The organism is Micromonospora sp. NPDC000207 (assembly GCF_040300925.1).
Classification (GTDB): Bacteria; Actinomycetota; Actinomycetes; order Mycobacteriales; family Micromonosporaceae; genus Micromonospora.
The window spans coordinates 1-42512 of record NZ_JBEPEQ010000047.1 but is presented as its reverse complement, the minus strand read 5'-3'; the positions used below and the strand labels follow the sequence as shown (position 1 = coordinate 42512).

The window sequence follows — 42512 nt, the reverse complement described above, 5'->3', positions numbered from 1 at the left end:
GCCGGGCCGGGGTCTTCTCCCCCGGTTCGGGTCCCCGCACCGGAGCGGGCGGGCGCACCGCGATCGGGACGGTGGCCGTCCGGCCCCGGTCCGCCGCCGGGCCGGGGGTGGACGGCGCCTGACCCAGCAGGAGGGCCCGCTGGGTCACCGGCACCGGGAACGCCCCGGTCGTCGGGTCGGGAGCACCGTCGTCACCGGCGGCCACGGCGAACCGGGCCGGTGCGAGTTCCGCCCGGCGGCGGGTCTCGACGGGCATCCGGGCCAGCAGGGCACCGAGGACCGGCAGGACGTCGTGGCCGGGCGGTTCACCGGGTACGCCGACGAAGATCCGCACCCGGCCGAACATCCACCGGTGTGCCCGGACGACGTGCGCGCCGGTCTCCTGTCGTGGGGAACGCACCCACAGACCCGAGGCGGTCACCTCGGCCACCCACTGCTCGTTGAGCCGGAACACGTAGTCGTCAAGGGCGGAGTAGGTGTCGAGTCCGCGCACCGGTCCGGCCGGTCGGGCCGGGCCGGTCGGCGCGACGGTCAGGGCGGTCCCGAGGGGCTCCCAGACGGCACCCGAGTGGTCGATCACCAGGCTGGTCTCCCGCCCGTCGGGCGTCAGCGCAGGCAGACCGGTCCGGACCTGCACCGGCTGCCCGGCCTCCCGGGCCAGCACCGAGGCGGCGGCGACCATCGCGGTGGCCGACCCGTACGGGGCCAGCACCAGGTCCCGCCGGAGCCGTTCCGGGAGCCGGCGCAGCAGCGCGCTGAGGGCGTCCTCGGTCGGCTCCGGGTGACCCGGTCGACCGATCACCAGCACCGGCCGGTCGACGTCCATCGGGATGCCGTAGGCCGGGTCGTCGAGGTCCGGCATCGACGCGCCGGGGCGGGCCGGGAAGGCCCAGATCCCGGCCGGTACGGGAACCAGGACCATCTCGTCGGCCCCGGACCGACCGGCGGCGCAGAGCCCGTCCAGGTCGCTCTCCCAGGCCGGCTGCGGTGAGCGGCGCCCGACCTCGGCCGTCTCGCCGTCGGGGGTGTGGCGCAGCCAGCCGTCCACGGCGAACATCGAGCCGCCGGGGATCAGCATCAGATCCGCGCGGGGGGCGTCGAGGGTCGCCGTCAGCTCCCGGGCGAGCCGACCGGTCAGGTCCCGTCCGGCCGCGTGGGGCACGGCGACGCGGGCCCGGCTGCCCGGCGGCACCGCGATGGGCAGGACCGTCTCCACGACCGACCAGTCGTCGCGGGCGTCGATGGGGCTCAGGACCGTCACGAGCTGTGGCTCGACCGGCAGGGTCGCCGCCATCTCGGCGACGGCACCGCTCGGGTCGTCGCCGACGACGGCGATGTGGTCGCCCAGCCAGTTCAGCGCGGAGCCGAGCCGACGGAACCGACCGGTGTCGGCTTGCCAGCCCGGGGTCGTGCCTGCCCCCGGTCCTACCGGCTCGCCCGCCGGGGCATTGTCGTTGCGGGCCCGGCGTCGGTGCTCACGAGTCATACCCCGTACAACGGTCACGATCCGAGCCGCGTTCACCGTTCGGTCGCCCAAGAATGATCATTTTCACGGGGTCCGAAATCACGCGATCGACCGGTCACCGTGGGTGCTGCGGCGGGCCTGGCCTAAGCTTCCCGCCGTGGCGAAGTACTACGATGTACACCCGGACAATCCGCAGGCCCGGACCATCGGTCAGGTCGCCGACCTGATCCGGCGCGACGGGCTGGTCGTCTACCCGACCGACTCGTGCTTCGCGCTCGGCTGCCGGCCTGGCAACAAGGACGGCCTGGACCGGATCCGGGAGATCCGCCACCTCGACAGCAGCCACCACTTCACCCTCGTCTGCCGTGACTTCGCCCAGCTCGGGCAGTTCGTCCACCTGGGCAACGCGGTGTTCCGTGCGGTGAAGGCGGCCACCCCCGGCAGCTACACCTTCATCCTCCCCGCCACCAGAGAGGTGCCGCGCCGACTGCTGCACCCCAAGAAGAAGACCGTCGGGGTCCGCATCCCGGCGCACCCGGTGGTGCAGGCGCTCCTGGACGAACTTGGCGAACCGCTGCTGTCGAGCACCCTGCTCCTGCCCGGCGACGAGGAGCCGATGACGCAGGGGTGGGAGATCAAGGAACGCCTCGACCACGCGGTGGACGCGGTGGTCGACGCCGGGGACTGCGGCACCGAACCGACCACCGTGGTGGACTTCTCCGACGACGAGCCGCAGGTCCTGCGGGTCGGTGCCGGCGACCCGGAGCGCTTCGCCTGACGTCGACGGCCCGCGGCGGCGTGCCGGAGCGCTTCACCTGACGTCAACGGCCCGCGGCGGCGTGCCGGACCAGACGGCGGGCCTCCCCGGCCGGTGTCCCGGTGGCCCGGAGCAGGTCGTTGGCGATGGTGCGCAGCTGGGACACCACGATGGTGCCGGAGAAGCCGATCTCCTGTCGGCACGCCGCCCCGGCCTCCCGTACCGCCCGCAGCACCCGCTCGCGGGCCCCCACCGGCTCCTGTCCGGCGAGGAACTCCCGGTGCAGCAGCCGGACGGCCTCCCCGAAGTGCTCGACCGCCGCCGGCAGGTCGGGCGGCACCGGTTCGTCGTCGCGCAGGGTGGTCTGGATCCGGCGGACCAGGGTCCGACTGTTGCGGAACGCCCGGTCCATGTGACCCACCCCCTCCCGGTACGCGGCCAGGGTCCGGCGGCGACGCCAGCGCACCGGCGACAGGCGTACCACCTCCTCGGCGGCGTTCACCACCTCGGCGAGCCGACGCAGTTCCGGTTCGCTGGCCCGCATCCGCGTCAACACCTGCTCGACCATCGTCGCGTCGGCGCGGGCCAGGGCCTCGGCCGAGGCGGTCATCTCCCGGGCGAACAGGTCGAGCGCGTGGTCGGCGACCCGGCGTACCGTCCGCAACGGGTTCAGGGGGACGAGGACCAGCACCACGAAGAGTCCGATCCCCCCGCCGACCAGGGCGTTCATCGTCCGGGGAAGTTCCGGGCCGGGCGCGGCCGGGGTGAGCGTGGCGATCAGCACGGCGGTACCGCCGGCCTGGGTGGTCAACGCCCCGGTGCCCCGGACCAGGGTGGCCAGCGCGATGGCGGCGAAGACGATCACCCCGAGCTGCCACGGCCCGGTGCCCACGAGGAAGACCAGCAGGTCCCCCACGGCGATGCCGAGCACCACGCCGACGACCAGCTCCACGGTCCGGCGGGTCCGGTTGCCCAGGGCGGCGGCGATGACACCGACGGCGGCGGCCGGGGCGAACGTCGGCTCCGGGTTGCCCAACACCTGAGCGGCGATCACCCAGGCCAGGGTGGCGGCGGCACCGGCCTGGACGGCGACGATGAGGTACGTCTGCAACCGCCGGTAGCCGTCCCGGCCGACGGACCGGACCCGGTCGCCCAGCCGGTTCGTCGCCGTCACCGTCTCCGCCCTGGTCGCCATGGGCGGGGATACCCGCCGGGCAGGCCGGGGAACCCGGCACTCGCACTGCTGCGCCGACGGGCTCAGACGGGATGGGCCATGGCGGTGGCCAGCGCCACCGTCCCGGGCAGCCTGGTGTCCTGCCGCAGGAACTGCACCACCAGGGGCACCGACGAGCGCAGGACACAACCGTACGGCCGGTCGAGCCGGACCGCCTCCGGGTCGATCAGGTCGTTGATCCGTACGTGTCGGATCCGGCGGGCACCCACCCGGATCCGGTACGGGCCGACCGGCTCGGCGTCCTCGTAGTAGATCTCCAGGCTCACCTCGGCCTCGGCGTCGGCCGCGTTGAGCAGGCAGACCTGGTCGAAGCCGGTGAACTGGGGTTCGGGTCCGTTGCTGGGGAACGGGAGGTGACCGCCGGGCACCACCCAGGTCCGCGCGCCGAGATCGGCCATCACGCCTCCTCCAGCAGGGTGGCCAGGTCGGGGCTGAGGAACACCCCGTCCGGGTCGAGCCGCCGACGCAGTCGCTGGAAGTCGTCCCACCGGGGATAGAGCGGACGCAGCTCCCGGGCGGTCAGCCAGTGCTTCTTGCCCCAGTGCGGTCGGCCGCCGTACTGCCTGAAGACCGCCTCCATGTCCCGGAAGTAGTCCTCGTGCGGCAGGTCGACGTTCTGCAGGCAGGCGATCGTCATGGTGGCCCGGCCGTAGGCGTTGCTCAGCCAGATGTCGTCGGCGGCGATCGTCCGGACCAGGACCCGCCAGCCGACCACCCGCCGGTGCCGTTGCATGATCCGTCGACGGACCTCGGCGAAGCAGGCCGCGAAGGCCTCGGCGGGCAGCATGTACTCGATCTCCTCGAACCGCAGGTCCCGGCTGCGGGGGATGGTGTGGTGGGTCGGTCCCACCTCGACGTCGCGCAGCCGGTCGTCGGCCTGGGTCTGCGTCAGGTACCAGCCCCGCCGGTCCGTCCCCTCCTCGTCGGCCCGGTTCATGGTCCGGACCTGCGTCTGGTCGCTGCGCGGATACCAGTAGAAGTCCATGTTCCGGTTGGTGTGCTGAAGTTCGGCCAGGTGGTCGAGGGTCCAGGACAGCGGCGCACACCAGGCCCGACGACGCAGCTCGTACCGGGGTTGGACGTCCAGGGTGACCTGGGTGATCACGCCCAACGCGCCGAGCGAGAGCCGGACCGCCGGCAGCAGGTCGGGGTTGTCGTCGCGCCCGATGTCCAACGTCTGCCCGGTGCCGGTGACCAGCCGCAGGCCGACCAGTTGGGTGGCGAGGTTACCGAACCGGACACCCGTGCCGTGGGTTCCCGTGGCGGTCGCCCCGGCGATCGACTGGTAGTCGACGTCGCCGAGGTTGTCCATCGCCAGGCCCGCGTCGTAGAGCCCCTCCCCCAGCGCCTTCAACTTCGTACCGGCCCAGGCGGTGGCGAGGTCCCCGTCGTCGGAGATCACCCCGGCCATCCGGTCCAGGTTGAGCAGGATCCCGTCGGTACGCACCAGCGGGCTCGACGAGTGTCCCGACCCGACCGGCCGGATGGTCCGGCCCGTCTCCCGGGCCCGTGACACCAGCGCCCGGACCTCGTCCTCGTCGGCCGCCTCGACGTACTCGGCCGGGGTGAACGACAGGCTGCGGGACCAGTTCACGAACGGTCGGGTCACCTCGTGTCCTTCCTCGCCCGGCGCTGCGGCGGTCTACCCCGGCAGGCCCCCGGTATGCGCCCGGGAGGTCGTCGTCACCACCGCACCGGGTGTCCACCCGGTTTCCGGCTTCCCCGGGCGGGGAAGGGTGGTAACGCCCCGGACCGCCGTTGACCTGGGCGGACAGGGGATCCGACGAGCAGGGGAGTTCATGCCGAACCACGACGTTGCCCCGCCCGCCCCGGTGACCGCGCCCGAGGCCGGCTTCCCACCCATCGACTCGTACGCCTTCCTCTCCGACACCCACACCGCCGCCCTCGTCGCACCGGACGGCGCCGTCGAGTGGTTCTGCGTACCCCGCTTCGACGGAGACGCGGTCTTCGCCCGGCTGCTCGACCGTGACGTCGGCGGGTTCTTCTCGCTGACGGTGACCGGGTCGCCGCCGCCGCAGCGCCGGTACCTGCCCGACACCCTCGTCCTGGAGAGCCGCTACCCCGGACCGGACGGGACCGCCCTGGTCCGGGACTTCCTCGCCGTCTCCCCCGGTGACCCGGAACAGCCGATCCACGCCGGGAAGGTCCTCGTCCGGCAGGTCCGGGTGGAGCGGGGTTCGGTACGGCTGGCCGCCCGACTCACCCCCCGCCCCGCCTACGGGGCCCGGTCGACCGGGTGGCGGCAGGCCGACGGACGCTGGTACGCCACCGACGCGCCGCTGTGGCTCACCGGGGACGTCCCGTTCGACGTCGACGGCGGATCGTTGCACGCCGAGATCGAGCTCACCGAGGGGCGGACCGCCACGTTCCTGCTCGGCTACCGCGACGAACCGGCGGAGGCCGCGCAGACCGGGGCCGACCCGACGGTCGAGGACACGCAACGGATGTTCGACCAGACCTGCGCGACCTGGCGGGAGTGGTCCGACCGCAGCGACTACACCGGGTTCGCCGCCGAGGCGGTCCGGCGCAGCGCCCTGGTGCTGCGGGGGTTGTCCTTCGACGAGACCGGGGCGTTGATCGCCGCGCCCACCACCTCCCTGCCGGAGGAGATCGGTGGGGTCCGCAACTGGGACTACCGCTACACCTGGCACCGGGACTCGGCGCTGCTGCTGCTGTCGCTGTTCCGGCTCGGCCACGCCGAGGAGGGCCGCCGCTACCTCCGTTTCCTGCTTGAGATCTGCTCCGGTGAGCAGGAGCTGCTCGCCCCGCTGATCGGCATCGACGGGACCACCGACGAGGAGACGGAGCTGGAGCACCTCGGCGGGTACGCCGGATCCCGACCCGTACGCGTCGGCAACGGGGCCGCCGGGCAGATCCAGTTCGACACGTACGGGCACATCCTGGACGCGGCCCTGGCCTACCACCAGCTCACCGGGGAGCTGACCGGCGACCAGTGGCGGTTGCTGCGACGGCACGTGGAGATCCTGGCCGCGCGGTGGCAGGAGCCCGACCACGGGATCTGGGAGATCCGGGGCCCGGTCCGGCACCACGTCAACTCGAAGGTGATGAGCTGGGTGTGCCTGGACCGGGGCATCCGCCTCGCCGAACTCCTCGGCGACGACACCGCCCCGGTGCAGCAGTGGCGCGAGGCCCGCGACGAGCTGCACGCCGAGGTCCTCGACCGCGGCTACGACCGGGAGGTGGGCGGATTCGTCATCGCCTACGACCTGCCCGAGCCGGACGCCTCACTGCTGCGGATGCCGCTCGTCGGGTTCCTGCCCGCCGACGACCCCCGGATGCTGTCCACCATCGAGTTCATCCAGCGGGAGCTGGCCGTCGCCCCGGCCCTGATCCGTCGCTACACCGCCGACGACGGACTGCCCGGTGAGGAGGGGGCGTTCCTGCTCTGCTCCTTCGAGTTGGTCTCCGCGCTCGCCCTGGCCGGTCGGCGGGAGGAGGCCGGCAAGCTCTTCGACCAGCTCACCGAGCTCTCCGGACCGCTCGGCCTGTACTCCGAGGAGATGGCCCCGGACGGGACGGCGCTGGGCAACTACCCGCAGGCCTTCACCCACCTGGCCCTGATCGAGGCCGCCCTGAACCTGGACGTGGCTGGTGACCGGGACGCCCTGCACGACTGGGCCGAACGCTCGGAGGCACCCCCGCAGTGAACCGGGCCGGTGCCGCGACCCCACCCCGGACGGGGTCGGTCGCGGCACCGGACGGTCGGTTAGAATTTCCGCCGGCGCAGACCTGCGCGACGAGCACGGGACCGAGGGAGAGCACGATGGTGCCGGGGGACGACGACATCTCGGGGTGATCCGCCCCGCCGCCCGGCCCGTGCCGGGGCGGCCTGTCTCGTCATGAGTCCGCCACCCGACCGGGGCACCGGTCCGTGCCCCGGATCCCGTCCGGAAAGCGTCTCGCCGATGTCCGAGAACTGCATCGTCTGTACGAACCTGTCCTTCTCCTGGCCGGACGGCACCTCGGTGCTCACCGACCTGTCCTTCACGGTGCCCGCCGGGCGTACCGGTCTGGTCGCGCCGAACGGGGCCGGCAAGACCACACTGCTCCGGCTGATCGCCGGTGAACTCACACCGACCGCCGGTGCGGTGACGGTCGACGGGGTGCTCGCCTACCTGCCCCAGAACCTGCCGCTCACCGGTGACCTGACCGTCGCCCGGGTGCTCGGGATCGACGCGACCCTCACCGCCCTGCGGGCCATCGAGGCCGGTGACCCGGCCGAGGAACACTTCACCGCCGTCGGCGACGACTGGAACGTCGAGGAGCGCAGCCGCGCCGAACTCGACCGGCTCGGCCTGGGCGACGTCACGCTGGACCGCCGCCTGCACACCCTCAGCGGCGGGCAGGTCGTCTCCCTCGGGCTGGCCGCGCAGTTCCTCGCCCGGCCCGACGTGCTGCTGCTCGACGAGCCCACGAACAACCTCGACGCCGACGCCCGGCAGCGCCTGCACGCGGTGCTGGCGGAGTGGCCCGGCTGCCTGCTCCTGGTCAGCCACGACCGGGAGCTGTTGGACCGGATGGACCGGATCGCCGAACTCGACAGGGGTGGGGTCCGCCTCTTCGGCGGGAACTTCACCGCCTACCAGGAGGCCACCCACCTGGCCCAGGAGGCGGCGCTGCGGTCGGTGCGCAGCGCCGAGCAGGAGGTCCGGCGGGAGAAGCGGGAGATGCAGCAGGCCCGGGAACGGGCCGACCGGCGGGCGGGCAACGCCGCCCGCAACCTCGGCGACGCCGGGCTGGCCCGGATCGTCGCCGGTGGCCTCAAGCGCAGAGCCCAGGAGTCGGCCGGGCGGGCCCAGCAGGCACACGCCGACCGGGTCGGGGACGCCCGGTCCCGCCTGGACGAGGCGAGCCGGGCGCTGCGTGAGGACCAGACGTTGAGCCTGGAGCTGCCGGACACCCTGGTCCCCGCCGGGCGGACAGTGGTGACCGCCGAACGGGTGCAGGTCCACCACGGCGACCGGGCGGTCTTCGCCACCGGCGGCGTCGACCTCGACGTACGGGGGCCGGAGCGGATCGCCCTCGTCGGCCCCAACGGGGCGGGCAAGTCCACCCTCCTGCGCCTGTTGCACGGGGACCTCACCCCCGACGAGGGGCGGGTAGGCCGGGCCGACGGGCGGGTGGCGTACCTGTCGCAGCGGCTGGACCTGCTCGCCCCGGAGCGGACCGTCGCCGAGAACCTGGCCGGGTACGCCCCGGACCGGCCCCAGTCCGAACGGTTGACCCTGCTGGCCCGGTTCCTGTTCCGGGGTGCCCGTGCCCACCTGCCGGTCGACGCCCTCTCCGGCGGTGAGCTGCTGCGCGCCACCCTCGCCTGTGTCCTGTACGCCCAACCGGCCCCGCACCTGCTGCTGCTCGACGAGCCGACGAACAACCTCGACCTGACCAGCGTGGGCCAACTGGTCGGCGCGCTCGACGCGTACCGGGGGGCGTTCGTGGTGGTCAGCCACGACCAGCGGTTCCTCGCCGACATCGGGGTCCGGCGGTGGCTCCGGCTCGACGACGCCGGGCTCCGGGAGATCCCGCCACCCGGACGGGACTGACCCGCGCCGTCCGCCCCCGTCGACCGGCCCACCCGGGCGGCGGGTGGTGGGCGGTCGCCGACCCGACACCGACCAGGCGATCATGGCCGTTACCATCCTGGCGTGCCGACAGCGACCGGGCCGGACGGCCGGCGGAACCTGCTCGACGTCCTCCTCGACGCCGCCGACCGAAACCCCGACCAGGTGATCGTCCACGTCCGGGAGGACGGCACCGAACGTACCGTCGGTTTCCGGGAGCTGCGCGACGAGTCGTTGCGGGTGGCCGGTGGGCTCCGGGCGGCCGGGACCGCCCCGGGGACCCCGGCGCTGATCCTCGCCGACGCCGGGGACGACTTCCAGCCGCTGTTCTGGGGTGCCCTCGCCGCCGGGCTGGTCCCGGTTCCGATGCCGCCCGAGCCGCACCGGGTCCGGGCGGTCCGGGACCTCCTGACCGACGCGGTGGTGCTGACCGACGACGCCACCACCGCCGCCGAGGGGGTTCCCGGCCCGGTGCTGCGCCTGTCCGCGCTGCGGACCGGCACTCCCCTGGACGACCTGCCCGACCCCGCCCCCGACGAGGTGGCGTTCCTCCAGTTCTCCTCGGGAAGCACCGGAACCCCCCGAGGGGTGGAGCTGACCCACGCCAACGTCCTGGCCAACCTGGAGCAGGCCCGGCTGGCCAGCGGGTGCGGCCCGGACGACGTGATCGTCACCTGGATGCCGTTCTTCCACGACATGGGGCTGATCGGCACCCACCTCACCCCGCTCGCCGTCGGGTTCAAACAGGTCCGCGTCCCCCCGCTGGCCTTCGCCAAGCGTCCCGCCCTGTGGTTCACCACCGCCGACAGGCACCGGGCGACGATGCTGTCGGCGGCGAACTTCGCCCTGGCCCTGGCGGTACGACGGGTGCCGTCGGCGACCCTGGCCGGGCTCGACCTGAGCACTGTGCGGTGTGCCGTCGTCGGGGCCGAACCGATCTCACCGGCGGTGTGGCGGTCGTTCGTGGCGCACACCCGACCGGCGGGGCTCGACCCGGCCGCCCTGCGCCCGGTCTACGGGTTGGCCGAGGCGACCCTCGCGGTGACCTTCCCCCCGCCGGGTGAGGTGGCAGTCCCACTGGTCCTGGACCGGGACGCCCTCAGCCGGGGACGGGCCGAACCGACCGATCCCGGGCCGCACGCCGTCGAGCTGATGGACGTGGGTCACCCGGTGCCCGGCTGCACCGTCCGGATCGTCGACGACAACGGGCGGCCGGTGGGCGAGCACCGGGTGGGCCAGATCGAGGTACGCGGCCCGAACGTGGCCCGGGGCTACCACCTGGCACCCCAGGCCACCCGGGACACCTTCTCCGACGGCTGGCTGCGCACCGGCGACCTGGGTTTCCTGCGCGACGGGCGGCTCTGCGTCACCGGGCGGGCCAAGGACGTCGTCTTCGTCAACGGCCGGACCTTCCACGCCTCCGACCTGGAGCGGGTGGCCGCCGCCACCCCCGGGCTGCCGGGTGAGGTGACGGTGGTGGTCGGCTGCACCGACCCGGACACCGGTGGGGAACGGATCGTGGTGTTCGTCCCGTGGGCCCGACCACCGGCCGGGGCGGTCGCCGCCCTCGACGCGGTCCGGGCCCGGGTCGCGGAGGCCTCCGGACACGACGAGGTAATGGTGTTGCCGCTGCCCCCGGGGGCCTTCGCCCGGACGACCAGCGGAAAGCTGCGGCGGCGGCGGATGCGCGACAGGTACCTGGCCGGGGATTTCGCCGACCGGGAACGGCTGTGGTGCCCACCCCGGACCGTCCCCCCTGTCGAAGCCGACGACACCCGACCGTCCGTCGGCGACCCCACCCGGATGCCCCGCCGGGAACTTGAGGACGTCATCAGGGGGGTGTGGGCCCGGGTCCTGGGACGGCCCGCCGCCGCCATCGGCCCGGACGACAGGTTCCTGGCCATCGGCGGGTCGTCGCTGAAGGCGATGGAGGTGCTCGCCGGGTTGGAGGACGCCCTGGGCGCCGCAGTCGACCCCGCGGACCTACGGGACTGCCCCACCGTCCCGGCTCTTGCCGACCGGCTCGCCGCCGGGACGGCCACCCACCCCACCCGGTCGGTGCCGGTCGTCGCCGGTGACCCCCGGGACACCACCGTGGCGGTGATCGGGATGGCCTGCCGGTTCCCCGGTGCCGACACCCCGGAGGAGTTCTGGCGGCACCTGGTCGACGGCGTCGACGACGTCGGTCCGGTGCCCCGCCATCGGTGGACCCCGCAGGGGGACGTCAGCCGGTGGGGGTCCTTCCTCGACGACCCGATGCTCTTCGACGCCGGGTTCTTCGGTCTCACCGACACCGAGGCCCGCCTCACCGACCCGCACGCCCGACTGTTCCTGGAGGTCGGGTACGAGGCCCTGGAACGCGCCGGGTACGCCGGTCCCCGCCGCCACGGCCGTCGCGTCGGCGTCTTCGCCGCCGTCGGCGAGAGCGCGTACCCGGAGCTCCTGGCCGGGCAGGGACCGGTCACCGGGGCGGGCGCGTTGACGGGGAACCTCCGCAACCTCGTACCGGCCCGGTTGGCACAGGCCCTGGACCTGACCGGACCGGCGGTGGCGGTGGACACCGCCTGCTCCTCCGCTCTGGTCGCCCTGCACCTGGCCGCCCGGAGCCTGGCCGACGGCGAGTGCGACGTCGCTGTGGTCGGCGGGATCAACCTCAACCTCACCGAGACCGGGTACCGGCTCCTCGACGCCGCCGAGGCGCTCTCCCCCACCGGGCGGTGCCGGGCCTTCGACGCCGCCGCCGACGGGTTCGTCCCCGGTGAGGGCGGTGCCGCCCTGGTGCTGCGCCGGACCGCCGACGCACGGGCCGCCGGGGACCCGGTACTGGCCCTGGTGGCAGGCACCGCCGTGGGCAACGACGGCCGGTCGCTGAGCCTGCTCGCACCGAACCCGAACCGGCAGTGGGAGGTGATCGCGCGGGCGTACCGGGACGCCGGGGCGGACCCGGCGTCGGTCTCCTACGTGGAGGCCCACGGCACCGGCACCGGCATCGGCGACCCGGTCGAGGTCCGGTCACTGGCGGCGGCGTTCCCCCCACCCGCCGACGGGGTACCGCGCCGGTTGGGGTCGGTCAAGACCAACCTGGGGCACCTGCTCAACGCGGCCGGGATGCCCGCCCTGGTGAAGGTGGTCCTCGCGCTCCGACACCGGCACCTGCCCCCGTCGCTGCACCACACCCGGCCCTCGTCCCGGTTCGACCTCGACGCTGCCGGTTTCACAGTGGTCACCGAGGCCCACCCGTGGACCGCACCCGGTCCGCTGGTCGCCGGGGTGAACGGGTTCGGGTTCGGCGGCACCAACGCCCACGCCGTCCTCCGGGAGGCACCGGCCGCCCCACCGGTCCCCGACGCCGGTGGGGCGGGATGCCACCTGGCCACCGTCAGCGCCCACTCGGCGTCCGCGCTGCGACGGGCGGCCCGGGACCTCGCCGGGCACCTGCGCGCCCACCCCGACCTCACCGAGGCCGACGTCTGCGCCAGCGCCGGTACGGCCCGCGACGACGGCCCGTACCGGCTGTCGGTGGTCGCCGCCGGGGACCTGGCCGACCGGTTGGACGACGCCGCGTCGACAGTCGTCGGTACGGCGGTCGGCCGCCGACCCCGGATCGTGCTGCTCTTCCCCGACGACGGCACCGCGGTCCCGGCGACCCTCGTCCGGGACCTGCACGACAGCCAGCCCGTCTTCCGGGATCTCCTGGTCGCCGCCGACGCTGCCGCCGGTCCGGTGGCGGGGCACCCGCTGCTCTCCTGGTGCCTGGGGACCACACCGTCCGGGGCGGACCCCGACCGGCGGGTGGCCGGGGCGGTCGCTGTCGCTGTCGGACTCGCCCTGGCCGGTCAGCTCGCCGCCTGGGGGGTCCGGCCCGACGCGGTCCTCGGGTACGGCCCCGGGGCGCTGGCCGCCGCCGCCACGGGTGGGGACCTGACCCCCGCCGAGGCGGTCCGGCACGCGGTGGCCCGGTCCGGCGAGGCACCGGACGAGGCGGGGTTCCGGTCGGCGCTGCACCGGCACCTCACCGACGGGCACGACACCCTGGTGCCACTCTGGACGGTGGACCGCCTCGGCGACCTGCTGGACGAGTCGGTGGCCCCCGCCGACCCGGTACGGGTGGTGACGGTGCTCGCCCCGGCAGGGTCGGACACCGGCTCTGGGGGGTCGGACACCGGCTCGAACGGTCACCCCGGCACCCGCCTGCTGTTGGCGGCGCTCGGGCGGCTCTGGGTGGCGGGATGCCCCCTGGACCGGGTCGCCCTGCACGGCCCCCGGCGGCGGGTCCCCGTCCCCACGTACCCGTTCCAGCGTCGGTCGTACGGGCCACCCGGGACCGCCGTACCCCTGCACGTGGTGGTGTGGGAGGACGCCCCGGAGAGCACCGGGGACCTGCCGACCCGGGTCCGGCTGAGGGGCCCCGGGGTCAGCGGTGCGGTCGCCACCGGGCTCGCCGACGCCCTCACCGCCCACGGCGTCGAGGTGCAGGTCGTCCCGACGGGGTCGGGACCTGTCGACGACGCCGAGCCCCCGCAGGTGACGGTCCTGCTCGCCGGGGCGTCGGTGGACCCGCCGGACCTGGCCGGTTTCGACGCCGCCGTGGCCGCCCAGGTGGACGCCTTCCGTGACCTGCTCGACGCCCCACCCGGTCGGGTCCTGGTGGTCACCGAGGACGTGCAGGTCACCGGGGCGACGGACCGGCCCCGACCGATCCAGGCGGTGCTGACCGGGTTGACCGCCGCCCTGGGCGACGAACGTCCCGGCCTGCTCACCCGGACCGTCGACCTGGCCGGCGGGGACGACGTGGCGGTCCGGGTCCGGTCCCTGTGCCGGGAACTGTCGGATCTCACTGTCGACGGGGTCGAGGCCACCACCGGCCCGGCCGCCGGGATCGGGGTGGCCTGGCGGGCCGGCCGTCGAGTGGTCCGGCACCTGGTCCCGGCCCCCGACGACAGCGACAACGACAACGACGGCGACGGCGCACCCGCCGCCGGGGCGGGGGTCCACGTGATCGTCGGAGGCGGGGGCGGAATCGGGGCGGAGCTGGCCCGTACCCTCGCCGGTCGGGGCGCGCCCACAGTGGTCCTCGTCGGACGGTCGAACCGGGCACCGGAGGGCCTGTTGGCCGAGCTGGCGGCGTCGGGGGCGACGGCGTCGTACCACACATGTGACGTGACGGTCCCGGACGACGTCGACCGGCTCCTGCGTGCCCTACCCCGGGTGGACATCGTCTACCAGGCCGCCGGGGTCGTCCGGCTCGGCACCCTGGCCGGCAAGTCCACCAGGGACGTCCTCGCCGTCCTGGCCCCGAAGGTCCGGGGCAGCCACCTGCTGGCCGAGGCGATGCACCGGTACGGACACCAGCGGGCGGCACTGGTCGGGTTCTCCTCGGTCAGCGCGGTCCTGCCCGGCCTGGCCGGTGCGATGGGCGACTACGCGGCGGCCAACGCCTTCCTCGACGCCTTCGCCGCCGCGCACCGGGCCGCCGGTCGGCCCTTCCAGGCGGTCGGGTTCGCGGCGGTCGGCGGTACGGGGATGGCGGCGCGGGCCGGTGTCGGGACGGCCGTCGGGTCGACAGGTCCCGCCCCGATGGACGTCCACGCGGCGGTGCGGGCCCTGGACGCGGCCCGCCGGGTCGACGCCGCCCACCTGGTCGTCGCGGACCTCCACCCCGGACCGCCCCCGCCCCGGACCGCCTCGAAAGGCGGCGGGACCTTCCGAACGGGACCGGCCGGAGTGCCCCAGACCCCGAGCCCGACCCCGGCCCCGACCCCGGCTTCGACCTCGACCTCGACCCCGACCCCGGCTTCGACCTCGACCCCGACCTCGGCTTCGGCTTCGGCTTCGACCTCGGCGGACATCGTCGCCGGGGCGACCGGGGCGGTCCCGGACGTCGGGGAGCTGGCGGATTTGCTGCGCCGACTCCTCGCCGAACCGCTGCACCGCAGGCCCGACCAGATCGCCGACGACGTCTCGTTCCTCGCCCTCGGACTGGACTCCCTGGCCGCCGTCGACCTGGTCAAACGGCTTGAGGACGAGCTCGGTCGGGACCTGCCGGTCACCCTCTTCTTCGAGTACACCACAGTCGCCGGACTGGCCGCCCACCTCGCGGCCGACCCCGGCACCGGGAGACCGACACCCGCCTCGACCGGGTCACCGGCGGTAGCGGAACCCGTGCCCGTGTCGGCCGGTGCGCCGTTCCCGTTGACCACCGTCCAGCGGGCGTTCCACGTCAACGAGCGGCTGCACCCGGACGTCGCCAGCTACGCCTTCGTCAGGCAGACTGTCACCGGGCCCCTCGACCCGGAGCTGCTCGGTCGGGCCCTGGCCCGGCTCGCCGTCGACCATCCCATGCTCCGGGTCCGGTTCGTCCCCGACCCGTCCACCGGGACGCCCTGTCAGGTGGTGACGCCCCCACCGGCCGACCCGGCGGCCCCACCGGACTGGTTCCGGGTCCACCCCCGCACCGGCCCGCCGGTCGCCATCGAGGAACAGCTCTGCAACACCCCGATCGACCCGACCCGGGAACCACCGCTGCGGGCGGTCCTCGTCCCCGACGGCCCGAACCGGTCCCACCTGCTGCTGGTCCTGCACCACGCCGCCGGGGACGGGTTCAGCCTCAACCTGCTCGGTGAGGACCTGTGGGCCGGATACACCGCCCTGACCCGGGGCCGCCACCGGCCGTCACCGCCGTCCACCCCGGACTTCGGCGAGTACGCCCACCGCGTCCCGCCCCCCACCGAGGAGGACCTGGCGTACTGGCGGGACATCCTCACCGGCCCGGGGTGGACACTGCGGCTGCCGTACGACGGGGACCCGGGGGCGCTGCCCGCACCGCCGTACGCGTCGCACCTCGATGAGCTGGACGCGGACCTGGTGGCACGGTTGCGGGACCGGGCCGCCGACGCCGGGGTCTCCCTGTTCCACCTGCTCCTCGCCGGCTACGTCCGGTGCCTGGCTCGATGGAGCGGACAGCGGACGGTGCCGGTGAACGTGGCGCGGGCCGGTCGGGACGCCCGACTGCCCGGGATCGAACGGATCGTCGGCCCCTTCGCCGACACCCTTCCCCTCCTGGTCGACGTGGACCCGGCGGAGCCGGCCGGACACCTCGCCGACCGGATCCGCGAGTCGTGGTCAGCCGCGCAGCGCCGGGGCACGGTGTCCAGCCTCGACCTGGCCCGGCTGCTCGGCCATGGCGGCGGGAACGGCCCCCGTACCCCGAGTCCCGCCGGGTTCAGCTTCGCCAGGTTCCCGGTCACCACCGACCCCGACTGCCCGGTCACCGTCGTCCCGACGGCGGCCGGTTCGGCGTCGGCCGCCACCCGGCTCAGCCTCCTGTGCTGGGAGTCCGGGTCGACCCTGGGGCTGTCCTGGAACTTCCCGGTCCGGCTGTTCCGCAGGGAGACGGTGGCCCGCCTCGCCGCCGACCACCACCGGGTCCTCGTCGACCTGGCCACCGACGGCCCGGTGGCGAACCTCCCCCAACCCCGCCCGGTCGAGCACGCCGGGACGTCCGGGGAGTCCGACGGCGGGGACGTCACGGCCCGGATCCGTACCGTCTGTCGACGCACCCCGGACGCGGTGGCGGTGGACCACGACGGGGCGACGCTGACCTACCGGGACCTCGACGCCGCCGCCGACCGGGTGGCCGCGCACCTCACCACCACCCACGGGGTACGTCCCCGAGACCCTGTCGGCCTGCTGACCGCCCCCGGACCGGCGACTGTGGTCGGGGTGGTCGGGATCCTGCGTGCCGGGGCGGCCTGGGTGCCGTTGGACGCCGGACACCCCCCGGCCCGCCTCGACGACCACCTGCTCCGGGCCGGTGCCCGGGTGGTGCTGCACGACGACGAGTCCGCCCCCGTCGCGGCCCGCCTCGACACGGCGACCCGTCCGGTCCGGTTCGACGGGGAGACCGGTCCGGCCGGGTTCGACGGGGACGACGACAGCGCCCCGGTCGGGGTGGTGGTGTCCCCGCCCGCCCCGGAGGAGACCGCGTACGTGATCTTCACGTCCGGTTCGACGGGACGACCGAAGGGCGTACCAGTCACCCACGCGTCGTTGCGCAACTACCTCGACTGGGCGGTCACCACCTTCGGCTACCGCCCCGGGGACCGGCTGGCCCAGACCTCGTCGATCTGCTTCGACGCGTCGGTACGACAGCTCCTGGCCCCGCTGCTGGTCGGCGCGACGGTGGTCACCGTCGGGTGGTCCCTGCGCCGGGACCCCGAGGCGCTGCTGACCCGCCTGGAACGCGGCCGGGTCACGGTGTGGAGTTCGGTGCCCACCCTGTGGGAGCGGATCCTGCGGGCCGCCGAGGAGCGGACCGCCCGCGACGGGACACCCCCCGACCTGGGCGGGCTGCGCTGGGTCCACGTCGGCGGCGAGGAGCTGTCCCCGGTCCCGGTACGCCGCTGGTTCGACCTGTTCGGCGACGACTGCCGGATCACCAACCTGTACGGCCCCACCGAGGCCACCATCAACGCCACCTGGCACCTGATCGACAGCCGACCCGACGACACGGTGCGTCGGCTGCCGATCGGCAGCCCGGTCGGCGGGGCGCAGGTGCGCGTCGTCGACCCGGACGGGGCGATCTGTCCGCCCGGCGTCGCCGGTGAGCTCTACCTCGGCGGGGTCGGTCTCACCCCCGGCTACCTGGAGGAGCCGGAGCTGACCCGGGCCGCCTTCGTCCACCTCGACGGGGAGCGGTTCTACCGCAGTGGTGACCGGGGACGGGTCACCACCGACGGGGTCCTGGAGTTCCTCGGCCGCCTCGACGACCAGGTGAAGATCCACGGGTACCGGCTGGAACCGGGCGAGATCGAGGCGACCCTGCGGACCCACCCGGAGGTGGCCGGGGCGGTGGTGCTGCACCAGGCCGAGCCGCACCCCCGGCTGCACGCCTTCGTGGTGCCCGCCCCGCAGACCACCCCGACGGTGGCGGGGCTGCGGGCGTACCTGGGCGACAGGCTGCCGGAGCAGTTGGTCCCGGCCCGGCTGCACCTGGTGGACGACCTGCCGACGACCCCCACCGGCAAGGTCGACCGGGACCGCCTCCGGGCGTACGCCGGGTTCGGTCCGACCACCGCCCCCACCGGGGAGACCGCCACCGGCCGCACCGACGGCACCGGCACCGAGACGGCGGTGGCCCGGATCTGGGCCGACCTGCTCGGCCTGCCGGGCATCGGCAGGGACGAGGACTTCTTCGCCCTCGGCGGAGACTCCATCCTGGTTTTGGAGGTCTCCGCCCGGGTGCGGGAGCTGTTCCCGCACGCCCCGGGTCCGGCAGTCCTCTACCGGCACCGGACCCTGCGCACCCTGGCCGCCGCCGTCGACGCCGCCACCGTCGAGGCCAGGGCCGCCGAGGCCAGGGCCGCCGAGACCGATGCCGTCGCCGTCGATGCCGTCGAAACCGATGCCGTCGCCGTCGACGCACCGCAGACGCGCCGATCCGACCCGGGTCCGGGTTCCGGTGGTGGTGGCGACGCGGGGAACCCCGGTCCGCCGTACCCGGTGACCCCCACCCAACGGGGGTTCCTGCTCGCCGACGCCATCGACCCCGGGGCGGGGACCGCCTGGCTGGCCCGGCTGCGGCTGCGGGGCCGCCTCCGGCGTGACGTGTTCCAACGCGCCGTCGACCTCCTCGTCGCCCGGCACCCGATGCTGCGTACCGTCTTCCCCGCCGGGGTCCGTCCCCCGGTCCAGCAGGAGCTACCGGCGTCGCTGCGGCTCCCGGTCGGGTACGAGGTCCTCCCCCACCCCGACGCCCTGGCCACCCGGGTCGCCCGGGAACGCGACAGGGCGTTCGAACCGTGGGCCTGGCCGCTGCTGCGGCTGCGCCTGCTGGCCGTCTCCCCCGACGAGCACGTCCTCCTGGTCCACGCCCACCACCTCATCGGCGACGGATACAGCGCGGCCCTGCTCGGCCGGGAACTCCTCACCGCCTACCACCGGCTGAGCCTCGGGCGCGACGACGAACCGCCGCCGCTGCGTACCCACTTCCGGGAGTACGTGGCGCACCTGGCCCGCCGCGCCGCCGACCCGCCCGACCCGGCCGCCCACACCTGGTGGTCGCAGCGGTTCGGCACCCCGTACCGGGCTCCGGTGCTGCGGGCCGGGGAGCACCGGCACGACACGGCGACGGACGGCTCCGGTGGCCGGTCGGAACCCGCGCCCGGCAGCGGCGGCACGCCGGGCCGACAGCAGACCGCCCCGACTGTCGGCTTCACCCTCGACACCGGTGTGGTCACCGGCCTGCGTCGGCTGGCCGCCGAGGCGGGAACCACACTGCACGCCCCGGTCCTGACCGCGTACCACCGGGCGCTGACCCACCTGACCGGCCAGGACGACCTGGTCGTGGGTCTGGCCCTGACGGGTCGGGACCACGCCCTGCCGGACCTGCACCGGGTCTTCGGCCCCTGCGCGACGATGCTGCCGCTGCGGCTGCACGGCACCGGCGGGTTCGTCGAGCACCTCGCCGGGGTCACCGCCGAGGTCACCGCCGCCCGACGGTACGACGACCCGCCGTCGATCGCCGCGGCCGTCCCCGCCGCCGCCACCGGTGTGCCACTGGGCACCCAGTTCTTCTTCAGCTTCCTGGACTTCGACGCGCTCGGCGTCGCCGCACCACCGGCCGACGGCGGCCCGGACGACCCCCGACTCGACCTCGACGGGGACGACGGGACCGAGCTGGCCCCGCCGCCGCTGGGCACCGACCTGTTCCTCACCGCCCGGCCCGGACCGGACGGGCTCCGGGTCGTCCTGCGCGGGTCCCCCGGCGCCGTCACCCCGGCCGAGCTGGGTCGGATCGCCGACCGGCTCCGCGCCGACCTGACCACGGCAGCCGACCCGGCAGACGGCCGCCGGACGGCAGGCGACCGACAGACGGCAGGCGACCACCGGACGGCCGGGGTGACGGCGGGCGGACATCGACCCGGCACCCGGCTCGCCGCAGCCATCGTCGGATATCTGCCCCCGCCGGCGCAGCTGGCCGCGATCGCCGGACTGCCCGCCGACGGGCTGCCCCGGGAACACCTGCGCACCCTGCTCTTCCCCGACGGCCGTCCCCGGCTGCTGGAGGAGCTGGACACCCCGCTGGGCGGCTCCGGCTTCGTCTGCCTGCCCCGGTTCGCCGACGAACTGACCGCCGCCGGGGAACTGCTGGCCGCCGAGGCCGCCGAAGCCGTCGACCTGGCCGCCGGGCTCGGCGCGGACTGCGTGTCACTGGCCGGGATGATTCCCGCCCGCACCGGCTACGGGATCGGGGTGCTCCGGCGTACCCGCAGCGGGGTTGCGGTGACCACCGGCCACGCCGCCACAGTCGTCTCGGTGGCCCTGGCCGTGGAGGCCGCGGTGGCCGCGACCGGACGGCTACTCGCCGGACGGACCGTCGCGGTGGTCGGCCTCGGGTCGATCGGTTTCTCCGCACTGCGGCTGCTGCTGGCCCGCACCCAGGGTCCACCGGCGCGGCTGGTGCTCTGCGACGTGCCCGGTGCCGCGCCCCGACTGGCGGCGCACGCCGCCCGGCTGCGCGCCGACGGGTTCGCCGCGACGATCGAGGTGTGCCCCTCCACACCGGGGATCGCCGACGCCGGTTACCAGGCCGATCTGATCGTGGCGGCGACCAGCGCCGCCACCGAGCCGATCGACGTCGACAGGTTGCGCCCCGGGACGGTGGTGGTGGACGACTCGTTCCCCGCCGCGCTGGACACCGCTCGGGCGTTGGCCCGGATGCGGCAGCGACGCGACGTCCTGGTGGTCGGCGGCGGGCTGCTGCACGTCGGGGACACCCACAGCCACGTGCCGACGGACCTGCCCCCGGCGGCGGTCGCCGGGCACGCGAGCGCCCTCGCAGTGCCCGGCACCGTGGCCTCCTGCCGACTGGAGTCGCTGCTGTGGGCGGCCACCCCGGGCCTGCCGCTGGTGCACGGTCTGGTGGCCGAGGAGGCGGCCACGGCGTACGCGACGGCACTGGCCGGGGCCGGCGTCACCGCCGCGCCGCTGCACCTGGTGCACCACGTGATCGAGCCGGACCTGCCCGGGGCGCTACCCGGGTAGGCCGTTCGTCCAGCCCCGACGCGGCGATCGTCCGGCCTGGAACTGTCCGGTCGTCGCCAATCGTGATCATCCGATCAGGACAGTGTCTCCAGTCGGCTGTCCATCATGGTCATCTGCACCGCTATCGTGGGCGAGCGCTCGACGCCCGTCTTTCGAGGAATGCCCCCATGCGTGTGCTCGCCGTACCTGTTCAGATCGACGCGTTGTGGCTTCCCACCGAACGGAACGTCACCGGCCCCGCCGCCGACTTCAGCCGCCTGCCGTACGTGGACGCCACCACCGGACGCGACGTCAACCCGGATCAGCCGTACCTGAGCGACGCCCTGCTCCGGACCCCCTTCGAGGAGGGGTTCACGCTCCCGGCCGGCGTCCACCTCCACTGGTCGCTTCCGGACGCCCTGACCCGGGTGGTCCACGGCGAGGAGCCGCCCCGGGTCCCCGACCGGTGGCTGGTCACCCGTACCGCCCCGGACGGCGGCCGGACCCGGTGGGTGGTGGAGAGCGACGCCCTCACCGACACCGGCGACGCTGTCGGGTACCCGCTGTCGCCCGACGATCCCCCCGGCCCGACCGGTCGCCCCTACCGACGGCTGGGGCGCACCCTGCCCCTTGTCGAGTGGCCCGGCCCCGACACCGACCGGGTGGCCCGGCTGACCGCCCTCGGCCACGGGGAACCGACCTTCGCCGCCGGCTACCCCGACTCGTACAGCGTCTTCGGGTTCTTCGACCCCGACCACCCGACCCGACCCCCGGCCGGAACCCGCTACGACCTGCTCGGGTTCTACTCCCGTAGGGACTTCGACGAGCTGGCCAGGGTCCTGCGCGCCGACGACGTCGCCCCCTGGTCCGACCGGATCACCGACCGGCTCGGCTGGGCGACGCCCCCTGTCGACGGCACGCCCCCGCAGCGGATGGTCTGCGTCGGCCGGTTGACCTTCGACGAGCAGGGCGTCACCACGGCACCACCCGGAAACGAGGGGACCGGGGTCCGGCTCGCCGACACCGCCACCGAGGCCCTCGCCGGTCACCTCGGCGCGGTACTACCCGGTGTCACCCCCGACGAGATGGAACGGCTCCTGGAGGCGCTCGACCACGCCGACGAACTGGAAGCCGCCGCCCTGGACCTGCCGATCCGGCTCGCCGAGGCCCGACACACCACGGCGTTCACCCCGGTCCCCGCCGGTCTGCGCTGGACGGTCCGCCCACAGGACGCACCCCCGGACACCGACGCCGCCACGCTGGTCGCCGCCGCCCCCGAACGGGGCGGCACCACCGCCGCCCGGGAACGCGCCGACCTCCCCACCGAGCTGGGTGACCTGCTGGTCGCGCTCAACGAGACGCAGGCCGACCACGACCGGGCGCGCGCCGACGTCGACGGGGCACGCCGACGCCTCTTCGCCGACTGGCACCGCTACCTGATCTGTGCGTACCCCCCGCCGGAGGAGACGCACGACTACCCCGATCCGGACCTGGTCGCGCAGTACCTACGGCGGCAGATGGCCGACCTCGACGGGGCGGTCGCCGAGACCGGCGAGTTCCCGCCCACCGGACCGGGCGACACCCTGGCCCACCGGCTCCTGGCCGCCCGACGCGCCGTGGAACAGGTGGTGGACGCGGTCAACGCCACGGCCCCCGACGGGCTCGGATACCGGCTGCAGCACCTGCCCGAAGCGCCGTACTTCCTGCCGAACGAGCCGGTGGTGCTGGTCACCGGGGCGGCGGCCACCCCGTCGGACCGGTACGGCCGCGACGACGAGCACCCCGGCGGGGTCCTGCCGACCACCGCGCTGGAGCTGCCGGAGCCCACCGACCCGACGACCCTGGCCGAAGCCGGCGACCGGATCGAGGCCCACCTGGACACCCTCGGTGAACCGCATCCGGCGCTGCGCCGGTGGACCGGTCAGCCGTGGCACCCGGTCCTGCTGCACTGGGAGGTGGAGTTCTTCCCGGTCAGCGCCGGCACGAACCTCGGTCCACACGGGCGCGACTACGACCCCGGGTTCGTGGAGACCAACTACCGGCTGCACCCCGACGAGGTGGAGTTGACCCCCCGCCCCGGCAGGGCGGTCACCGACACGGCGGCCACCAGCTACACCGGGACGACGGTGCTCTCCTCCGCCGCCCGTCCGGTGCTCTCCACCCGGATCCTGCGGTACCTGGCGGGTGAGCCGTTGCGCCGCTACAACGAGGAACGCCGGGCCGCCGGAGCCGACCCGGTCAGCCCCGAGCAGACCCGGCTCGACCCCGACCCGCTGCTGCGCTGGTGTGCCGACCAGACCGACGACCCACGGGTACGCACCCTCGCCGCCGCGTACGCCCACCTGGCGACGTACGAGAGCAGCAACCTCGCGCAGAGCCTCGGCGGGTTCAACGACGCCCTGGTCATGCGTCGACTGACCCGCCAACTGCCGATCGCCGACCCGCTCGGGTTCCCCGGCGACCAGGAGCTGGCCGCGCAGGTCCGGGACCGGGTCGGGGACCAGAACCGGCAGGCACCGGTGCCGCTGGCCGACTTCAACCCGATCCGGGCCGGTCTGCTGCACCTGAACCGACTCCGCATCGTCGACAACTTCGGCGTCGGACACGACGTACCCGTCGACCGGCTCGCCGCCGCGACCCCGCTGCGCGACGACGAACGGCCGGGACGGGTGGCGATGCCGCCGCGACTGGCCGCTCCGGCCCGCCTGCGGCTGCTGTTGCTCGACGCCGACAACGACAAGCCGTGCAGCGGGCTGGTGGAATCCTCCCCGGTCTGCGGGTGGCTGCTCCCCGACGTCCTCGACGACGGGCTCCGGGTCCACGCCGCCTCCGGCGGGTGGCTCGGCACCCTCTATCCGACGTCCGACCCGCACCGGCCTGAGCTGGCGCTGTGGCAGGCGGCCCCGAGCACCGGGGTCCCCGCCGTCGAGGAGATCGACAACCCACGGCTGCGGGCCGTCGTCTCCCGACTACGCCAGTACGGTCCCACCCGCTTCGGTGAACTCCTCGGCGGCCTGGACGACGCGTTGGACGCGGTGGAGCCCGAAGGGGCCGACACCCACCTGCTCCGGGCCCGGCTGACCGGCCGCCCCGTCGCTGTGGTGCGACTCACCGTCGGGTTGGACCTGCTCGGCCCACCCCCGATCCACCAGGACTGGAACGTGTTCCGCGAGGATCTCGACCGGGCCGGTCGGGAGACGAACGACCTTCCCCTGGTCCGGTTCCCGGTCCGCATCGGGGAACACGGCCGGCTCGGCGACGGAGTGCTGGGCTTCTGGCGGCACCTGCCGGACGGCACCCTGGACGCCGACTACCACGACGTCCCGACGACAGCCGACGACCCGCCGTTGCGGCTGGCCTTCGGGCTGCCCGACGAGACCCTGACGGTCCTGCTCGAACCCGCCGGGGCGATCCACGCCACCACCGGAGTCCTGCCCACCGTCTCGGTCCGTCTCGACACCGCCCACCACCACGACGCGCTGGCCCGCCTGGAGACCGGTTTCCTGGTCGCCCCGGTGCTCACCGACGCCGCCGGGATCGGTCTCGCCCTGCCCAGCGAGTCGGGGCGACGCTGGACCTGGCGGGAACGCGACGCCACGGGCTGGACCGAGACCGACGACCCGCCCGGCCCGCAGGCCGGTTTCCCCACCGACCTGACCGCACGTGAGGGTTGGCTCGCCCTGCGCACCCCACCCGCACCCACCCGATGAGCCACCACCCGGGCCCTACCGCCGGATCGAGGAAGACACCGATGCCGCAGATCACCCTGCACCTCTCGTTGGAACAGACGAACACCGTCCTGGAGGCGCTCGGGCAACTGCCGTACGTCAGGGTGTTCGGTCTGATCGAGACGATCGGCCAGCAGGCCGGCGCGCAGCTCCAGCAGCCCGGCACCACCCCCGACGTGCCGCAGTCCCCGCCCGGGACGACCCCCACCGAGGTGACGGCGTGAGCGAGCGGGGCGAGCGAACCATCGTTGTCGGTACTCATGCCGACGCCGAGCGAAGCGAGGTGGCGGCGTGAGCGAGCAGGGCGAGCGAACCATCGTTGTCGGTACTCATGCCGACGCCGAGCGAAGCGAGGTGGCGGCGTGAGCGAGCGGTTGTTGCTGCACTGGTGGCTCGACGACCTGGCGGGGGGACCCACGGTGGTCGGCACCCCCACCGCCCGGACCACCGGTCGGGTGGAGGGGTCGCCGGTGATCCGGCCCGACGAGCGGTTCGGCAGCTGCCTGGAGTTGGGTGGTGGCCCCGACGCTGTCGTCAGCGAATCGGCGCTGTCGGCGGCGGTCACCGCCCAGGTCTGGGTACGGGTCGCCCCGATGCCCGCCGACACGGCGGGGGTCCTGTTCGGGCAGGCCGACGGCTTCACGTTGTGGCTGCTCGGCGACGGTCGTCTCGTCCACCAGCTCACCACCACCGACGGACACGTCAAGCACGACACCCCACCGGGGACGCTGCCCTTCGGCGAGTGGCACCACGTGGCGGTGACCAGCGACGACACTGTGGCCCGGGTGCTGGTCGACGGGGTGGTGGTGGCCGAGACCCCGCTGCCCGGTCCGGTCCGGACCGTGCCGGCCCCGTTCACGCTCGGCCGGGACCCGGACGGGTCGGGTGGACATCTGGCCCTGTCGGCGGCCCAGCTCCGGGTCCACGACGGCACCCGCTCGGCGGAGGAGATCCGCCGGGACATGGGGGCGGGGCAGGCGGTCCGGCCGTCGTTCGTCCGTACCCACCCGCTCGCCTTCGCGCTCGTCGACGCCGACGAGCAACCGGTGCTCCGGATCGACGACGCCCCGGCCGGGCAGACCCTCACCCTCCGGCTGACGAACTCGTCCCGACACGACCTGACCCTGTCACCGGGGGTCGGGCCGGTCTCGGCGCAGGAGCACCACCTGGCGTTGCGGTTCCGGGCCGGGGTGCTGGCCGCCGGGTCCACCCCGGCCCTGTCGGTCCCGGGCTGGACCCTGGCCACCGACGCCGACCTGACCACCTGCTTCCTGCGCGCGCCGGAGGCCACCACGATCGCCGCCGGGCGGAGCACCGAACTGCAGTTGACCGGGATGCGCGCCGACGCGACCGGCGGCACCCGGGGCAGCCGGGTGGAGTTGGGCTACCGACGGCTCGGGTACGTCGGTGAGCCGACCGAGCTGACCGGTTCCCGGCACCAGGTGTTGGAGATCGTCAACCACCGGGGTCGCCCCGACGTACCCCTGCATCTGGGGCTGGTCGGTGGCGACCGGGTGCTCAGCGACGGCAGCGCCGCCAGCACCCTGCGGCTGCGGGTGGCGAACCTGTCCCGGGACGTCGCCGTACCGCTCACCGGTGCGGACGGGGCGGCCCCGACGGAGCTGGTGCTCTCCTTCGAGGTGCAGGGGGCCGGGGAGTCCCGGGACTGGGCGTTGACAGACGCCGGTACGGCCGGAGCGGTGGGTCTGGCAGTGACCGGCCCGGCCGGTGGCGGTTGGCAGGTCCGACGGGAACCGCTCGGGCAGCGCGCGGAGTGGACCCTGGTCCCGGGCGTCGACACCATCCTGCCCCCGGACGGCTGGTGGGAGCTGACCCTCACCGAGGTACACGGTCTGGTCGGCCCGGGACGGGCACCGGTGCGGTTGGCGTACCGCAACGTTCCCGGCTTCCTCGACGGGGTCCTCACCGTCGAGGTGGAGCGCGCGCCGCTGGTCTTCGCAGGTCGCGCGGCGGGGCTGGGCACCGTGACGCCCGAGGCCCGGCTGCACGTCGTGGACCACACCGGTGACGGTAACGGCGGCAGTGTGATCGTCGGGCCGACCCACCAGCCGAACCTGCGACTCGGGTACGACAGCACGTACTCGTGGGTGCAGTCGCACGGCAACGCCCCCCTGGCGATCAACCCGGTCGGCAACAACGTCGGGGTCGGGACCACAGTCGCGGGGTCCCGGCTGACCGTCCAGGCCGTCACCGACCACCTCCAGTTGCGTCGGGAGGCGCAGACCGGGGGCCGACCGGTGTTCCTGGAGCTGTTCCAGGCGGCGACGGCGGCCGACGTCGGCGTCCATCCCGGCATCCGGTTCCACCACTCCGGCAGGTTCTGCCACCGGATCGAGGCCCGCCCCGAGGGCATCGCGTTCACCGACGACGGGTCGGCCGGCCTCATCGACGTGCACGCGGCGGTGGCACACGCCGCCGAGGTACGCGCGAACCGGGTCCAGGCCGCCCAGTTCGTGGCCACCGCCGGCTCCGACCACCTCCAGCTGCGTCGGGAGGAGCAGACCGGCGGTGGGGTGCTGTTCCTGGAGCTGTTCCAGGCCCAGACACCCGACGGCGTCGACGTCCACCCCAGCATCCGGTTCCACCACTCCCACCGGTTCTGGCACCGCATCGAGGGCCGCCCCGAGGGCTTCGCGTTCAAGGAGGGCGCCTCCGACGGGCTCGTGAGCGTGCACGCCGCGCGCGGGAACTTCCAGGCGTTGACAGTGGACGGGGTCTCCATCGGCGCGCACGAGCTGCGCGCCCTGTTGCGCCTGGCCGCCGGGCAGTTGGAGTTCGACCTCTACAACGTCTACCAGGACGAGTACGCCTACGCCGCGGACTTCAGTCCCTTCGACGGCGACCGGCGACACGTCTTCACCTGGCGTCGCAAGGGTCAGCAGGTCAGTCAGGGCCGCTGGCGGATCGCCTTCCCGAGCTGAACGACGAGGACAGCGAGAGACCGAAGCCATGGCCCGCAAACGCAAAGCCGACGACGATCCCACGACCCGCAAGAAGATCAAGCTCGAACCGGCGGACGTCACCGCCCTGAAGGAACGGTTGGCTCTGGGCGGGGACGGGACCCTGACCGGTACCCGTGGCGACGGGAACTTCTACGCCCGGTTCGTGAACATGGGGCAGGGCGACTGCATCGTCCTGGCCACCCCCGCCGGGAAGACGGTGGTGGTCGACTGTGGTTCGTCGCGGACCGACGACGGCCTCTCCGACAACTACCTGAAGCTCTTCGCCTACCACAACCTCTTCGCCGACCGGTTCCTCAGCACCGCCCACCCGCAGGTCGACATCCTGATCCTCACCCACTGCGACAAGGACCACTTCAACAAGCTCGACTCGGTGATGAAACTGCACGACGCGGACGTGAGCGTCGTCGACATCTACCACAGCCGGGAGTTGCACAAGTACGGCAAGGGTGCCCGCGACTGGATCCAGAGCAACCAGACCGGCACCGAGTGGTGGGTCGTCTGCAACGAGGACACCGACGGGAGGGGGTCGACGACGCTGCGCTGTCGGACGCCGAACGACCGGGACTACCAGCCGTACACCATCGTCGCCAACGTCGTGCCCCACCTGGATCCCGACGGTGGGATCCGGATCCACACCGAGGCCGACTGCACCATCACCATCCTGGCCAGCGGGGTCGACGAGGACTACGCCGTCGACGGCGACACCCGGGACGGCAACAACCGGGCCAGCGTCGTCACCCTGGTCGAGGTCTTCGGCAAGAAGCTGCTGCTCTGCGGGGACGCCACCCGGTCGACCGAGGAGTACCTCATGACGGAGAGCACCTCGGCGGAGAAGTACGAGACCCGACTGAGCGGTGTCGACGTCGTCCACGTCGCCCACCACGGCAGCGGCAACACCTCCTCCTCGGACGCGTTCGTGGAGCTCCTCGCCCCCACGGACCGCGCGTTGATCAGCGCCGGAAAGGTCGGCGACCCGGCGTACGGGCTGCCGTCGCGGTCGGTCGTGCAGCGGTACCACACCCAGTTCCAGGGCGACGGCGTGACGGCACCGGCCCACGACGTCTGGTCGTGGCCGAACGGGATCATCACACCGTCGTCGGCGCAGTCCCTCACGACCCCCGTCTACTCCACCGGTTCGATCGTCCCCCAGCCGCTCACCGCCACCCAGCTGGACATCACCTGGACGAAGCCCGCATGAACCGCCGGGAACTCGCCGCGCTGATGGCAGCCGTCGACGGCGGAACCTTCGACCTCCCGGTGGAGGTCCTCCCCGCCAGGGTCGCCGACTGGCTGGGCGGTTTCCTGCCCACCGGCCGGATCTCGCTCACCGCCGCCACCCGACCGACCCCGGGTGACGACACCGCAGTCACCGGCACCTGCCACACCGACCCGTTCACGGCGATGTCCGTGACGATCCGGTTCACACTTGTCGCCGAGGAGGTCACCGGGATCGTCGTCACCGCCGTCGGCGGCCCGACCTGGTCCCTCGCCGACGCCTTCCCGGTGCTGCGGGGCGGGATCCTCGCCGACCCGCGCTTCGACCGACCCACCCTGACCCTCGACTCCGCCCTGCTCGACCGGCCCGCTCCGACAGTGGACTCGGCTTCGCTCGCCGGGGCCGGCTCCGCGTCGGTGGTCGCCGACGTGCCGATGACCTTCACCGGCGACCTGCGGGTCACCGCGGCGATGACCCTGCTGACACTGCTCTTCCCCGGCTCCGAGCACCCGGTGACCGGGACCCTCGTCATGCGCCGGGTCGCCCCCACCGACCTGCCCGTGGCCACACGGTGGGTCCCCGAGGTGCACCTGGTCGGCTACCGGGGACACGATCTGGACCTGGGACCGGTCACCCTCACCGACCTGCGGTACGACCTGGTCGGTCTCCCCCGACTCAACGTCTCCACCATCGACCAGGAGGTGGCAGCGTACGTCAGGGTCGGCGGTGCCCTCCCGGTCCGCACCGCCGACGGCCCCGGCGGGACCACCCGGACCCGGTCGGTCACCGTCGACGCCCTGGTCGGCGGGTGGGGGCACCCGATCCGACTCGCGGCGAACTTCGGGCAGCTCGGCCCGGTCACCCTGGCCGACGTCGCCGGCCTGCTCGGGCAGTCCAGCCTCACCGTCCCGTTCGACATCGACCCCGGTGCCGGGATCACCCTCGGGGAGGTCGCCCTGACCGTCACCCCGGGGTCGTCCCACCTGGTCGACCGGGTGACCGCGACGGTGCACACCGAGGCGGAGTGGGTGGTCGTCGCCGACCTGCTGACCGTCGAACAGATCGACGTCACGGTCCGGGTCGGCGACCCGTTCGGTGTCCCCAAGCTCGGCGTCACAGTGGACGGGCTGGTCGGGATCGGTGCGGACGGCACCCTCGAACTCGTCGCCGACCCGGGCACCCGGCAGCTCGCCGGACACCTCCGCGAGGACGACCCGCCCCTGCACCTGCGGGAGGTGTACGCCCACTTCACCGGCGCGGACCCGACCCACCTGCCCGACCTCGCCGTGGACGCGTTCATGGCCGAGGTCACCCTCCCCGGATCCGGTACCGCGGGCACCGCCCTCACCGGTCTGATCGAGGTCGACGGCGTCTGGGTGATCACCGACGGGGTCGAGCTGCGCGCCGTCACGTTCGCCCTGGACCACGCGCCGGGCTCGACCACCTTCCTGGCCGAGGCCCTGTTCGACCTGCACCAGGTCAGCCTGCGGGTCCGGGCCGGATACGACTCGTCACCGCAGCGGCAGTGGGAGTTCTCCGGGGAGACCGGGCCGGGTCAGCAGATCCCCGTCGGCGGGTTCTTCGACGACCTGACGCACCGCCTCGGCGGCCCCCCGCTGCCCGCCCCGTTGGCCGGGGCGACTGTGGAGAACCTCGCGATGGCGGTCTCCACCGGGGCGAGACGGTTGGCGTTCACCGGGCAGGTCCGGTTCCCCGTCGACGGCACCGACGTGGCGCTCACCCTCGCCGTGGACACCGCAGCCCGGTCGGTCGCCGGGTCGGTGGCCCTGGCCGTCCCGGTCGAGGGCGGCACCTTCCGTCCCCGGCTCGACGTGCACTTCGCCCAGGACCCGACCGCCCGTCGGCTGGCCGCGTCCTACTCGCACGCCGCCACCGACCCGGTGCCGCCGCTGCGTTCCCTGGTGGCGGCGTTGTCCCCGTCGGCCGCCGCCCACGTCCCCGACGGGGTCCGCCTCGACCTGAGGCGGGCACTGTTCGCGCTGACCGCCCCCACCGGCGGCGCGTCGAACACGTACGTGTTCGGGGTGGAGGTCGCCGCCACCCTCGACCTGGCGAAGCTGCCGGTGGTCGGCGACCACCTCACCGGGGCCACCACCATGGGCGTCGACCCGCTGCGGGTGATCGCGGCCACCACGGCGCTCGTCGCGGCCGAGGTCGAGGCGGTCGCCGCCCTGCTCCCCGACACCGCGCCCCGGCTGCCCGCCGGGAACCTCGCCGCCGGGTTCACCGTCGACGCCGTGGTCCGCCTCGGACCGCTGACCCAGGCCGTCACCGTGCCGGTCGGCGGCCCGTCGGGCGTGGTGGCCGCGACCTCGGGCACCCCGCCGGTACGCACCGGCGACGACGCCTCCTGGATCAGCGTGCAACGGTCGTTCGGGCCGCTGCACGTCGCCCGGGTCGGGCTGGCCTTCCGCAGCTCCCCGGGCGGTGGATCCCGGATCGCGTTGCTGCTCGACGCGTCGGTGACGGTGGCCGGACTGACCCTGTCCCTGACCGGCCTCACCGTCGAGGTCCCCGCCTCCACCCCGATCGGCCCGCCCACCTTCGACCTGGCCGGAGTCGGCCTGTCGTACGCCAGCGGGCCACTGCGGATCGACGGGGCGTTCCGCAAGACCACCATCGAGTACGAGGGCCACAGCTACCCCGCGTACAGCGGCGGGCTGCAACTGCGTACCCTCCGGTTCTCCCTCGGGGCGCTCGGCGCGTACGTGCAGCTGCCCGCCGGGCCGTCGCTGTTCGCGTACGCCTTCCTCAACGGCATCCAGGGCGGCCCGCCCTACCTGTCGGTACGCGGACTCGCCGCCGGGTTCGGGTACAACCGCCGGTTCGTCGCCCCCGACATCGCCGACGTGGCGACGTTCCCGCTTGTCGTCGACGCGGTCAGCGGACCACCACCGGGGACCACCCTCGCCGACGAGCTGCGGATCCTCGACGACTACCTGCCGCCGTCGGTGGGGGACTACTTCCTCGCCCTCGGTGTCCGGATCAACTCGTTCGAGATGGTCGACTCGTTCGTCCTGGTCGCCGCCGTCTTCGGACACCGGTTCGAGCTGGACGTCCTGGGGTTGTCGACAGTGGTGCTACCGGCCCCGGAGCCCGCCGCCACCCCGGTCGCCCCGCTGGCGCAGGTGCAGCTCGCCCTGCGGGCCAGCCTGGTCCCCGAGGACGGTTACCTGACGGTGGCCGCCCAACTCACCCGGGCGTCGTACGTGCTGTCCCCGGACTGCCACCTGACCGGCGGTGTCGCCTTCTCCACCTGGTTCGCCGGGGAGCACGCCGGTGACTTCGCCCTCACCGCGGGCGGCTACCACCCGCAGTTCCCGGTGCCGGCGCACTACCCGACCGCGCCCCGCCTCGGTTTCAGCTGGCAGGTCTGCGAACAGCTCAGCATCTCCGGCGGGGCCTACTTCGCGTTGACCCCGAGCAACCTGATGGCCGGTGGCCGGGTCAGCGCGGTGTGGCGGGACGACTCGCTGCGCGCCGCCTTCGACGCCTCGATGGACTTCGTGCTGTCCTGGCAGCCGTACCACTACGAGGCGGCCCTGCACGTCGGGGTCGACGTGTCGTACACGTTCCAGGCCTTCGGCACCCACACGATCAACGTCCACGTCGGCACCGACGTCCGGCTCTGGGGTCCGGACTTCGGCGGCACCGCCCGCATCGACCTCGACGTCACCAGCATCGACATCCCCTTCGGCGCCGAACCCCGGGCCACCCCTGCGGCGTTGTCGTGGGGCCGGTTCCGCGACACGCTGCTGCCACCCCGGGAGCGGGTGGTCGGGGTGTCACTGCGCGCCGACTCGCACCGCAGCGCCACCGACGCCGACGACGACCTGGGAGTCGCCGACCCGCAGGCGTTGGTCCTGGTGAGCAACAGCGCCATCCCGGCCAGCAGCGCGGTACGCGGCGACGAGCGGACTCCCCTGTCCACCGGGGCCGGGCGGACCCGGTTCGGCGTCGGACCGGTCGACGTCGCGAAGGGTGCGGTCACCGCCGTACACCGGATCGTCATCACCCACCAGGGCACCCCGGTCGAGGACCGGTTCGAGTTCACAGCGGTCTGCACCGCCCTGCCGTACGCGCTGTGGGGCGGTAGCCTCCGGGCGTCGGTCACCGACCCGACGCTCCTGACCGACCTGGTCACCGGGTACGAGATCCGACCCCGGCCGGCGGAGACGCCCGAGGACCCGGTCTGGATCGACGGGGCGCGGCTGCGCGCGGGCACCCCGTTGTACGTCCGGGAGACCATCGCCCTCGACCCACCGGCGCGCAGCCCGGTGGTGGTGGCCGAACCGGCCGCCCGGGCGGCCGTCATCGAGCAGGCGATCGCCGCACCCGGCGTCGCCGCCGCACGGGCCGGTGTGCTCGCCGCGCTGCTGCCCTCGACGGAGATCGACCTCACCGGCTTCGACACCAGCCAGTTCCACGCGATCCCGGAGGTGGCCGCCCATGCCTGAGTCCCGGCTGGAGTTCCGTGACCACCACCGTCCGGTGCTGGCCGCCGGCGACTACCAGGTCACAGTGACGCAGCAGGTCAGCCTGGAGCCGGAGGACTTCTCCACGACCCGCCGGTTCACCGTCGCCGGTGACCGGTTCGGGCTCGCCCCGTCCCTGGTCCGAACGGTGTTCCCCCCGCACGGCAGCGTGGGTGACCACACCGGGGTCCTGCCGCACGTGGTGCTCGACCGGGCCACCCTGCCCTGGGAGCGCCGCCCTGTCGCCGACGACCCGACGACAGCCCCCTGGCTGGCGTTGCTGCTGTTCACCGAGGACGAACGGCCGACGCCGCAGACCGTACCGCTGGGGCAGCTCGGGGCGGGGGGTCGGCTGCCGACGGCGGCGGCCACCCCGGAGCGGCACGAGTCGACCGACGACCCGGTCACCGTCGTCGACGTACCGCTCGATCTGCTGACCGACCTGGTGCCCGACCACGCCGAGCTGCCCCTGCTGGCGCACGTGCGCGCCGGTGACGCCGACTCGGGCGAGGCGGCGGTGGTGGTCGGGACCCGGCTCCCCCCGGCCGGTGCCACCTGCACCGTGCACCTGGTCTCCCTGGAGCACCGGTTCCGGGCGACGGGTGACGGGCGGGTGGTTTTCGACCCCGGACCGGCCCCGGGCGGCTCCGAGGTGCACACCGTCCGCCTGGTCAGTCTGACCAGTTGGCGGTTCGCATCGGTCAGCGCCGACCACACCTTCGCCGCGCTGGTCCGGGACCTGGCCGACGACGGCGGCACCCTCCGGCTGCCCCCGACGGGCAACGAGGCCGCCGAGCGTCGCCTCACGCAGGGGTTCGTGCCCCTGCGGCATCACCTGCGCCAGGGCGGACGCAGCATCGGCTGGTACCGAGGCCCCCTGGTGACGGGTCCGACGGACGACGGGCCGGTGGCCCCCACCCGGACGGGCGACGCGCTGCTGCGCTTCGACCCGGACCTGGGCATGTTCGACGTCGGGTACGCCGCCGCCTGGCAACTCGGCCGGCTACTGGCGTTGAGCAGCGGCGACGTCGCCGCCGGGCTGTACGGGTGGCGTCGCCGCCGGGATCAGCGGACCAAGCGGAGCGTGGACGGGGGGTATCCGCTGGCCGTGACGGCCATCGACGACGCCCCACCCGCCGGGGTGGTCGACTGGCTGGCCGGTCTGACCCGCCTGGACGGGATCCCGCTGACCTACCTGGTGCCCGACGAGGGGTTGGTGCCGGTCGAGACGATCAGGTTCGTCGGGGTGGACCAGACCTGGGTGCGGCACCTCGTCGACGGGGCGACGAGCATCGGTCGCCTCGGTCCGGCCGACGAGCGACGCGACGCGGACGCCTCCGTACCTGTGGACTTCCCCGTCCTCACCGGGGCGCTCATCCGTTCCGACGTGGTCTCGGGCTACCCGGACCTGCTCGTCGACGGGTACGCCGACCCGGAGGGCGAGCAGCCGCTGCCGCGCTGGCGGACCCGTCGTCTCACTCCCGACCTGCTGCTCTGCCTCTTCGTCGGGGACCTCGCCCGGTTGGACCTGCACCAGCCGCCGCAGGCCCGGCACCTGGCCGTCGAACCGACCCCGGCCGGCACGTTCGGGCGGGTCCTGCGGGCTCCGGGCGGCACGGACCGCCGACCGGAGCCGATCGACGGTCTGCCGTTGGGCCCCCGGGGGACGGTCCCCGTGGCCGACTTGGCGGTGGCGGTGGCGGCGGCCCTGGGGGTCGCTGCGGGCGACGTCGGTTCGGGCGACCTGGCCCTGCAGCTGACCGAGACCGCCGAACGGGTCACCTTCCTCCGCCGACCCACCGGCGGGTCGAGGTGACCCGCCGGTGAGGCGGGCCGGTTCCGGGTCACCGGAACCGGCCCGGGGTTCACCGCTGCGCGGGAGCGGCCCCGTTGTCGTTGAACCGGAAGGTGATGTTCTTCAGGTCGCCGTCGCCGGGTTCCTCCAGGATCAGACCGTTGGTCGGCGAGTGCTGCAACAGCGCCGAGTTGTTGCTGATGTGGTAGACCCCGTCGGCACCGTCGACCTTGGTGATCTCGAACTGCTGCTTCGGCTCGTCCGACGTGCAGTCGGCACCCTCGACCCGTAGCGGCTGGGTGTTGCCCGGGTTGAGCACCTGCCAGCAGACCGGGTCACCGGTGCCCGGTCCCCCACCACCACCCTTGTACGACTTGACCTGGAACCTGTCGCCCGCCACCGGGGTCGGGACGAACAGCTGCCGCCCGCTGTCGTCGTCGGCCTCGCCGAGTCGGCCGTCGTCGAGCAGCGACAGGCCCGCCTCGAACCCCTCGACCCGGACGATGGTGACCTGACGCGTGCCGGAGAGCAGCTCGTCGTCGGGGGCAGCCGCACTCGACCCGGCGGGGGTGGGGGTGGCGGAGGTCGCGGCCGGGGTGGCCGGGGTGGTCTCCGCGGTGGGGACGGTCGTCGAGCCCGACACCTCCTCGGCGACCGGGTCACCGTTTCCGCAGGCACCCATCGCTGCGGTCAACACCAGTGCCCCCGCTCCCGCGAACAGTTTCCGCATCACCATCACCTTTACCTTCCGTCGCCGCGCCGGCACGCTTCGACATCGTTTGATCACTTGTCGCTCTTCTTGTCCGGTACCCCCCACGATCGACAGATAAGCCTCCCCGCCCGGTCCGATCTGGATTCTGGACGGCGGAGGGCGCGGAAGCGGTCGGTGAGCGGCCCGGCGTCGACGGCCAGGCAAGCGGTATCCTGTGCGTTCCGTCGAAACGGCCGAGGAACTGGGTCGGAAATCCGACTTCACACCACGGCACCGCTGTTGATTCCAGCCGACCAATTCACTGAGGATGGTCTTCCCTGGTGAGCTTCGGTGGAAGGGTACGACGGAAATGCAACTTCCACGTCGAGGTGAATTGCGCGCCCAATTCTCCTGTTTCCTTAATCGGTGCCCGGCCGGGGTCTCAGGTGACTGACCGCAGAATCGTCGAGAACAATGCCGGGAAATCCGGCAACGTCGCGAGGAACCTCCTCGTACGGTCCCTGGCGATCATCGAATTCGTCACAGCTGCGGCCACCCCGCCGCGCTTCTCGTCCATCGCCCGGGCCACCCGGATCCCGAAGAGCACCCTGCACCGACTGCTCGGCGCGCTCATCGAGGCCGAGCTGATGGTCCGCTTCGGTGACGCGTACGGCGTCGGCGACCGGTTGACGGGCCTGCGCCCCGTGGTCACCGAGCCCCTGGCACCCCAGATCCGCCACGTCCTCCTCCCCCACCTGGTCAAGCTGCACCACGCCACCGGACTGGTGTCCTACCTCGGAGTGCTCGACCTGGACGCGGTGGTCGTCAGCGACGCGGTGTACACCCTCGGACAGGAGACCGTGGCCCCGCTGCGGGGAGGGCGGCTCCCCGTGCACTGCACAGCTGTCGGCAAGGTCCTGCTGGCCTACGACGCCCGACTGGTGGAGCGCTTCGAGGAGCTGGCGGAGCTGCCGGCCTCCACCCCGTACAGCGTCTCCGACGGGCGGAACCTGCGTCAGGAACTCCTGCGGATCAGGGTCACCGGTACGGCCTGGGCGGACCAGGAGTGGCGGCTCGGGATCCGGGAGGCGGCGGCTCCGGTCTTCGGTCCGACGACCCGCCCGCTGGCCGGGCTGGCGCTGCTCTGGAGGGACAGCACCCCCGGGCACGACCCGAATCTGTTGCAGGCCCTGCGGCAGGCAGCCTTCGCTGCCTCTCTGGCCCTGCGCCGGGCCCTGGCCGGGGAGGCAGGACACCCCTCCTGAGCTGGCCATTGTCCGATTTGTCGGGTTAATCGGGTGGGGAAGGTGAGTGGTTCCGGAGCCCGGAACGACAGCCGACCCCGACCTGCGCCGATCAGGCACGGTTGGTCCACCGTCGGACCCGGTCGCGGCCGACCGGGAACGGCACCACCGACGTCCGATGGAGGGACAATGCACGGGACACCAGCCCGACCACCCGAGTCCCGGGCCGCGATCGCCCGGCGTCTGATCACCCTGCTGGAGTTGGTCGCGACGGGTGACCCGCACAGCCTCGCCGGCCTGGCCCGCCGGGCGATGCTGCCCCGGACCACCACCTACCGCCTGCTGCGCATGTTGCAGGGCCTCGACATGGTCGACAGGCTCGACGCCCGGTACGTCCTGGGGCACAGATTCGGACGCCTCGTCTCCGGCGCCACCCGCCACGAACGGGACCTGCGCCGGATCGTCATGCCGGTGCTGTTCGAGCTCGCCCGCCACCACGACCTCATCGTCCGCCTGCTCGTGCTCCGGGGCGACGAGGTGGTGGCGGTGGAACGCCTGTTCGGACACCGGTACGCCCGGGCGATGCAGACGCACCCCGACCGCGTCCCGGCCCGACTCACCACCGCCGGCCGACTCCTGCTCGCCCCGCCGCAGCACGACCCGGTCACCCCGCACGCCCGGTCGGGTCAGCGCGGCCAGCGGCCACTGCGGCCGGTCGACGTCGCGCCGGTGGACCCGGCCCGGGAGCACCTGGACCGCGTCGAGGTCCCCGTCGTCGGGCCGGACGGCCGGCCGGTAGCGGTCATCGAGCTGGCCGGCTACCCGGAGCACTTCTCCCGGCCCTTCCTCACCATCGCCGCCCAGCGGGCCGCCTTCGACGCCACCCGCCTGCTCGCCGGGGACTGCCGACGGCCCTGACACCGACGCTCACTCCGGCCCGTCAGCCGCCCGGTCGCAGAGGGCCGCCGCCGGCGGCCAACAGGATCCGCAGTCGCAGTTCGGCGGTGCACGCCGCCGCGAGATCCCCGAGGTCACGTAGCTCGCCCCGGGACCAGGCGCGAGCCGAGGTGTCGATCGCGCAGAGCGCGCCCAGGGCACGCCCGTCCAGGTCGGTCAGGGGCAGCCCGGCGTACGCGACGACCCCGAGGTCGGCTATCGCCCGACTGTCCCGCACCTTCGCGTAGATCCGGGCGTCGGCCACCACCAGAGCGCCGTCGAGCACCACGTCCTTGCAGAGGGACTCCTCAAGGGACGTCTGTCTGGTGACGGCCCAGGGTTCGGGCAGCCCGGCCAGCCCCGGGAAGACCTGCCGGTCCGGCAGCACCATCGTCACCAGGGCGACAGGCGTCTGGAGCACCCGGGTCACGATCCGCGCCATCGAGTCGAACCAGGGGTCCGATCGGGCCCCCAGACCGGCGCGGCCGATCGCCGCCAGTCGGTCCGACTCGGCGAACACGGCCAGGTCGGCCGCTACCTGTCCCGGTCCCGTCATCCCGACCTCCGGACCACTGGTGGAGCCTGCGACGTTCACGGTACAACCGATGACCGTCTGTCATCCCTGCGCCACCCGCCGTGCAGTACATCCTCCACGTCGGGGAGCCTCCACTGTCGCGCCTCGGGGGCGACGCAGCGCCAAACAAGGGCCACCATTACCACAAATGCCCAAAATCACCTCTTTTGCTGATAGATACTGACGCCGATGGAGCGGCCACTTCCCGCCGATTCCAGCGGACGCAGTCGACGGAGGAACCCTGTGGAACAACTCGACACCGAGCGCGGGCCTCGGAGGAGCCTCGCCGACCGCTACGACCCACGCGACAACGCGTTCGGGTTCCTGCGGCTCGCCCTGGCCCTCGGGGTCCTGGTCGCGCACTCGTGGCCGCTGGGCCTGGCCCGACCCAGCTTCGGCGCCTCCCTCACCTTCGGGCAGAGCGACCTCGGCACCCTCTCGGTGCAGGGGTTCTTCGTCATCTCCGGCTTCCTCGTCGCCGGGAGCGCACTACGGCTGTCCCCCGCCCGTTTCGCCTGGCACCGGGCCCTGCGGATCCTCCCCGGCCTCTGGGTCTGCCTGGTGGTGACCGCCCTGGTGATCGCCCCGGCGGTGTACGTGGTCGAGAACGGCACCCTGACCGGGTTCCTCACCCACCCCGAGGGACCCCTGCGGTACCTCGTCGTCAACTGGTTCGGCGCGATGGACCAGTACCCGATCGCCGGGCTGCTGTCGGACACCCCGTACGGCCGGGTCGTCGGTGGCCCCAGCGCCTTCGACGGGTCGCTGTGGAGCCTGAAGTACGAGTTCGGCTGCTACCTGCTGATCGGTGTCCTGGCCGCGACCGCCGTCCTGCACCGGGCGTTCCGCTTCGTCCTGGCCCTCACCGTCGGGGCGTACCTGCTCGTCCTCAACGACCTGCTGACCGTCGCCAGCGTCACCGACCGGCCACCGCAGCGGGGTGCTGTCGGGCTGCCGTTGCTGGGCAGCTTCGCCGCCGACTGGACGCTCTACCTCACCTTCCTGTTCCTGCTCGGGGCCTGTGCCCGCCGCTACGCCCACCGGCTGCCGATGACGGGTGGCCACGCCCTGGCGGCCGTCGTGGTCATGGTCGTCTCGATGCGCCTCGGCGGGTTCTTCGCCGTCGGGCTGCCCGCCTTCGCCTACCTGGTGCTCTACCTCGCCGTGGCCCTGCCCCGGGCGCTGCGCCGGATCGGCCGGGAACGGGACTACTCCTACGGCATCTACATCTACGCCTTCCCGGTGCAGCAGGTCGTCGCCCTGCTCGGCGGCGCCGCGGGGGGCCTGCTGGTCTACACCCTGCTGTCGGTCGCCGGCACCCTGCTGCTCGCCGTACCCAGCTGGCACCTGGTGGAGCGACCGGCGCTGCGGTGCAGGAACTGGCTCGCCGCGCCGGTGCCCACGCCCGTGGCCACCACGTCCACGCCCCCGACGCCCGGCCACGTGTCGAGGAGAGAGGTTCGGTCGAGATGACGACCGGTTCGGTCCGAGGGTCCCGGCTGAGCCGTCTGGCCGGCCTGGCCCGCTGGCAGAAGGTGATGCTCGCCCTCGTCGCGGTCTTCGCGGTGCTCTGCGCCACGCTCGTGACGCTCGGCCTGGGCGCCCGCCACCGCTACGAGAGCCGGGTGCAGCGCGAGGACATCCTCGGCGACGGCGCCCCCGGACGCGACGAGCGGCGGTGGGCCGAGGGGCCGCTGAACCTCCTGCTGCTCGGCTCCGACTCCCGCGACGGCGAGCCCGACCAGGGGACGTACCCGGGCCAGCGCTCCGACGCCATCATGGTGGTGCACCTCAACGCGGCCCGGGACACCGCCACCGTGGTGTCGATCCCCCGGGACAGCTACGTCGACGTCCCGGCCCGGGAGGGCAGCTGGAACGGCGGCCCCAACAAGATCAACGCCGCGTTCGCCTTCGGCGGGGCCGCCCTCGCCGCCGAGACCGTGCACCGGCTCACCCGCGTACCCCTCGACGGGGTGCTGGTGGCGAACTTCGCCGCCGTCCGGTCGATCGTGGACGCGGTCGGTGGGATCACCGTCTGCCTGCCACACGAGGTCGCCTCCGTCACCACCGGAGCCCGGTGGCCGGTCGGCTGCCACAGGTTGGACGGACCGGCCGCCGACGACCTGGTCCGGCAGCGACACGACGTCCCCGGGGGCGACTTCGGGCGGATCCTCGACCAACAACTCGTCGTACGGGCCATCGCCGAGCAGGTCACCAGCGGGAACCTGCTCGCGAACCCGGCCAAGCTGGACCGACTGCTGACCACCGCCGCCGAGGCGCTCACCGTGGACCGGGACCTCGACCTCACCGACCTGGCCCTGGCGGTGCGCCGGATCCGGCCGGAAACCCTCCGGTTCGTCACCGTCCCGGTCGCCGACCCCGCCGTCGACACCCCGGCCGGCTCGGCGGTACGGCTCGACGACCGGCTCGCCGCCGACCTGTTCACCGCCGTCCGGGACGACACAGTGGACCGGTGGCTCGCCGACAACCCGCAGGCGGTCACCGTCAACTGAGCCCGGCGACGCGACGGGGACCGGCCGACCGGCCGGTCCCCGTCGTTCCCGGTCAACCTCCGGTCACCGGGAACGACGCCAGTACCGGCAGGTCCAGTCCACCTGGTGCAGCTCGTCGGTGATGCCGTGCTCGGCGCGGAAGTCGTCCACCGCCTGCTTGCAGCCGCGTACCGCGTGGTAGTCGTCGGCGATGACGTACCCGCCCACCGACAGCTTCGGGTAGAGACTGCGCAGCGCCACCATCGTCGAGTCGTACATGTCGCCGTCGAGGCGGATCACCGACAACCGCTGGACCGGCGCCGTGGGGAGGGTGTCCTGGAACCAGCCCGGCAGGAACCGGACCCGGTCGTCGAGCAGGCCGTAGCGCCGGAAGTTCGCCTTGACCTGCTCCTGCGGCACCGCCAGGATCGACTTCGTCCAGAGCGCGTCCTCCATGTCCTCGATCCGGCCCGGTTCGGCCTTCGGCAGCCCCCGGAACGAGTCCGCCACCCACACCGACCGGTCCCGGTCGCCGTAGGCACGCAGCATCCCCCGCATGAAGATCACCGCGCCGCCACGCCACACCCCGGTCTCGATCAGGTCACCCGGTACGTCGTCGGCCAGCACGTCGGCGATGCACCGCTCCAGGTTGTCCAGCCGCCGCAGGCCGATCATGGTGTCCGCCTCCGGCGGCCAGTCACGGCCGTTGGCCCGGGCGTCGGCGTCGAACGGGAACCTCAGCACCAACTCCAGTCCCCGGCGCTGCAACAGGTGCTTGTACCGACGGTAGATCCGGCCGTGCAGGGACCTCTCGCGAGGGTGGTACGGCATCCAGCTCTCCTGGAACACGTACCGGGTCAACGCCTGCTTGAGCAGGTCGCAGTACATCGCACGCGGATCGGTCAGCTCGGTCCGCTCGGTGGTGAGCGTGTCACTCATCGGTTGTCTCCTCTCACGGTCGGTTCGGACGGGTACGACCGGAGGTCCGGCCGGTGCGCCGCGACCCCCGTCGACCCGGTTCGTCCGGTGGTCACCGACGTGACCACCGGCGGGGTTCGGTGGGGGTGGTCCGGTCGGGGGTGTCGGCGTCGGCGAGCACCCCGTGTGGGACGTACCGGGTGGCCTCGGGGTCCGGGGCGCGGCGGGTCGGCACCGACTCGATCGGAACCCGGCCGGTCGCCACCCGGAAGGAGCGGCTGCCCGCGTCCGCCCGGACCAGCGGACGACCGCGTACCGACCCGAGACCGCCCCGGGGGTCGGCGGGGACCGGCGC

Annotated in this window: 21 protein-coding genes and 1 pseudogene; 14 read left to right on the top strand and 8 right to left on the bottom strand. The window is 73.6% G+C overall.

Annotated features, from left to right (window positions below):
- Positions 1-1486 (bottom strand): annotated as a pseudogene (locus tag ABT336_RS14060) (hypothetical protein); the annotation flags it as partial.
- 136 nt (positions 1487-1622) lie between these two features.
- Between ABT336_RS14060 and ABT336_RS14055 the strand changes: the two are divergent.
- Complete coding sequence (locus tag ABT336_RS14055; RefSeq protein WP_350896968.1) at positions 1623-2243, top strand: L-threonylcarbamoyladenylate synthase; 621 nt, start codon at positions 1623-1625, stop codon at positions 2241-2243.
- 43 nt (positions 2244-2286) lie between these two features.
- Here ABT336_RS14055 and ABT336_RS14050 read toward each other — a convergent pair whose 3' ends face one another.
- The 3 genes from ABT336_RS14050 to ABT336_RS14040 all read right to left on the bottom strand — a co-directional run bounded on the left by ABT336_RS14050 (position 2287) and on the right by ABT336_RS14040 (position 5065).
- On the bottom strand, positions 2287-3417 hold the full coding sequence (locus tag ABT336_RS14050) for an FUSC family protein (protein WP_350896966.1): 1131 nt from the start codon (positions 3415-3417) through the stop codon (positions 2287-2289).
- Positions 3418-3479: 62 nt separating this feature from the next.
- The gene (locus ABT336_RS14045) at positions 3480-3854 is read right to left on the bottom strand and encodes a sensory rhodopsin transducer (protein ID WP_350896965.1); all 375 of its coding nucleotides are present in this window, start codon (positions 3852-3854) and stop codon (positions 3480-3482) included.
- Positions 3854-5065, bottom strand: coding sequence for a D-arabinono-1,4-lactone oxidase (locus tag ABT336_RS14040; protein WP_350896963.1), 1212 nt, complete (start codon positions 5063-5065; stop codon positions 3854-3856). Before ABT336_RS14040 ends, ABT336_RS14045 begins: the two co-directional genes overlap by 1 nt.
- A gap of 190 nt (positions 5066-5255) precedes the next feature.
- Here ABT336_RS14040 and ABT336_RS14035 point away from each other — a divergent pair, with 190 nt between their 5' ends.
- From ABT336_RS14035 to ABT336_RS13995, 9 genes are all read left to right on the top strand, one after another.
- The gene (locus tag ABT336_RS14035; RefSeq protein ID WP_350896962.1) at positions 5256-7145 is read left to right on the top strand and encodes a glycoside hydrolase family 15 protein; all 1890 of its coding nucleotides are present in this window, start codon (positions 5256-5258) and stop codon (positions 7143-7145) included.
- A gap of 258 nt (positions 7146-7403) precedes the next feature.
- The gene (locus ABT336_RS14030) at positions 7404-9041 is read left to right on the top strand and encodes an ABC-F family ATP-binding cassette domain-containing protein (RefSeq protein ID WP_350896961.1); all 1638 of its coding nucleotides are present in this window, start codon (positions 7404-7406) and stop codon (positions 9039-9041) included.
- Between the two features lie 102 nt (positions 9042-9143).
- On the top strand, positions 9144-21104 hold the full coding sequence (locus tag ABT336_RS14025; protein ID WP_350896960.1) for a non-ribosomal peptide synthetase/type I polyketide synthase: 11961 nt from the start codon (positions 9144-9146) through the stop codon (positions 21102-21104).
- A 167-nt stretch (positions 21105-21271) separates the two neighbouring features.
- Entirely contained in the window at positions 21272-24793 is a 3522-nt protein-coding gene (locus ABT336_RS14020) for a hypothetical protein (protein WP_350896959.1), read from the top strand.
- Positions 24794-24834: 41 nt separating this feature from the next.
- Positions 24835-25035 carry a hypothetical protein gene (locus ABT336_RS14015; protein WP_350896958.1) on the top strand — a complete coding sequence of 67 codons (201 nt, stop codon included), beginning with the start codon at positions 24835-24837 and terminating at the stop codon, positions 25033-25035.
- 138 nt (positions 25036-25173) lie between these two features.
- Entirely contained in the window at positions 25174-27753 is a 2580-nt protein-coding gene (locus tag ABT336_RS14010; RefSeq protein ID WP_350896957.1) for a LamG-like jellyroll fold domain-containing protein, read from the top strand.
- A gap of 28 nt (positions 27754-27781) precedes the next feature.
- Positions 27782-28993: a ComEC/Rec2 family competence protein gene (locus ABT336_RS14005; protein WP_350896955.1), complete on the top strand. Its 1212-nt coding sequence runs from the start codon at positions 27782-27784 to the stop codon at positions 28991-28993.
- The gene (locus ABT336_RS14000; protein ID WP_350896954.1) at positions 28990-33489 is read left to right on the top strand and encodes a DUF6603 domain-containing protein; all 4500 of its coding nucleotides are present in this window, start codon (positions 28990-28992) and stop codon (positions 33487-33489) included. The genes ABT336_RS14005 and ABT336_RS14000 overlap by 4 nt, the downstream gene beginning before the upstream one ends.
- Positions 33482-35323, top strand: a complete 1842-nt coding sequence (locus ABT336_RS13995; RefSeq protein ID WP_350896953.1) for a hypothetical protein — start codon at positions 33482-33484, stop codon at positions 35321-35323. Before ABT336_RS14000 ends, ABT336_RS13995 begins: the two co-directional genes overlap by 8 nt.
- 49 nt (positions 35324-35372) lie before the next feature.
- On the opposite strand, the gene ABT336_RS13990 is transcribed toward ABT336_RS13995, so the two are convergent.
- Positions 35373-36032: a hypothetical protein gene (locus ABT336_RS13990; protein ID WP_350896952.1), complete on the bottom strand. Its 660-nt coding sequence runs from the start codon at positions 36030-36032 to the stop codon at positions 35373-35375.
- 407 nt (positions 36033-36439) lie between these two features.
- On the opposite strand from ABT336_RS13990, the gene ABT336_RS13985 reads away from it, so the two are divergent.
- Both ABT336_RS13985 and ABT336_RS13980 read left to right on the top strand, forming a co-directional pair.
- The gene (locus ABT336_RS13985) at positions 36440-37258 is read left to right on the top strand and encodes an IclR family transcriptional regulator (RefSeq protein WP_350896950.1); all 819 of its coding nucleotides are present in this window, start codon (positions 36440-36442) and stop codon (positions 37256-37258) included.
- A 168-nt stretch (positions 37259-37426) separates the two neighbouring features.
- Positions 37427-38155, top strand: a complete 729-nt coding sequence (locus ABT336_RS13980) for a helix-turn-helix domain-containing protein (protein ID WP_350896949.1) — start codon at positions 37427-37429, stop codon at positions 38153-38155.
- A gap of 22 nt (positions 38156-38177) precedes the next feature.
- Here ABT336_RS13980 and ABT336_RS13975 read toward each other — a convergent pair whose 3' ends face one another.
- Positions 38178-38729: a GAF domain-containing protein gene (locus ABT336_RS13975; RefSeq protein WP_350896948.1), complete on the bottom strand. Its 552-nt coding sequence runs from the start codon at positions 38727-38729 to the stop codon at positions 38178-38180.
- Between the two features lie 261 nt (positions 38730-38990).
- Between ABT336_RS13975 and ABT336_RS13970 the strand changes: the two genes are divergently transcribed.
- Both ABT336_RS13970 and ABT336_RS13965 read left to right on the top strand, forming a co-directional pair.
- On the top strand, positions 38991-40220 hold the full coding sequence (locus ABT336_RS13970) for an acyltransferase family protein (protein WP_350896947.1): 1230 nt from the start codon (positions 38991-38993) through the stop codon (positions 40218-40220).
- On the top strand, positions 40217-41260 hold the full coding sequence (locus tag ABT336_RS13965; RefSeq protein ID WP_350896946.1) for an LCP family protein: 1044 nt from the start codon (positions 40217-40219) through the stop codon (positions 41258-41260). The genes ABT336_RS13970 and ABT336_RS13965 overlap by 4 nt, the downstream gene beginning before the upstream one ends.
- Positions 41261-41323: 63 nt before the next feature.
- Here ABT336_RS13965 and ABT336_RS13960 read toward each other — a convergent pair whose 3' ends face one another.
- The gene (locus ABT336_RS13960; RefSeq protein ID WP_350896945.1) at positions 41324-42178 is read right to left on the bottom strand and encodes a TylF/MycF/NovP-related O-methyltransferase; all 855 of its coding nucleotides are present in this window, start codon (positions 42176-42178) and stop codon (positions 41324-41326) included.
- A 91-nt stretch (positions 42179-42269) separates the two neighbouring features.
- Positions 42270-42512 (bottom strand): hypothetical protein (locus tag ABT336_RS13955; protein ID WP_350896944.1); only part of this gene is annotated, 243 nt, incomplete at its 5' end.

Coding starts and splice junctions, on each gene's coding strand:
- ABT336_RS14020 (WP_350896959.1), top strand. CDS start 21,272: ATGCGTGTGCTCGCCGTACCTGTTCAGATCGACGCGTTGTGGCTTCCC.
- ABT336_RS13965 (WP_350896946.1), top strand. CDS start 40,217: ATGACGACCGGTTCGGTCCGAGGGTCCCGGCTGAGCCGTCTGGCCGGC.
- ABT336_RS13975 (WP_350896948.1), bottom strand. CDS start 38,729: ATGACGGGACCGGGACAGGTAGCGGCCGACCTGGCCGTGTTCGCCGAG.
- ABT336_RS14015 (WP_350896958.1), top strand. CDS start 24,835: ATGCCGCAGATCACCCTGCACCTCTCGTTGGAACAGACGAACACCGTC.
- ABT336_RS14050 (WP_350896966.1), bottom strand. CDS start 3,417: ATGGCGACCAGGGCGGAGACGGTGACGGCGACGAACCGGCTGGGCGAC.
- ABT336_RS14005 (WP_350896955.1), top strand. CDS start 27,782: ATGGCCCGCAAACGCAAAGCCGACGACGATCCCACGACCCGCAAGAAG.
- ABT336_RS13960 (WP_350896945.1), bottom strand. CDS start 42,178: ATGAGTGACACGCTCACCACCGAGCGGACCGAGCTGACCGATCCGCGT.
- ABT336_RS14000 (WP_350896954.1), top strand. CDS start 28,990: ATGAACCGCCGGGAACTCGCCGCGCTGATGGCAGCCGTCGACGGCGGA.
- ABT336_RS13995 (WP_350896953.1), top strand. CDS start 33,482: ATGCCTGAGTCCCGGCTGGAGTTCCGTGACCACCACCGTCCGGTGCTG.
- ABT336_RS14045 (WP_350896965.1), bottom strand. CDS start 3,854: ATGGCCGATCTCGGCGCGCGGACCTGGGTGGTGCCCGGCGGTCACCTC.
- ABT336_RS14030 (WP_350896961.1), top strand. CDS start 7,404: ATGTCCGAGAACTGCATCGTCTGTACGAACCTGTCCTTCTCCTGGCCG.
- ABT336_RS13980 (WP_350896949.1), top strand. CDS start 37,427: ATGCACGGGACACCAGCCCGACCACCCGAGTCCCGGGCCGCGATCGCC.
- ABT336_RS14035 (WP_350896962.1), top strand. CDS start 5,256: ATGCCGAACCACGACGTTGCCCCGCCCGCCCCGGTGACCGCGCCCGAG.
- ABT336_RS13990 (WP_350896952.1), bottom strand. CDS start 36,032: ATGCGGAAACTGTTCGCGGGAGCGGGGGCACTGGTGTTGACCGCAGCG.